The organism is Pseudidiomarina indica (genome assembly GCF_900104245.1).
GTDB classification, from domain to species: Bacteria; Pseudomonadota; Gammaproteobacteria; order Enterobacterales; family Alteromonadaceae; genus Pseudidiomarina; species Pseudidiomarina indica.
Window position 1 is genome coordinate 56649 of sequence record NZ_FMXN01000008.1, and the last position, 57671, is coordinate 114319.

The 57671-nt window shown below is 50.8% G+C and carries 50 protein-coding genes (1 of these 50 only partly in view); 29 read left to right on the forward strand and 21 right to left on the reverse strand.

Translation table 11 applies throughout. From position 1 onward, the window contains the following. The 3 genes in view from BLP64_RS07660 to pilM are tightly spaced (each overlapping or abutting the next) and all read right to left on the reverse strand, a layout consistent with a single transcriptional unit that may run on beyond the window. Positions 1-267, reverse strand: the 5' end (the start) of a protein-coding gene (locus BLP64_RS07660) for a pilus assembly protein PilP (protein WP_092593348.1). It extends 588 nt beyond the left edge of the window; the window shows 267 of its 855 coding nt (coding positions 1-267); its start codon is at positions 265-267; the stop codon falls past the left edge of the window. Next, entirely contained in the window at positions 245-739 is a 495-nt protein-coding gene (locus tag BLP64_RS07665) for a PilN domain-containing protein (RefSeq protein ID WP_092593350.1), read from the reverse strand. The genes BLP64_RS07660 and BLP64_RS07665 overlap by 23 nt, the downstream gene beginning before the upstream one ends. Continuing rightward, the gene (gene pilM, locus BLP64_RS07670; RefSeq protein ID WP_092593352.1) at positions 726-1649 is read right to left on the reverse strand and encodes a pilus assembly protein PilM; all 924 of its coding nucleotides are present in this window, start codon (positions 1647-1649) and stop codon (positions 726-728) included. The genes BLP64_RS07665 and pilM overlap by 14 nt, the downstream gene beginning before the upstream one ends. A 175-nt stretch (positions 1650-1824) precedes the next feature. On the opposite strand from pilM, the gene BLP64_RS07675 reads away from it, so the two are divergent. After that, positions 1825-4287, forward strand: coding sequence for a penicillin-binding protein 1A (locus tag BLP64_RS07675; RefSeq protein ID WP_092593354.1), 2463 nt, complete (start codon positions 1825-1827; stop codon positions 4285-4287). Here the strand turns inward: BLP64_RS07675 and metL are convergent. After that, entirely contained in the window at positions 4284-6734 is a 2451-nt protein-coding gene (gene metL / locus BLP64_RS07680; protein WP_092593356.1) for a bifunctional aspartate kinase/homoserine dehydrogenase II, read from the reverse strand. The genes BLP64_RS07675 and metL overlap by 4 nt on opposite strands. A gap of 205 nt (positions 6735-6939) precedes the next feature. On the opposite strand from metL, the gene metJ reads away from it, so the two are divergent. Then, on the forward strand, positions 6940-7272 hold the full coding sequence (gene metJ, locus BLP64_RS07685) for a met regulon transcriptional regulator MetJ (RefSeq protein WP_092593358.1): 333 nt from the start codon (positions 6940-6942) through the stop codon (positions 7270-7272). Positions 7273-7298: 26 nt separating this feature from the next. Here metJ and argH read toward each other — a convergent pair whose 3' ends face one another. Genes argH through argC form a run of 5 tightly spaced genes read right to left on the reverse strand, consistent with a single transcriptional unit; the run spans position 7299 to position 13116 of the window. Next, the gene (gene argH, locus BLP64_RS07690) at positions 7299-9140 is read right to left on the reverse strand and encodes an argininosuccinate lyase (RefSeq protein WP_092593360.1); all 1842 of its coding nucleotides are present in this window, start codon (positions 9138-9140) and stop codon (positions 7299-7301) included. A 3-nt stretch (positions 9141-9143) separates the two neighbouring features. Then, positions 9144-10376 carry an argininosuccinate synthase gene (locus tag BLP64_RS07695; RefSeq protein ID WP_092593362.1) on the reverse strand — a complete coding sequence of 411 codons (1233 nt, stop codon included), beginning with the start codon at positions 10374-10376 and terminating at the stop codon, positions 9144-9146. Continuing rightward, positions 10373-11287, reverse strand: a complete 915-nt coding sequence (argF, locus tag BLP64_RS07700; protein ID WP_092593364.1) for an ornithine carbamoyltransferase — start codon at positions 11285-11287, stop codon at positions 10373-10375. Before argF ends, BLP64_RS07695 begins: the two co-directional genes overlap by 4 nt. A 45-nt stretch (positions 11288-11332) precedes the next feature. After that, on the reverse strand, positions 11333-12100 hold the full coding sequence (argB, locus tag BLP64_RS07705) for an acetylglutamate kinase (RefSeq protein WP_092593366.1): 768 nt from the start codon (positions 12098-12100) through the stop codon (positions 11333-11335). Beyond that, positions 12097-13116: an N-acetyl-gamma-glutamyl-phosphate reductase gene (gene argC / locus BLP64_RS07710; RefSeq protein WP_092593368.1), complete on the reverse strand. Its 1020-nt coding sequence runs from the start codon at positions 13114-13116 to the stop codon at positions 12097-12099. Before argC ends, argB begins: the two co-directional genes overlap by 4 nt. A 285-nt stretch (positions 13117-13401) precedes the next feature. Between argC and rpmE the strand changes: the two genes are divergently transcribed. The 9 genes from rpmE (at position 13402) to BLP64_RS07755 (ending at position 23264) form a co-directional block, all read left to right on the forward strand. Further along, the gene (rpmE, locus tag BLP64_RS07715; RefSeq protein WP_092593370.1) at positions 13402-13617 is read left to right on the forward strand and encodes a 50S ribosomal protein L31; all 216 of its coding nucleotides are present in this window, start codon (positions 13402-13404) and stop codon (positions 13615-13617) included. Positions 13618-13843: 226 nt separating this feature from the next. Further along, entirely contained in the window at positions 13844-15091 is a 1248-nt protein-coding gene (locus BLP64_RS07720; protein ID WP_092593372.1) for a malic enzyme-like NAD(P)-binding protein, read from the forward strand. A 45-nt stretch (positions 15092-15136) separates the two neighbouring features. Then, positions 15137-17311, forward strand: coding sequence for a primosomal protein N' (priA, locus tag BLP64_RS07725; RefSeq protein ID WP_092593374.1), 2175 nt, complete (start codon positions 15137-15139; stop codon positions 17309-17311). An 87-nt stretch (positions 17312-17398) separates the two neighbouring features. Continuing rightward, entirely contained in the window at positions 17399-19141 is a 1743-nt protein-coding gene (argS, locus tag BLP64_RS07730; RefSeq protein ID WP_092593376.1) for an arginine--tRNA ligase, read from the forward strand. 5 nt (positions 19142-19146) lie between these two features. After that, positions 19147-19701 (forward strand): SPOR domain-containing protein, encoded by a 555-nt coding sequence (locus BLP64_RS07735; RefSeq protein ID WP_092593378.1) that lies wholly within the window; start codon positions 19147-19149, stop codon positions 19699-19701. 65 nt (positions 19702-19766) lie between these two features. Next, entirely contained in the window at positions 19767-20303 is a 537-nt protein-coding gene (hslV, locus tag BLP64_RS07740; RefSeq protein WP_092593380.1) for an ATP-dependent protease subunit HslV, read from the forward strand. Continuing rightward, a complete protein-coding gene (gene hslU, locus BLP64_RS07745; protein WP_092593382.1) occupies positions 20296-21633 on the forward strand; it encodes an HslU--HslV peptidase ATPase subunit in 1338 nt (445 codons plus the stop codon). The genes hslV and hslU overlap by 8 nt, the downstream gene beginning before the upstream one ends. Positions 21634-21725: 92 nt before the next feature. Next, complete coding sequence (rraA, locus tag BLP64_RS07750; RefSeq protein ID WP_092593384.1) at positions 21726-22211, forward strand: ribonuclease E activity regulator RraA; 486 nt, start codon at positions 21726-21728, stop codon at positions 22209-22211. 3 nt (positions 22212-22214) lie between these two features. Then, on the forward strand, positions 22215-23264 hold the full coding sequence (locus tag BLP64_RS07755; protein WP_092593386.1) for a formimidoylglutamase: 1050 nt from the start codon (positions 22215-22217) through the stop codon (positions 23262-23264). On the opposite strand, the gene hutI is transcribed toward BLP64_RS07755, so the two are convergent. Next, positions 23246-24436, reverse strand: coding sequence for an imidazolonepropionase (hutI, locus tag BLP64_RS07760; RefSeq protein ID WP_092593458.1), 1191 nt, complete (start codon positions 24434-24436; stop codon positions 23246-23248). The genes BLP64_RS07755 and hutI overlap by 19 nt on opposite strands. Before the next feature lie 132 nt (positions 24437-24568). On the opposite strand from hutI, the gene hutC reads away from it, so the two are divergent. The 3 genes from hutC to hutH are packed head-to-tail and all read left to right on the forward strand — an operon-like array spanning position 24569 to position 28514. Further along, on the forward strand, positions 24569-25267 hold the full coding sequence (gene hutC / locus BLP64_RS07765) for a histidine utilization repressor (protein WP_092593388.1): 699 nt from the start codon (positions 24569-24571) through the stop codon (positions 25265-25267). A 29-nt stretch (positions 25268-25296) separates the two neighbouring features. Beyond that, positions 25297-26976: a urocanate hydratase gene (hutU, locus tag BLP64_RS07770; RefSeq protein WP_092593390.1), complete on the forward strand. Its 1680-nt coding sequence runs from the start codon at positions 25297-25299 to the stop codon at positions 26974-26976. Next, positions 26973-28514 carry a histidine ammonia-lyase gene (gene hutH / locus BLP64_RS07775; protein ID WP_092593391.1) on the forward strand — a complete coding sequence of 514 codons (1542 nt, stop codon included), beginning with the start codon at positions 26973-26975 and terminating at the stop codon, positions 28512-28514. The genes hutU and hutH overlap by 4 nt, the downstream gene beginning before the upstream one ends. Here the strand turns inward: hutH and BLP64_RS07780 are convergent. From BLP64_RS07780 to BLP64_RS07795, 4 genes are read right to left on the reverse strand one after another with little or no spacing between them, the layout of a single operon-like run. Further along, on the reverse strand, positions 28511-28756 hold the full coding sequence (locus tag BLP64_RS07780) for a TraR/DksA family transcriptional regulator (protein ID WP_199286053.1): 246 nt from the start codon (positions 28754-28756) through the stop codon (positions 28511-28513). The genes hutH and BLP64_RS07780 overlap by 4 nt on opposite strands. A gap of 1 nt (position 28757) precedes the next feature. Next, the gene (locus tag BLP64_RS07785) at positions 28758-29675 is read right to left on the reverse strand and encodes a bifunctional GNAT family N-acetyltransferase/hotdog fold thioesterase (RefSeq protein WP_092593394.1); all 918 of its coding nucleotides are present in this window, start codon (positions 29673-29675) and stop codon (positions 28758-28760) included. A 5-nt stretch (positions 29676-29680) separates the two neighbouring features. Then, a complete protein-coding gene (dtd, locus tag BLP64_RS07790; RefSeq protein WP_092593396.1) occupies positions 29681-30133 on the reverse strand; it encodes a D-aminoacyl-tRNA deacylase in 453 nt (150 codons plus the stop codon). After that, on the reverse strand, positions 30130-31026 hold the full coding sequence (locus BLP64_RS07795; RefSeq protein WP_092593398.1) for a virulence factor BrkB family protein: 897 nt from the start codon (positions 31024-31026) through the stop codon (positions 30130-30132). Before BLP64_RS07795 ends, dtd begins: the two co-directional genes overlap by 4 nt. 125 nt (positions 31027-31151) lie before the next feature. Between BLP64_RS07795 and BLP64_RS07800 the strand changes: the two genes are divergently transcribed. After that, positions 31152-31796 carry a DUF2959 domain-containing protein gene (locus BLP64_RS07800; protein WP_092593400.1) on the forward strand — a complete coding sequence of 215 codons (645 nt, stop codon included), beginning with the start codon at positions 31152-31154 and terminating at the stop codon, positions 31794-31796. Between the two features lie 12 nt (positions 31797-31808). Here BLP64_RS07800 and BLP64_RS07805 read toward each other — a convergent pair whose 3' ends face one another. After that, the gene (locus BLP64_RS07805) at positions 31809-32432 is read right to left on the reverse strand and encodes a TetR family transcriptional regulator (protein WP_092593402.1); all 624 of its coding nucleotides are present in this window, start codon (positions 32430-32432) and stop codon (positions 31809-31811) included. Between the two features lie 175 nt (positions 32433-32607). Here BLP64_RS07805 and trhA point away from each other — a divergent pair, with 175 nt between their 5' ends. Beyond that, positions 32608-33264: a PAQR family membrane homeostasis protein TrhA gene (gene trhA, locus BLP64_RS07810; protein WP_092593404.1), complete on the forward strand. Its 657-nt coding sequence runs from the start codon at positions 32608-32610 to the stop codon at positions 33262-33264. A 38-nt stretch (positions 33265-33302) separates the two neighbouring features. On the opposite strand, the gene typA is transcribed toward trhA, so the two are convergent. From typA to BLP64_RS07825, 3 genes are all read right to left on the reverse strand, one after another. Further along, on the reverse strand, positions 33303-35144 hold the full coding sequence (gene typA / locus BLP64_RS07815) for a translational GTPase TypA (RefSeq protein ID WP_092593460.1): 1842 nt from the start codon (positions 35142-35144) through the stop codon (positions 33303-33305). A 92-nt stretch (positions 35145-35236) separates the two neighbouring features. Further along, positions 35237-36283, reverse strand: a complete 1047-nt coding sequence (locus BLP64_RS07820) for a CNNM domain-containing protein (protein WP_092593406.1) — start codon at positions 36281-36283, stop codon at positions 35237-35239. A gap of 111 nt (positions 36284-36394) precedes the next feature. Beyond that, a complete protein-coding gene (locus tag BLP64_RS07825; RefSeq protein ID WP_092593408.1) occupies positions 36395-38734 on the reverse strand; it encodes a TonB-dependent receptor domain-containing protein in 2340 nt (779 codons plus the stop codon). A gap of 128 nt (positions 38735-38862) precedes the next feature. On the opposite strand from BLP64_RS07825, the gene BLP64_RS07830 reads away from it, so the two are divergent. The 11 genes from BLP64_RS07830 to BLP64_RS07880 all read left to right on the forward strand — a co-directional run bounded on the left by BLP64_RS07830 (position 38863) and on the right by BLP64_RS07880 (position 52537). Further along, positions 38863-39978, forward strand: a complete 1116-nt coding sequence (locus BLP64_RS07830) for a PepSY-associated TM helix domain-containing protein (RefSeq protein WP_092593410.1) — start codon at positions 38863-38865, stop codon at positions 39976-39978. A 17-nt stretch (positions 39979-39995) separates the two neighbouring features. Continuing rightward, the gene (locus BLP64_RS07835) at positions 39996-40811 is read left to right on the forward strand and encodes a DUF4198 domain-containing protein (protein WP_092593412.1); all 816 of its coding nucleotides are present in this window, start codon (positions 39996-39998) and stop codon (positions 40809-40811) included. A 120-nt stretch (positions 40812-40931) separates the two neighbouring features. Continuing rightward, positions 40932-41906 (forward strand): efflux RND transporter periplasmic adaptor subunit, encoded by a 975-nt coding sequence (locus BLP64_RS07840; RefSeq protein WP_092593414.1) that lies wholly within the window; start codon positions 40932-40934, stop codon positions 41904-41906. Beyond that, positions 41896-45024 (forward strand): efflux RND transporter permease subunit, encoded by a 3129-nt coding sequence (locus tag BLP64_RS07845; protein ID WP_092593416.1) that lies wholly within the window; start codon positions 41896-41898, stop codon positions 45022-45024. The genes BLP64_RS07840 and BLP64_RS07845 overlap by 11 nt, the downstream gene beginning before the upstream one ends. Positions 45025-45179: 155 nt before the next feature. Beyond that, positions 45180-46592, forward strand: a complete 1413-nt coding sequence (gene glnA, locus BLP64_RS07850) for a glutamate--ammonia ligase (RefSeq protein WP_092593418.1) — start codon at positions 45180-45182, stop codon at positions 46590-46592. 32 nt (positions 46593-46624) lie between these two features. Continuing rightward, positions 46625-46831 (forward strand): hypothetical protein, encoded by a 207-nt coding sequence (locus BLP64_RS07855; protein WP_143001080.1) that lies wholly within the window; start codon positions 46625-46627, stop codon positions 46829-46831. A gap of 34 nt (positions 46832-46865) precedes the next feature. Further along, positions 46866-47963, forward strand: a complete 1098-nt coding sequence (glnL, locus tag BLP64_RS07860; protein ID WP_233340131.1) for a nitrogen regulation protein NR(II) — start codon at positions 46866-46868, stop codon at positions 47961-47963. Next, positions 47960-49351 carry a nitrogen regulation protein NR(I) gene (gene ntrC / locus BLP64_RS07865; RefSeq protein WP_092593424.1) on the forward strand — a complete coding sequence of 464 codons (1392 nt, stop codon included), beginning with the start codon at positions 47960-47962 and terminating at the stop codon, positions 49349-49351. The genes glnL and ntrC overlap by 4 nt, the downstream gene beginning before the upstream one ends. Before the next feature lie 118 nt (positions 49352-49469). Next, a complete protein-coding gene (locus BLP64_RS07870) occupies positions 49470-50147 on the forward strand; it encodes a response regulator transcription factor (protein WP_092593426.1) in 678 nt (225 codons plus the stop codon). A gap of 13 nt (positions 50148-50160) precedes the next feature. After that, complete coding sequence (locus tag BLP64_RS07875; protein WP_233340132.1) at positions 50161-51567, forward strand: sensor histidine kinase; 1407 nt, start codon at positions 50161-50163, stop codon at positions 51565-51567. Beyond that, positions 51542-52537, forward strand: coding sequence for an alpha/beta fold hydrolase (locus tag BLP64_RS07880; protein ID WP_092593430.1), 996 nt, complete (start codon positions 51542-51544; stop codon positions 52535-52537). Before BLP64_RS07875 ends, BLP64_RS07880 begins: the two co-directional genes overlap by 26 nt. Here the strand turns inward: BLP64_RS07880 and BLP64_RS07885 are convergent. Then, positions 52534-52998, reverse strand: coding sequence for a tRNA (cytidine(34)-2'-O)-methyltransferase (locus tag BLP64_RS07885; protein WP_092593432.1), 465 nt, complete (start codon positions 52996-52998; stop codon positions 52534-52536). The genes BLP64_RS07880 and BLP64_RS07885 overlap by 4 nt on opposite strands. Further along, positions 52998-54380, reverse strand: a complete 1383-nt coding sequence (locus BLP64_RS07890) for a type 2 periplasmic-binding domain-containing protein (protein ID WP_176754949.1) — start codon at positions 54378-54380, stop codon at positions 52998-53000. Before BLP64_RS07890 ends, BLP64_RS07885 begins: the two co-directional genes overlap by 1 nt. A 139-nt stretch (positions 54381-54519) precedes the next feature. Between BLP64_RS07890 and BLP64_RS07895 the strand changes: the two genes are divergently transcribed. After that, positions 54520-56214, forward strand: a complete 1695-nt coding sequence (locus BLP64_RS07895; protein WP_092593436.1) for a type 1 glutamine amidotransferase family protein — start codon at positions 54520-54522, stop codon at positions 56212-56214. Between the two features lie 13 nt (positions 56215-56227). Beyond that, positions 56228-56881, forward strand: a complete 654-nt coding sequence (pyrE, locus tag BLP64_RS07900) for an orotate phosphoribosyltransferase (protein ID WP_092593438.1) — start codon at positions 56228-56230, stop codon at positions 56879-56881. Positions 56882-56906: 25 nt separating this feature from the next. On the opposite strand, the gene rph is transcribed toward pyrE, so the two are convergent. Then, on the reverse strand, positions 56907-57620 hold the full coding sequence (rph, locus tag BLP64_RS07905; RefSeq protein ID WP_092593440.1) for a ribonuclease PH: 714 nt from the start codon (positions 57618-57620) through the stop codon (positions 56907-56909). Positions 57621-57671 lie beyond the last annotated feature (51 nt).

Sequence of the window (57671 nt, forward strand, 5' to 3'; positions counted from 1 at the left end):
CCGCAAGATGACGGCGGGAGCAACCGCTAACTCACTGACGGTATCAACAATGAATTCAGTGGTGGGTAGGGTGAACGTTGTCTGTGGTTGGGGCGGCTGTTCCGTTAGCAATGCCGGCGTGGGTGTCACGGTTGTTATGCGGGTCGTTCCCTGCCAATACACAGTGGCCCCCAGTACCGTCACGGTTAGCATGAGGTAAACCAAGAGACGCCATGGCCACGGCCACCACGGGAAATCGCGTACATCAAGCTGGGTGATGGAGGTCATGGGGGAGGAATCCATGGCTAATTGTTGCATGTACGGTGAAGGTGTACGGGGTAATTGCGGTTGCGGTGGTGTGGGTTAACTGGTGTAGCTGGGCCTGCTCTATCCACGGAACCGTTTGCAGCTGTTGCAGAAAATTCACTACCGACTGGTGGCTGTTGGCGACCCCGTCAATGGTTAATTGCGGATGTTGATAATCGATATGATTCAGTTGGGTGTGAGTGCCTACCAACTCCGGCAGCATTTGTAATAAAGCCACAGCATACGTAGGGGATGGTGTAGCGAGTGACACTGTTGCAGCGGGCTCCATGGACACTGGGTGAGGCTGGGCAAAAGCGACATGCCACCCCTGCACAATGACCAAATAGCTGAGCATCAGTGCCCCCCCAATTGCAGCTGCGGCATGAACCAAGCACTGCCGATATGCTTGCCGCCGTTGTTGAGCTCGCCATGGCAGTAAGTTAATGGGTCGCATCAGCTAGCTCCCGAATGGCCAAGCCGAAGGCCTCAACAAAGTCAGCGCCTTGGGGAACGAAAGGTTGCAGTGCTGGCGCTATCGGTAGCAGTTGCAATGGGTTCACCGCATAGTATTCCTTGGCGCCAAATACCGACTGGAGCGCCTCTTTTGATGCGCCACGCTGAATGACCAAGACGCCGCCATCATCGGCTTGAGCAATGCTTTGCAGCAGGCCCGCTGGGAATTCGCTGGTTGCTGCATGATGCTGGTGTTGGCCGCTATCGAGTAGGGTTTTACCTTGAATGCGCCACCAACGTAGGGTGGCGGGAGTCGCGTCAAGAATCAGCAGTTGCGGCATTGAATGTTGCCATTGGGGTTGTATTCTGGGTGCGAGGAACGCGCAAGCGCGAATCATCGCATGTTGGTCAAGCTCGATGGCATGCAGTCGATAACCTGCTTGCGTTAACCCCTGCAGGCGAGGTTCAACCACTGCGGCGGGTGCCGCGGTTAATTCGGCCCAGTGCGGTTGAGAGCTTCCTAATGGGGGCTGAATGGGCTGAAAATCAAGATAAAAGTCGCCCAGTGGGGCCCCTAGTAATATAGGGGCGTCACGTTCGAGCTGAGCCATAATACCGTCATCATCGGCGGGTGTTAAACAAGCGAAACGCTTGTGCTGTACCGTGGTGGAAGCAAGGGCTAATGTCGCATGGTAGCGGCCCCGAGGGCGCTGTAGCCGCCGCACTGTTGTACTGAATTGTGAGGCATGAAGAATATCGCCCTGCCATAATGAGGAGGGAAGCTCACAGGCTGCCGCCCCAACAATTCGAAGGCCTGCGGCAGCGTGAATGCATGCCACCCAACAAAACTGGGTGGGACTGATGGTAATTCCCACCCCCATTGGTCGGCGTCGTGTGAGCAAGCGTTCCATGCTGCTTTCCTCTCCTTTCCTGGTGAATGGCCTTGGCTAATAAGTAAGCATTATGCAAAGCCCCTGGCTGAGCTTGAAATAAACGTTACGTTTCCGAACGTAAGTTTCTATAATAAGTTTCATTCGTGTGCAAATTGGCTATTTGAACAAGACGGATTAAGAAAGGGGATTTTCGTTGAAAATTTTAAAGTGGGTGCTAGGTGTTACTGTCGCCTTGTTGGTGGTTGGTTCAGTGACAGTTGTAGGGCTCTATTACTACTGGAAGGACGACTTACCGAGCGTTGCGGAGCTACGCGAAGTACGTTTGCAGACACCGATGCAGGTATATTCGGCGGATGGTGAGTTGATTGCACAGTTTGGTGAAATTCGGCGAATACCGCTTAAATTAGAAGAGATTCCGCAGCCGCTTATCAACGCTTTCTTAGCAACCGAAGATCAACGTTTTTATCATCATTTTGGCATTGATCCGATTGGGGTCGGCCGTGCCTTTTTCTTATTAATTGCCACCGGTGAAATCCAAGGGGGCGGGAGTACAATTACCCAGCAGCTGGCGCGGAACGTTTACCTGAGCTTTGAGCAAACTTGGACACGTAAAATCAAAGAAGCCTTTATTGCGCTGCGAATGGAACGAGAGTTGACCAAGGATGAAATTCTAGAGCTTTACTTGAATAAAATTGCCTTTGGCCAACGGGCGCACGGTGTGGGTGCTGCCGCTCAAGTGTACTACGGTAAGGATATCCAGGACTTAAGCTTGGCGCAGATGGCGATGATTGCAGGATTACCCAAAGCGCCATCGACCATGAACCCAATCACCAACCCAGAACGTGCTCGGGAACGTCGGGCGGTGGTGTTAGGCCGGATGTTCGCTGAAAATGTGATTAACGAGCGCGAATATCGTGATGCCTTAGCGGAGCCAATTGAAACTCGCCTGCATGGTGCTGAAGTAACCATGCAAGCGCCTTATTTGGCAGAAATGGTACGGGCCGAAGTGGTGGCCCGTTATGGTGAAGACTTCGCTTACAACTCTGGCTTGAAAGTGTACACCACGGTGAGCGGAAAACAGCAACGCGCGGCGCAGAAAGCGGTTCAAGAAAACTTGCATCAATATGATGAGCGCCACGGTTACCGAGGTGCAGAGGCCGTGCTGTGGCAACCTAATGAAACCCCTTGGCCCATGGACCAAATCATTGATTATCTTGGTCAACAAAGCAGTATTGGCATGACGGTCCCGGCAGTGGTGATGCGTGTTACCGAACAGACCGCGGTGGTATTAACTGCCAGTGGCCAACCTCATGAAATACCATGGGAAGGCTTAGCTTGGGCGCGGGCGTACATGCATGCCGATCGGCAAGGTCCGGCACCAAAAGTGGCGGGTGATGTGGTGCAAGCGGGGCAACTGGTGCGTATTCGCACAACCGAGAATGGGCTGCGGTTAGCACAGATTCCAGAACCCAGTGCGGCGGTCATTGCCTTGCGTCCACACGATGGCAGCATGGCGGCTGTAGTGGGGGGTTATAGCTTTGCGATTAGCCAATATAACCGTGCAATTCAGGCGAAACGTCAATCGGGTTCAAATATTAAGCCATTTATTTATTCTGCCGCTTTAGAGAATGGTTTCACCTTGGCAACCTTGGTGAATGATGCCCCGATTAACCAATGGAACCCTGGCAGTGGTATTGCTTGGCGCCCGCGAAACTCCCCAGATGTGTATGAAGGGCCCATTCGAGTACGCCAAGGACTGGCCAAATCGAAAAACGTTGTGTCGGTACGATTGTTGCGTGCCATTGGCATTGATACCACCGTTGATTACTTAACTCGGTTCGGTTTTAACATCGATGAGTTACCCCGTAATGAGTCATTATCGTTAGGGTCCGCCTCCATGACGCCGCTGGAAGTTGCGCGTGGTTATGCCGTGTTTGCAAACGGTGGCTATTTGATTGACCCGTACTTTATTGATCGCGTGGTTGATGACAATGACCAAGTGATTTATCAAGCCCAGCCTGCTGTCGCTTGTGTGCCTTGTGAAGATGGGACACGCGAAGTGGTGCAGGCACCGCAAGTGATTACGGAGCAAAATGCGTACCTGATCACTGAAGCGTTGAATTCAGCCGTGTGGGGCGGTGGCAGTTGGCAGCACCGTACGGGGTGGAACGGGACTGCTTGGCGTATTCAACGTTCCAAGCAGATTATTGATTTGGCGGGGCGTAATATTGTTGGCAAAACCGGAACCACCAATGACATCAAAGATGCTTGGTTCTCGGGGTATGTCAGCGGGTTGGTGAGTACTACCTGGATTGGTTTCGATAACTTGGAGCGCGCTTTGGGCAGCACCACGTTCAATGAAAATCTGCCGCGTGAAGAGCAGCCCATTACGGGTGCTGAAGGTGGCGCTAAAACGGCGCTGCCAATGTGGATAGATTTTATGGCGGTGGCACTTGAAGAAGCAACGATTGAGCCTTTTCAAGTACCCCCGGGGTTAGTGATGGCACGGATTGATTTGGAAACCGGTAAGCTAAGCCGTAACAATGATCACACGTCACGGTTTGAATACTTCTTGCCGGGGACAGCGCCAACAGAATACGTTGACTCCAAGCCATCTAATCGCAATATCTTTAGCGACGACGATTCAATCTTCTAACCTTTGTGCCGGTTGCTGAGGTGACTCAGCAACTGGTTCAAGTCCGATTGAACACCACCTGCGGTAACTTCCTTGCCAGCACCAGGGCCACTAATGACCAGTGGCATTTCATGATACCAATCGGTGTAAATCACGAAAATGTTTTCCCCTGGAATCAGATTCGCCAACATGTCGCCAGCCGGAATAAATTCAATCCCAACACGGGCTTCTACACTGTCATCGGGTTGCACCGCAAAGCTAGCCAATAAGCGAGGTACTTTGCCTTGCTGTTGTGCTTCCAGATAAAGTTGCTGCATTGGTTCATCCAGTTCCGGCAAGCGTTGCATGAATTCCTCGTAAGAAATTCCGCGCAATTGTTCCGGCAGCAGGCTTTCGACCTGAATATCTTGCCAATCCAGCGTGAGGCCGATTTCTCGGGCAAGAATCAGCAGTTTGCGAATAATATCCTGACCGGTTAAATCCGCCCGTGGATCAGGTTCGGTTAAGCCCCGTTGTTTGGCTTCACGGACCAAATCACTGAACTTCACCTCTTCGTTAAAGTTCTCAAACAACCAACTCATGGTGCCTGAAAAAATTCCCGAAATACTGCGAATGGTGTCACCGGAATTAATAAGGTCGTTAATGGTGTAATTTAACGGTAAGCCCGCGCCAACGGTGGTGTTGTAATACCACTCCCGCTCGTATTCGCGCTGAATCGTCCGAATTTCGTGGTACTGAGACTCCCGTGACGCCCCAGCGCGCTTATTGGCGCTAATAATATGCACGCCGTTCGCAAAGAAGCTGGGGTACAGTTGGGCGACTTCTGCGGAGTCGGTGAGATCCAGCATAACCAGCTCGTCACACCCAGCATTTGGCAACTCAGGAATGAGTTGACTGAGTTCATAAGGGCGAGCAAAGGTATCAAAGCTTGCCTCCCAGTCATCCAATTCTAAACCGTGATAATCCAACCACATGCGCGTGGAGTTTAAAATGCCGAGAATGCGCACGTCCATTTGTTCGTTAATACGCTCTTGCAAGCGACGATACAAGGCCAGCCAAGCACTCCCAATGTTGCCACGGCCAACCACCAATACGCCTAAGCTGCGACGATAATTAAACAGCTGACTATGGAGTCGGTTCAGTAAACGGTTGTCGAGCTTTTGCTCAAGAATCGCAATCACTGCGTTGTTATCGGGTGAAAACGCCAAACGACGCAGGTTCTGTGCGCTTAATTCTGTTTTAAAGGTGCTGTATTGGGTGGTTTCTTGAATTCGATTCCCCACCAAGGCAATCATGGAATAGCCTTGCATTTGCACGACTTGATCGGTTTTATCGACCTGCTCCAACCAGCGCTCCAAATACTCCAAATGGTTTTGGTGGTAGGCGTAGTAAGCGTGGTGTTGAGCAATTTCGTTCCAACTGATAAGTGGCACCAGTTCGAGCTCTTCAAACTGCTGCACTAGCTGGGCATCACTTAAATTAATGCGGAACAACACCACATCTGCGAGTGAAGTAAGCACCTTGCCTTTGGGCTCGGTGTCATCGTATTGACCAATGCGCGTTTGCTGATTTTCCACTTTCAGGCTGGAGCGCACCGCAATGACCATGCGTTCGCGATTCACCGGCTGGAAGGTCCGGGGGTGTAGTACTGGGCTGCCTAAGCGGGCCAATTCTTCGGCCTCATGCCAATCGAGCAGCGGCAAGCTGACCACTCGCTCAACTTTGCGTGGGTCGGCAGAATACACACCGGCAACATCTTTCCAGATTGTCACTTGCTTGGCATCAACTAAGCTGCCGATCAACGTGGCGGAGTAGTCACTTCCGTTACGGCCTAAAATCAATGAGCGTCCGGTTGGGTCGGAGCAAATAAAGCCGGTGACAATAAAGCGGGTACCAGGATGAGGGGCAATCCGGTTTAATAAACCAGCCCGCGATACCGGCACTCGAATATGGGGTTCTGGGGCATCATCGGCAATCAGAAAATCGCGCGCATCAATGGCAGCTGCTTGAATCCCTTGTTGTTGCAACAAGGCGGCCAATAAACGCGCACTCCACAGCTCGCCATAAGAAAGCAGCTCAGGGCGGTGAGTAATGACTTCGTCCCCGCGTAACCAACCCCACCACCGCGCAAAATCGTGCGACGATTGCGCTAATAGTTGCTCTTGCAGATCACCGTTTAGTAGTTCGGTAATAAGACCCTGTTGGTACTTTTGTAACTGTCGGAGCAGCACTTCAGCAATGCCGAGATCATCCGCTTGCGCATCGATGATGGCTAGAATCCGGTTGGTGGTATCGCCGGCAGCAGACACCACGACTAAATCGCTGGCGCCGGCATATTCCGTCACGATACGTGCAACACGGCGGTAGCAGTACGCATCAGCCAAGCTGCTGCCACCAAATTTATGAACTTGCACCGTATCGGCAACTGCTTGAATTTGTTCGGGGGTGACTTGAACCTCAACCGTCATGATGCGTCTGCGTTCTCCTGCGAGATGATTCGGTAAAATAGGGTTGATTATACGGTGCCTTAATAGCGTGTTAAAGCTTCATAAAGCAAAGGTTAGCATAAAAAGCCGTATAGACCCCTATGCGTATAAAGTTGACTGAATTAAATTCGCCAGTACAATTCAATACATTACGTAAGGTCTTTGGGATCTTTCTATTAAGGAGTACATGATGGAATGGAACGGAGAGTACATTTATCCGTATGTTGAACATGGGAAAAAAAGTGAGCACGTTAAGAAAATAACCGTCTCAATTCCTACACGTGTCCTCAAAGTGTTAACCGACGAGCGTACTCGGCGGCAAGTAAAAAATTTGCGCCATGCCACCAATAGTGAGTTGTTGTGCGAAGCATTCCTGCACGCATTCACGGGGCAACCGTTGCCAACCGATGATGATTTACGCAAAGATAATCCTCATCAAGTGCCGGCTGCGGTTCGTGAAGAGCTGACCCGTCGAGGGTTGCCTATCCCTGAATGTTGCAGCGAAGACCCCCTCGAATAATCAGCTGATTGCTGTAGCCATTCAGGCTACAGCAAGTACTCCAACGCCGTTTCGTCACAATTGTCTTTGCGCGGACACAAATCACAATCTTTCATGACCTTTTCTGGGAGTTTTTCTTTCAGCGTTAAACGAAAGTTTAACCGGCCGAAAAACTCAGGCACTCGTGTTAGGACGATGGTGCGAGAAATTCCTAACTCACGTGCTTTCCACAATAAGAATGCAACCAATTCAGCGCCTAACCCTTTGCCTTGAGCGCTCGGGAAGATGCCTAAGCTACGGATTTCCGCAAGGCCAGTGGTGTATACATAAAGTGCGGCACACCCCACCACCTCATCATCAATTTCTGCCACTGCAAAGCTTTGAATGGCTTGCAGCACATCGGCTTTATCACGCGGCAAGTTTTCACCTTGCTCGGCCCAATAGGCAATTAACTCACAAATTTTGTCAACGTCACTTAAGCGAGCTTGGCGTACATGATTGCTTGCTGCTTCCGCGGCTTGTAACCAGTCTTGAGCCTTTTTAATGGCCATTTTTACGGCGCCAGGTGCGGTCCCACCGTACGCTTTGCGCTGTTGTAAGCCGTAGTTCAAATCAAGCGTTGCGTACACATCCTGATCGATACGGTCACAGATTTGCTGAAACTCGGCCAGACTTAACTGTTCCAAAGCAAGGTTCTGTTGCTGGGCATACACCACCAGCTCCCCAGTGAGGTGATGCGCATCGCGGAATGGAATTCCTTTACTCACCATGTAATCTGCCAGCTCCGTCGCGTTGCTGTAGCCAAGCGCTGCCTGACGCGCGGCATGGTCACGGTTCACGGACAATTCAGGTAAGGCAAATGCGAGCATTTGCAAGCATTGCGCATAGGTGTGCAATGCATCAAACAACCCTTCTTTATCTTCTTGCATGTCCTTGTTGTAGGCTAAAGGCAAGCCTTTCAAAGTCATCTGCATGGCATGCTGATGGCCGACCACACGCCCGGTTTTACCCCGTAATAGTTCAAACAAATCAGGGTTTTTCTTTTGCGGCATGAGGGATGAACCACTGCTAATGCGGTCGCTCATGCTAAAGCAGCCTGATTCTCCGGAGCAGTAGAAAATAACATCTTCAGCAATGCGTGAAAGGTGAATCATTCCAGTGCTTGCGGCGTGGAGTAAATCCAACACAAAATCCCGATCGGATACGCCATCCAAGCTGTTGTCACAAGCATGGCGGAACCCAAGTTCGTGGGCGAGTGCTTCGCGATCAATGGCTGCCGTCGTACCCGCCAAGGCACCACTGCCCAGCGGGCTAACATCCATCCGGCGTACAGTTTCACGCAACCGACTGACATCGCGTTGGAGCATGCTGACGTATGCCATGGCCCAATGCCCAGCCACAATAGGTTGTGCACGTTGTAAGTGGGTATAGCCCGGCAACATCGCATCCTGATAGGTCTGCGCAAACTGCAACAGATTCTCAATGGCCGCTAGGTTTGCCGAAATTAACGATTGGGCAAACTGCTTGCAGAACAAACGCAAGTCAGTGGCCACCAAATCGTTACGGCTGCGCCCCGTGTGTAGCTTTTTCGCCGTGTCACCAATGGCTTTGATCAGCTCAGCTTCCACCCAGCTATGGATGTCTTCTGCACCGCTTGCCAGCGGCAACTCGGGTTCCTTGGCCACTTGCTTGGCCAAGGCAGTAAGAGCCTGTTGTAACTGCTGATTTTCATCTGCCGAGATTAGTCCTGCATGCTGTAAGGCACCGGCCCAAGCTTTTGATGCTTGGATATCGAACGGTGCCAGCACGTAGTCGAACCGCAGCGAGTCGTTAAATTGTTTGAATTCAGCAGCGCTCGGCTGGCTGAAACGACCACCCCATAAGCTCATCGCTTACTCCTTGCCTGCACCGTCGTCATCGGCTTGCTGATGCAAAGCACGGATGCGGCTGGCTAAGCTGTAAAGACGAATAAATCCTTCGGCATGCTTTTGATTATAGACTTCGTCTTCATCAAAGGTCGCAAATGCGTTGGAGTACAAGCTGTTCGGTGAACGTTTTTGGGTCACGGTTACTTGGCCCTTGTAGAGCTTCACTACAATGTCACCGCTGAGTGGTTCAGCAATTTTGGTGGCAGCCGCTAACATCACGTCTTTTAACGGCGTGAACCAGCGCCCGTCGTACATTAATTGAGCAAATTCATTCCCTAAGCGAATGCGGTAGTCTTGGGTGGTGCGGTCCAGCACCAAGCTCTCTAGACCCAGCATAGCTGCGCGCAATACTTCGCCTGCAGGAGTTTCATAACAACCGCGTGACTTCATGCCAACCAGACGGTTCTCGACCATATCGAGACGGCCGACACCGTGTGCACCGGCAATTTGGTTCAGGTGCAAAATGGCTTCTACTGGCGCATACGCCTGTCCATCAATGTGCGTTAGCTCGCCTTGTTGGAACGAGAGTTGTAAATATTGTGGTTGATCGGGTGCTTGTTCCGGCGCCACGGTCCAGGTCCAAACCTGTTCGGTTGGCTCGTTCCACGGATCTTCCAACTCGCCGCCTTCGGTCGAAATATGCCAAAGGTTCGCGTCGCGGCTATAAATTTTGGTCACAGACGCACTGCATGGAATGTTGCGTTCTGCTAAGTAAGCTAACAGATCAGGACGTGAACGCATGGTCCATTCACGCCATGGCGCAATCACGGTTAACTCAGGTGCGAGTGCGGCAAAAGCCGACTCAAAACGCACTTGGTCGTTTCCTTTCCCGGTACAGCCGTGCGCAAGGGCATCGGCGCCCACTTTACGAGCAACATCAACTTGCGCTTGCGCAATAATCGGACGTGCTAAGGCGGTCCCTAACAGGTATTGGCCTTCATAAATTGCTCCGGTTTTTAACGTCGGGTAAATCACTTCGCGAGCAAATTTCTCTTTCAAGTCAACGATATGGCAGCTGCTGGCACCGGACGCGATGGCTTTGGCTTCAATGCCTTCCAGCTCTTCGTCGCCTTGACCAACGTCAGCGACAAAGGCGACAACGTCACAGTCGTAGTTTTCTTTTAACCATGGCACGATGGCCGATGTGTCCAAGCCTCCAGAGTAAGCGAGAACGACTTTATTGATTGACTTACTCATGCGTGAGCTCCTTCAAATAGTTTAACTAAAACAGCGTTTTGGGCGTGGAGGCGGTTTTCGGCTTGGAATAGCACCAAACTTTGTGGGCTATCAATCACTTCTGCCGTGACTTCACGACCGCGATAAGCAGGTAAACAATGCATAAAATAGTTTGCATTGAGTTGTTGCATCAGGGCACGATTGACCTGATACGGGGCGAAGTCTTGCATGACCGCGCCTTGATCACGTTCTTGACCCATCGACACCCAAGTATCGGTATAGATCACGTCCGTGGACTGTAACTGATCCAAATCATGGACCAAGGTGATGGAGCCACCAGACTGTTGCGCCAATTGTTGCGCCTGGGCCAGCATGGCGGCATCAGGGGCATACCCTAGCGGAGTCACCACTTGCATGTGCATGCCCGTTTGTGCGGCACCGGCCATTAAAGCTTGGCACACGTTATTGCCATCACCAATATAGGTGAAGTGAATTTGGTCTAAAGCGCCCACTTGCTCTTGCAAAGTCAGCAAATCGGCCAACGCTTGGCATGGATGACAGGTGTCACTCAAAGCGTTGATAACGGGCTTGTCTGATGCAGCAGCTAAGTCAGTGATGGTTTGTTGAGAAAATACGCGTGCGACAATGGCGTCGTGCCATAACGCAAGGTTCGCGCCCACATCACTGGCTGGCTCCCGCTCGCCAATTAAGTTTTGCGCATCTAAATAAATGCTATGCCCGCCCAGGCGGTGAATGCCGGCCGCAAAGCTTGCGCGGGTCCGTAATGACGGCTTTTCAAATAACAAGGCAATGCTTTTGCCCTGTAAAAAAGTGGCCCAAGCCGCAGGGCGTTGCTTAATGGTTTGAGCTAATTGCAGTAGCTCTGTGGTTTGTTGCGGTTGCAACGTCCACATATCAATTAAATCGTTCATTTGGGTTGATCCCTACACGTCAAAACTAAAGATGATTGGCGGCAATTAAAGACGGATGCGGGTTCCGGCTGCTTCACCTCGTGCCAGTCGAGTGAGCGCTTTGGCATCTTGCCAGCCGGCCACCGCGATGCTTCGTCGCGATGCTTGTGCCGCTTGTAGCGCGGCGGTGAGTTTGACTAACATGCCATCACGCACGGTGCCATTGGTCATCAGCGTTTGCGCATGATGCGCATCAATGGTGTCGATGAGTTCACCTTGATGATCGAGAATTCCCGGCACATCGGTGAGCAGAATTAAATCGGCATGTAAGAGTTGGGCAATTGCAGCGGCCGCCAAATCAGCATTGACGTTGAGTCGCTCGCCGTTTGGACCCACTCCAATCGAACTAATAATGGGGAGGAAGTTTTTATCCAATAATAGTTCTAATAAGGTGGCATCCTGGGGGCTAGGCACCCCTACACAACCACGGCTGTGGTCAACTTCACAGGTCACACTATGGCCTGCAGCAAGGGTTAACCCCACTGCATTGAGCTGATGCTGTTGAGCAAGCGCCACTAGTTGGCTATTAATATCACCCGCCAACACACCGGTGACCATCGGAATATGCTCCGCTAGGGTGATGCGTTGACCATCCACCTTTTCGCTGGTGAAGCCCAGTTGATTTAATAAGCTTTGTACTTGGTCACCCCCCCCATGCACCAGCACTAAGGCCCGCAGCCGTGCCAGTTGCTCAATGGTGGTGAGCAATTGATGAAGGTGATCCGCGTTTTGCAGAACGCGACCGCCTACTTTAATGACTAAAGGGCTGCTCATACTACTCCCCCGCGCTGGGTTAACCCAGTGTCACTGGCAAGGCCATAGTATTGGTTGGCAAGCTGCACTGCTTGGGCAGCAGCCCCTTTGAGTAAATTATCGATGGCAGCACAGACAATCAGATGTTGTTGCGCCACGACCGGGTAAATATCACAGTAGGCCGTGCCGACAACGTCATTCACCGCTGGTGGTTGCTGCCGTAATCTAACTAACGGCTGCTTGGTATAAGCTTGTTGATAGGCCGCCTGCACGTCATCCATGCTCACCCCAGCTTTTAACGGAGCATGAATGGTGGCCAATATACCCCGTTTAAAATTCCCTAAATGAGGCACAAAGATCACGTCACGACCTAAGGCCTGAGCAATTTCAGGTTGATGACGATGGCTCGCAACGCCGTAGGCAACCAAGCTGACTTCACAAAAGCTGGTATGGGCAGCGGCTTTACGGCCGGCGCCTGAAACCCCACTGACGGCGTTGATCACTGGGGTACCGGCGAGCAATGGCAGCACTGGCTTTAACGCCAAATTTGCGACGGTTGGATAGCAGCCAGGCACCGCGATTAACGATTCAGTCCCGCTGAGAGTTGTCCATTCTGCTAAGCCATATGGAATCTGTTGTGGCAACGCACCTGAGCGACGAAAGCCATAAACGCGTTCGTGTTCTTCGGCATCGTGCAGACGAAAAGCACCGGACAGATCAAAAACCACTAAACCCGCAGCAATTAATTGCGGGGCAAGTTCTGCACTGGCTTCATGGGGGAGTGCTAAAAATACGACGCGCACTTGCTGTGCCAATTCGCTTAGTAATTCGGTGTGCCATGGTTGCACGTTCAGCTCCAGTTGCCCGGCTAACGTAGGGTACAACTGAGCCAGTGACGAGCTATCGCCACGCGCACCTGAAGAGAACGCATAGTCCAGCGAAAAATATGGATGGTTATGCAGCAGCCAACAAAGTTCTACGCCGCTGTACCCACTGGCGCCAAAAACTGCACAGGGGATTGATTGTTCATGCTTCACTTGTTAAACCCATGTCACCGAAAAAGGGAGCAAATAGGCGCGCATTTTATAGAATAAAAATGCACGAAACAAGAATAATAATTCTCTTTACATGAATTTTTATTTTGTAAAGAACAAAGAATCCTCAAGCGGTCGTTAAGGATTGCTTGATCTTGGTTTGCGGGCTGTTTATAATTCGCGCCCTAATTTGCCGCGTTGATGAATAAAGCAGCGCTTGTTTAACACAATAATTTGCATGGTATCCGGCATTGGATCGGATGGCGATGCAGCCTAACGAGGTAACCCATGAAATCAGGTATCCATCCAGAATATACCGAGATGAAAGTCTCTTGCTCTTGCGGTCACTCATTTGTGACTAAATCAACTCGCGGCGGCGAGCTGCATTTGGACGTTTGTTCAGAATGCCATCCATTCTACACTGGTAAACAGCGTGTGATGGACACCGGTGGTCGTATTGAGAAATTCAATAAGCGTTTCAGCGTGTTGGGCGGCAAGAAGTAAGTTCTTCTTAAAGCACCAAAGCATCTGCTTATTCCCACAAGGCAGCCTCGGCTGCCTTGTGTCGTTTTGGCCCCATGATCCTTCCCAATCCTCGATTTCCGCATTGAAACTGTGATTTTTTCTGAGAATCAATCAGGTAAGATTTCTTCTTGCATAGATTCCCTCTACAATAGCACTATTCATCAAGGTTATTTTCTCTATTCGATTGATTTAGGTGCACCACACTATGACTGATTTTCGCAAACAAGCGTTGGACTATCACGCCCTCCCTACCCCTGGAAAAATTAGCATTGAACTGACCAAACCTGCGGAAACAAGTAAAGATTTAGCGTTAGCTTATAGTCCTGGAGTTGCTGAACCGGTTCGCGCAATCGCGGAAAACCCTGATGATGTGTATAAGTACACGGCGAAAGGTAATTTAGTGGCGGTTATTTCTAATGGAACTGCCATTTTAGGGCTCGGCAACCTTGGCCCCATGGCATCCAAGCCCGTTATGGAAGGGAAAGCACTGTTATTCAAGCGGTTTGCTGGTCTCGATGCAATTGACATTGAAGTAACGCACCGCACCACACAAGACTTTATTAACACCGTGGCCAACATTGCGGATAGTTTCGGTGGGGTTAACTTGGAAGATATTAAAGCCCCCGAGTGTTTTGAAATTGAACAAGCACTGATTGCGCGTTGTGAAGTGCCAATTTTTCATGACGACCAGCATGGCACCGCCATTGTAACGGCTGCGGGCTTATTGAATGCGTTGGAAATTCAAGGCAAGCGTTTGCCAAAAGCTAAAATTGTTTGCTTGGGCGCCGGTGCGGCGGCCATTGCTTGTATGGAGCTACTAATTAAGTGCGGCGCTCAGCGGGAAAATATTTATATGCTTGATTCAAAAGGCGTGATTCATACTCGCCGTGAGGATTTGAACGAGTATAAAGCACTGTTTGCCAACAACACGGACAAACGGACGCTGCAAGAAGTGATCACCGAAGCGGATGTGTTTGTTGGGGTGTCTGGACCGAACTTGTTATCGCCTGATGATCTGAAGTTGATGGCGGAAAATCCGATTGTTTTTGCCTGTTCGAATCCTGATCCGGAAATTAAGCCTGAAATTGCGCTTGCCGCACGCGATGACTTAATCATGGCAACCGGTCGTTCGGATTATCCGAACCAAGTCAATAACGTGTTGTGCTTCCCCTTTATTTTCCGTGGGGCATTGGACGTACGAGCAAAAGCCATTAACGATGAAATGAAGCTAGCAGCGGTCGAAGCGATCCGGCAATTAGCGAAAGAACCTGTTCCAGCAGAGGTCTTGCAAGCCGCAGGAGTTGATAAGTTAGAGTTTGGCGCTCAATACATTATTCCAAAACCGATGGACCCACGGTTACGTACTCGCGTCTCGAAAGCTGTGGCAATTGCAGCAGTCTCATCGGGTGCGGCACGTATCGACTTGCCTAAAAATTATATGGCGGAATCATAGTCGCGGCGATTAACCCGCGTTGTATTTCAAGGTACACTGTGCGGCATGACAACGATTATTCAGGCCGCCTTACCGGTTCCATTATCTCAGCTATTTGATTATGACCACACTGACGCACTCCCGGTGGGAGTGCGTGTGCGTGTTCCATTTGGGCGGCGTCAGTTAATTGGCATTGTGGCAGGCGAGACCGCCACTCCAGACGAGCGCTTTCAGCGTAAAGCTATTTCTGAAGTGCTCGATAGTGAACCTCTGTGGCCCCAACCACTCTGGCAACTGCTGCTGTGGGCGGCGGATTATTATCATTATCCCTTAGGTGAAGTGCTGCATCATGCACTACCTGTGCTCTTGCGGCAGGGAGAGTTAGCCAACTATCAAGCGACTATTCGTTATGAGTTGACCGCGGCAGGCCAAGCGGTGCAGCTTGAGGAACTCAAACGAGCCATTCAGCAACAACGATTGTTGGCGGCATTGCGGGAAGCCCCCCTACTCAGCCGCGATATTCGCTTACATGACTATTCGCCCCAGGCGTTAAAAACGCTGCAAGAAAAAGGCTGGGTAGTCGCCGTTGAGCACCGTCCTGCTCCAGCACAAAGCTGGGAACTAAAAATTGCCGCCGAACCGCTGCAGTTGAATCCCGAACAAGCCTTGGCGGTCGCCGCCATCAGCGCCGGGCAAGGTCATCAAACCTTTTTGTTGGAAGGGGTGACTGGGAGTGGCAAAACCGAAGTGTATTTGCAGATCATCGCAGAAGTACTAAGGCGCGGGCAGCAAGTTTTGGTTTTAGTGCCAGAAATTGGTCTTACGCCACAAACCCTCAAGCGTTTCCAAGAACGGTTTGCCGTGCCCATCGTGATGTTGCATTCGGCCTTGACCGATCGGGAACGCCTCGATGCATGGTTAGATGCACGAGGGGGGCATGCCGCAATCATTATTGGCACGCGCTCAGCAATATTTACCCCTTGCAAGGCGCTTGGCATGATCATTGTGGATGAAGAACATGACACGTCGCTCAAGCAACAAGAAGGATTTCGCTACCACGCGCGTGACTTAGCCGTTAAGCGCGGCTATGAAGAAGGGGTGCCCGTGATTTTAGGCTCGGCAACGCCCTCGTTTGAGACATTAAATAATGCGCTGACAAAGCGCTATGCCCACCTGCAAATACGACGTCGGGCAGGGCAAGCTCAGCCGGTTCAACAAGTTTTGTTGGATATTAAAAATCAGCCGCTCAAAGCCGGTTTGTCGCAACCCTTGTTGAAGCTTATGGGGGAGCACTTGGCAGCAGGACAGCAGGTGCTGTTGTTTTTAAACCGCCGAGGCTTTGCTCCAGCACTGATGTGTCATGAGTGCGGCTGGTTGGCGCAGTGCCGGCGTTGTGATGCTTATTACACCGTGCATCAAGGCTCGCGGCAGTTGCTCTGCCATCATTGTGGAGCGCAGCAACCCTTGGCTGTGCAATGTGGGGATTGTGGCTCCACGCAATTAATTGGCCGCGGGGTTGGTACCGAGCAGCTGGAACAAGTGTTGCAAGAAGAGTTTCCGGAGCATACGGTGTTACGCATTGATCGTGACAGCACGCGGCGCAAAGGCAGTTTGCAACGCTATTTACAAGATGCGCATGATCACAAGTATTCCATTTTGGTGGGGACCCAAATGTTGGCCAAAGGACATCACTTTCCTGAGGTAACGTTGGTGGCTTTATTGGATGTGGATGGCGCGCTTTATAGTTCGGATTTCCGTGCTGCCGAGCGGTTGGGCCAACTTTATACCCAAGTTGCTGGACGTTCCGGACGAGCGAGTAAAACCGGTACTGTGGTGATTCAAACACACCATCCTGACCATGAGTTAATCCAAGAGTTAATTCATAACGGGTACCATCATTTTTCAACCACGGCATTGTTGGAACGGCAGCTGACGCAGTTGCCCCCGTTTAGTTATCAAGCCTTAATTCGTGCCGAAGCCGATGAAGCCGCTGCTGCCATTGACGCATTAGCGGCGATGGCGGGTTTGTTTCCGCAGCGCGATGATTTGATTGTCTTCGGGCCAATCCCGGCGGTGATGGAGCGGCGGGCAGGGCGTTATCGCTACCAATTATTAGTGCAAACCCCCCACCGCAGTATACGAGCGCAAGTGTTGCGCTATGTTTTGCCGCAATTCGAACAGTTACCGCAACTGCGCAAAGTCCGCTGGTCATTGGATGTTGACCCGCAAGACTTTAGTTAACTCATAAAAAAAGCTAAAATGGGTCTCTTATTTGATCGCCCATCGGACGACCATCGAATCACGCATTTTCATGTAAGGTTAGAGTGAATGAAAGAACAGTTGGAATCCCTCCTGGCCGCCGCAGTGGCGAATTTACAGCAACAAGGAACTCTCCCCGCCGAGGTTTCTGTGCGTATTCAATTAGACCGTCCGCGCGATAAGAGTCATGGCGATTTTGCAACCAATTTAGCGATGATGTTAGCGAAGCCTGCGCAAATGAATCCGCGTGCTTTAGCGGAAGCACTCATCGCGGCCATTCCTGAGAATACAGTGCTCGCAGCTTGTGACATTGCCGGCCCAGGATTCATTAACTTTAAGATTGACCAGCAACAGCTGCTGGCACAGCTAGAACGCGCCTATACCGACGAGCGTCTTGGCGTTGAGCCGGCGGAGCAAGCGAAGACCATTGTGATTGACTACTCGTCACCAAACCTTGCCAAAGAAATGCACGTTGGGCATTTGCGTTCCGCCATTATTGGGGACTCAGTGGCGCGAGTGTTGGAGTTTTTGGGGCACCGGGTGATTCGTCAAAACCACGTGGGCGATTGGGGAACCCAATTTGGGATGTTGCTGGCGTATATGGAAGAACTCGATACCGATGCTTTGGGCATGGAATTGAGTAACCTCGAAACCTTTTATAAAGCCGCCAAAAAACGCTTTGATGAGAGCGAAGAATTCGCCCAGCGTGCCCGTGACTTAGTGGTTGCACTGCAATCGGGTGAGCCGAAATGCCGCGAATTGTGGCAACAATTTATTGATATTTCTTTGAGCCATTGCCAAGACGTTTATGATCGTCTCGGGGTGCAATTAACGCGTGACGACGTGATGGCTGAAAGCGCGTATAACGATGATTTGCCGAACGTGGTCGAAGACTTGCGTCAGCAAGGGTTATTGGTGGAAGACCAAGGCGCGCAATGTGTGTTTTTGGACGAGTTCAAGAACAAAGACGGTGAATCTTTACCGGTGATTGTGCAAAAATCAGGCGGTGGTTACTTATATGCAACCACTGACTTAGCTGCAATTCGTTACCGTCAAAACGTGTTGCATGGCGACCACCTGATGTACTTTGTTGACCAACGCCAAGGGTTGCACTTCCAGCAAATCTTTACCTTGGCTCGCAAAGCGGGTTTTGCGAGCAGCGAGCTGCAACTCGATCACTATGGTTTTGGCACCGTGATGGGGAAAGATGGCCGCCCCTATAAGAGCCGTGATGGTGGCGTGACAAAACTGGCAGATTTGCTTGATGAAGCAGAAAAACGGGCCTTGGCATTATTGCAGCAGAAAAACACTTCGCTGACGGACGAAGAGCAAGCGCATGTCGCCCAAGTGGTGGGTATTAGCTCAGTAAAATATGCCGACTTATCCAAAAACCGCACCAGCGACTACATTTTCGACTGGGATACCATGCTTAGTTTTGAAGGAAACACGGCACCTTACTTGCTCTATGCATACACTCGGGTAACCAGTATGTTTGGTCGTGCCCAAGTGGATCCACTCGCGATTACGGCACCTTTTGTGCTTGCTGATGAGCGGGAAATTAATTTAGCGAAATTACTGGTACAATTTAATGAAGTGGTTCATAGCGTTGCTGACAAAGCCATGCCTCACTTCTTATGTGGTTATTTGTATGAGGTAGCCGGAGCATTCTCAAGCTTCTATGAAGCCTGCCCCATTTTGCAACATGAGGATGAAGCAGTGCGTCAGAGTCGTTTAAAACTCGCCGCATTAACGGCAAAAACGTTACGCCAAGGCTTATCATTACTTGGTATCCCGACGTTGGAGAAGATGTAGCTACTATGGATTACGCCAATCGGAAGCGCCCAGCCCCGCGCAAGCCAGCTAAAAAAACCAAGAAAGCAGCAGCACGCCCTGCTGTTTCATGGTGGGTGGTATTGCTCGCAATTGTGTTGGTCACCGGATTCGTTTGGTTATTAGTGACCATCTCTGGCCAATCAAAAAAGGTCGCTGTGGAGAGTCCCCCAGCGGTTGAAACACCGGCTGTGCAACCTCAACAGCAGCCTGCCTTACCAGAAAAGCCAGAAGAGCGGTGGCAATACATTGAAGAGTTAGAAAACCAAGAAGTGATTGTGGATGTGCCGGAACGTGAAGTGGGGCCACCCAAGCTCATGCAGTGTGGTTCATTCCGTAATCGGGCTGATGCCGAAGAGCTGCGGGCCATGATCGCGATGCTTGGTTTAGAATCACAAGTTCGTACCACGGAAGGCTCGAACGGTGTTTGGCACCGAGTCATTTTGGGCCCCTATGAAGGACGGCGCGCAGCGGAAGCAGATCGACATAAGCTGCAACGCGGCAAAATCAACGGTTGCCAAATCTGGAACTGGAATTTGTAACTCCCCCATTGAAATTCACAAATACGTCCTCATAACTGGTTTATAGCAACCAAGAGGATGTATTTGTGACTACTATCGTATCTGTCCGTCGCGGTGACAAAGTTGTCATTGGTGGCGATGGCCAAGTTTCACTTGGCAATACCATAATGAAAGGCAACGCTCGCAAAGTTCGCCGCTTGTACAACAATCAAGTCTTGGCAGGCTTTGCAGGTGGCACCGCAGACGCTTTTACGCTATTCGAGCGGTTAGACAAAAAGCTCGAAGCGCATCAAGGCAACCTCATGCGGGCAGCCGTGGAATTAGCCAAAGATTGGCGAACAGATCGCGCACTGCGGCGTCTGGAAGCCATGTTAGTGGTTGCTGACAAACACTATTCGTTATTAATTAGCGGAAATGGCGATGTCATTGAGCCAGAGAATGATTTAATTGCGATCGGTTCCGGTGGCGCATATGCCCAAGCAGCGGCGACTGCGTTGTTGGAAAACACGGATTTAAGTGCTCGTGAAATTGTCGAAAAAGCATTAACCATTGCGGGTGATATCTGTGTTTATACCAACAGCTATCAAACCATTGAAGAACAGGAGTCGGTTGCCCATGTCTAATATGACCCCTCGTGAAATTGTTGACGAACTGAATCGCCACATTATCGGGCAAGAATCGGCGAAAAAAGCCGTCGCTGTGGCATTACGGAACCGCTGGCGTCGCATGCAACTGGATGAAGAGTTGCGCCATGAAGTCACGCCTAAAAATATTCTGATGATCGGTCCTACCGGTGTTGGTAAAACTGAAATTGCGCGCCGCTTAGCGAAGTTGGCGAATGCTCCATTCATTAAAGTGGAAGCAACAAAATTCACCGAAGTGGGTTATGTCGGAAAAGAGGTTGAATCGATTATTCGTGACCTGACCGATGCTGCAGTGAAGCAAACCCGTGAGCAAATGATGCAGAAAGTACGTTATCGTGCTGAAGAAGCGGCTGAAGAGCGGGTGTTGGATGCCCTGTTACCGCCTCCGAAAAAGACAGGTTGGGCGGATGAGCAAGAAGAGCCTCGCGATCAGTCGAATACCCGTCAGGTATTCCGGAAAAAGCTGCGCGAAGGTCAGCTTGATGAAAAAGAGATTGAAATTGAAGTCAGCGCACCGCAGTTAGGTGTTGAGATTATGGCGCCACCAGGCATGGAAGAAATGACGTCTCAGCTGCAAAGCATGTTCCAAAATATTGGTGGCGGTCGCAGCAAGCCGAAAAAGATGAAAATCAAGGACGCCATGAAGCAACTCGTCGAAGAAGAAGCGGCGAAGATGCTGAATCCTGAAGACATCAAAGAGCAAGCGTTACAGGCGGTGGAACAGAATGGGATTGTGTTCCTGGATGAAATTGACAAAATCTGTAAGCGTGGCGATGTGTCGGGGCCGGACGTGTCTCGTGAAGGGGTTCAACGCGACCTACTGCCACTGGTTGAAGGCACGACTGTTTCGACCAAACATGGCATGGTGAAAACCGACCATATTTTGTTTATCGCCTCTGGTGCTTTCCAGATGTCGAAGCCGTCTGACTTAATTCCTGAATTACAGGGTCGGTTGCCGATTCGGGTGGAGCTACAAGCACTGACGAGTGCAGATTTTGTCCGAATTTTGACCGAGCCGAATGCGTCATTGACGGCCCAATACAAGGCGTTGATGGCAACGGAAGGCGTGACCATCGACTTTACCCCAGACGGGATTGAAAAAATTGCTGAAATGGCGTTCCAAGTCAATGAAACGACAGAAAACATTGGTGCGCGTCGATTGCACACGGTGCTTGAGCGGCTGATGGAAGAAATTTCGTTCAAAGCCAGTGATCTCGCGGGTCAGCAAATTGAAATCAATGCCGACTATGTGACGAAAACACTTGGCGAATTAGCGCAAGATGAAGATTTAAGTCGCTTTATTTTGTAATCCACCCCGAGGCCGCTTTTGCAGTGACGTAGAAGCGGCTATACTGTGGCTTAGTTAGTATGCGCTAAGCCATTATCTCAGGGGAAAAAACAATGGAATACAACACATCAGAACTTTGTGATCTCTACCCAGACCTTGTCGATGTGGTTGAACCCATGTTCATCCACTATGGCGGGCGTTTATCCTTTGGTGGTCAACTGGTTGTCGTCAAATGCTACGAAGACAAAGGGCTGATTGAAGAAATTGTTCAACAATCAGGTACCGGTAAAGTCTTGTTAGTGGATGGCGGTGGCTCCATGCGCCGCGCATTAATCGATATTGCGATTGCTGACATGGCGTTTGATAACGACTGGGAAGGCATTATCTGTTACGGTTCCGTACGCGACGTGGATGCGTTAGAAGAACTGGATATGGGAATTATGGCGATTGCCGCAATTCCTGTCGGTGCAGCCAGTGACGGTGTTGGTGAAGTGGATGTGGCGGTGAATTTCGGTGGCGTAACTTTCTTGCCAGAAGATCATCTGTACGCAGACAGCACCGGGATCATTATCTCTCCTGAACCACTTGATATCGAATAATTCATGAGCTGGTTAACTCCCATTGATGCAACGGCTTGGTTTACACCACGCCCGGGTGAAAACCGTTTAGGCCAAACCCTTCATTGCTTGCCGCAGGTGTCCTCGGCTGCAGCTTTCTATGAGAGCTTGCAACAAGCGTGGGATGCCGGTCAGCGGATTGCCATCGTGGGGGTGCCTGAGTCACTGGGCCCACGCGCAAACTTAGGCCGAGGTGGGGCTGAGCATGCTTTTGCTGCGGCTCTTCAAGGCATCCTTTCCCTGCAAGATAATCCAATGATTGCGGCCCACGAGTTGTTGCTGGTGGGGCAAGTTGATTGTGAGGATTTGCAGCAACAAGGGGATGCCCTGCGTCCTACCGATCCAGGTGAATTAGCACGTTTGCGAGAGCTGGTGGAGCGCCTGGACCAGCGTGTGCAGACGGTCCTTACGCCATTATTCGAAACGGGCTTTGACGTGATTTTGATTGGTGGCGGCCATAACAATGCTTACCCACTGATTCATTCGCTGCATACCGCAACAGGCCAAGGGGTGGGTGCAGTTAATTTAGACCCCCATGCGGACTTTCGCGCCCGGGAAGGTCGCCACAGCGGCAATGGCTTTAGCTACGCTTATATGGAAGGCGCGCTCACTCATTATCACGTGCTCGGGCTGCATGAAGGTAAAAATAATGCGGAAATCCTGAAGCAACTGAATCAAGCAGAGTTTAGTTATCGCAGCATTCATGATCTCTACCTTGAAGACTGGCGCAGTGAATTGCTGGCGCTGACCAACCAAGTAGAAACCTGGCAAGTTCCTGTTGGCATTGAAGTAGACGTTGATGCGTTGCATGGGGTGCCGGCCAGTGCGATTAACTTTAATGGCTTGAGCATCGCCCATGCTTATCGTTTTGTCGAACTCTTGGCACAACTTCCGTATACGCGGTATCTGCATTTAGCGGAAGCAGCTCCCAGCTTGCACCCAGCCGGCCGTGAAGCCGGCGATATGGCGTGTGCACAGTTGTTAAGCGAGTTAGTGCTCGCTTACTTGCACGGGTTTCAGCGCCGCGAACCTTGATGCCAACAGGCAACCAGTGGGTTAATGCCGAACTGGTACGTAAGCGTTGCGAGATCATCCACATCCCACCAACATAAATCGGCCCGCAAGCCCGCCTTGAGTTGCCCACGATCCTGATAGCCTAATGCTTGAGCTGCATTGACAGTTACTCCGCGTAAGCATTCTTCAGGAGTGAGACGGAATAAGGTTGCTCCCATTTGGAGCATTAACTGCAGGCTAAAAATAGGCGAGGTGCCCGGATTGGCGTCCGTTGCTAAGGCAATGGGCACACCATGCTCACGTAATAACGCAACGGGTGGCAGGTGTGTATCGCGTAAAAAGTAATAGGCGCCGGGCAGTAATACTGCAACTGTACCGGCGGCCGCCATGGCTTTCACTCCGGCTTCATCTAAATGCTCGAGATGGTCACACGAAAGTGCTTGATAACGCGCTGCCAGCTGGCTGCCGTGTTGGTTACTGAGTTGTTCAGCATGCAGTTTTACCGGTAGTCCAACCGCTTGGGCAGCTTGAAACACTTGCTCGGTTTGGGCTGGGGTAAATCCGACCGTTTCACAAAATGCATCCACTGCATCGGCTAACCCTTCGCCTGCTAGTGTTGGGATGATGGTGTTAGTAACGAGGTCAATGTAGGCATCGGCATCATCACGAAACTCAGGAGGCACCGCGTGTGCCGCTAACAGGGTAGTGGCCACTGAAACAGGATGTTGTTCTGCTAACTGGCGCGCCGCACGAAGCTGCTTACGTTCATCGTCAAGACTTAGTCCATACCCAGACTTTATTTCGATGGTGGTCACCCCTTCAGCCATCAACGCTTGTAATCGTGGTGTCGCAACCTTCACTAACTCTGCTTCAGTGGCTGCTCGGGTGGCTCGCACTGTGGCGGCAATTCCCCCACCATTCGCGGCAATTTCTGCATAGCTAACGCCGTGTAGGCGTTGGGCAAACTCATCGGCTCGAGAACCCGCCCAGACTAAATGGGTATGGCAATCAATCAACCCAGGCGTGATGAAGCCACCGCGGCCGTCAATGTCGTTGACCGTTACCGATGGTGCACTCTCCCGTGGTCCGGCGTAATGAATTTGCTGCTGATCAAAAATAATCACCCCATCTTGGATGAGACCGTAGCCTTCACCCACCATAGTGGCGAGGTGAACGTTCGAGATACGCTGCAAGGTTGCTGCCATGAAAAATCCCCATTGTCACTTGTATATACAATTAAAGATGCCTACACTTTAGCACAGACTTCATCCAGTCTGAATGGTTTCATTCAGTATTACTCATTCTAGGTTGTGGGTGACACATTCGTGAAATTCGCCAAAATAAAACAATATATTTATCGCAAAATTGCTTCGGGAGAGTGGCCTGAAAATCATCCGGTCAGCTCCGAAAATGCCTTGGCACAACAATTTAAGGTGAGCCGCATGACTGCGCGCCGAGCCTTGCAGGAATTAGCGGATGAAGGGTTAGTGGTTCGCGCCAAAGGGTCTGGAACTTATGTGGCGCCTTTAAAATCACAAACCTCATTTATGGCGATTCGAAATATCGCCGATGAAATTCGTGCGCGACAACATGATTATGCGGCCCATGTACACATGCTTCGGCAAGTTCCGGCCTCAGTTCCCGTGGCGGAACAACTTGAATTGGCGGTGGATGCCCCGGCGTTTTTCTCGGTGATTACACACACTGAGAATGGCGTGCCGGTGCAAGTGGAAGAACGCTACGTGAACCCAGCAGTTGCCCCCGATTATCTCAAACAAGACTTTCGTCTCACGACCCCCCATGAATACCTCAGTGCGGTTGCTCCGTTAACGGAAGCCAGCCATCAGATTGAAGCCATTACGCCCAGTTTAGCTGTTTGCGAGTGGCTTGAGCTGGCGAAACCAGAACCCTGTTTACGGATCATTCGACGAACTTGGAGCGATGCGGGCGTGGTGACCTATGCTGTATTAACTCACCCAGGCTCACGCTTTGTGCTGGGTGGTCATTTAACCTTTAAGCCGTAATCTGTGATGTAGATAAAAGGATTATCACGATGAAATTTACTCGACTTGATACCAGCCGCACCATTCGTGCCAGCCGCGGCTCACGCTTAACCACAGCGAACTGGCAGATTGAAGCAGCCAAACGGATGCTGATGAACAACCTTGACGCCGAAGTGGCGGAACACCCCCATGCCTTGGTAGTGTACGGTGGCATTGGTCGTGCCGCCCGCAGTTGGGAAGCTTATGACAAAATCGTGGCAGTATTGGACCGACTCAAGCCCAACGAAACATTGCTGGTCCAGTCAGGGAAGCCAGTCGGCGTGTTCACCACGCACGAAGATGCACCCCGAGTACTCATTGCTAACTCAAACCTAGTTCCAGAGTGGGCCACGTGGGAACACTTTAATGAGCTGGACCAAAAAGGGTTGATGATGTACGGCCAAATGACCGCGGGCTCATGGATTTATATTGGCTCGCAAGGCATCGTACAGGGCACCTACGAAACCTTCGTTTCGGTGGCGCGTCAGCATTTCCAAGGGGACACCAAAGGCCGTTGGATTTTGACCGGTGGCTTAGGTGGTATGGGTGGAGCTCAGCCGCTGGCAGCGACCATGGCGGGTTACTCCATGTTGGCAGTGGAAGTGGACGAAACGCGGATCGATTTCCGCTTACGTACACGTTATTTAGATCACAAAGCCACTTCGTTGGATGAGGCATTGCAATTGATCAATCAAGCAAATGCCGAAGGCCGTGCTATTTCAGTTGGCCTATTAGGCAACGCAGCGGATGTTTTCAATGAGTTAGTGGAACGAAATATTACGCCCGACGTGGTCACTGACCAAACCTCAGCCCATGACCCATTACACGGTTACCTCCCGCAAGGCTGGACGTTGGGCCAGTATCAAGAGCGGCAGCAAAGTGATCCAGAAGGCACCGTCCAGGCGGCGAAACAATCCATGGCCGTGCAAGTGCGTGCCATGTTGATGTTGCAAGAGCGCGGCGCAGCCACCTTAGACTACGGCAATAACATCCGCCAAATGGCGAAAGATGTGGGCGTTGATAATGCGTTTGATTTCCCGGGGTTTGTGCCGGCCTATATTCGTCCCTTATTCTGTGAAGGAATCGGCCCCTTCCGTTGGGTCGCTTTATCAGGGGATCCCGAAGATATTTATAAAACAGACGCCAAAGTCAAAGAATTGATCCCAGATAATCCGCATTTGCATAACTGGCTCGATATGGCCCGTGAGCGAATTAGCTTCCAAGGGTTACCCGCACGGATTTGCTGGATTGGTTTAAAGGATCGGGCACGAATTGCCCTAGCGTTTAACGAAATGGTGCGTAACGGGGAGCTTTCAGCTCCAATTGTGATTGGCCGTGACCATTTGGATTCCGGTTCGGTAGCAAGCCCTAACCGCGAAACTGAAAGCATGCTGGATGGCTCAGATGCCGTATCCGACTGGCCATTGTTGAATGCGCTGTTAAACACTGCCAGCGGGGCAACCTGGGTCAGCTTGCACCACGGGGGCGGCGTGGGCATGGGGTATTCGCAACATGCCGGCGTGGTGATCGTGGCCGATGGCAGCGAGGCCGCGGCGCAGCGATTAGGCCGTGTGCTGTGGAATGACCCTGCGACTGGTGTGATGCGTCACGCTGATGCGGGCTATGAAATTGCACAACAATGCGCCCGTGAACAAGGGCTCGATTTACCGATGTTGGAGAAGCGCTCATGAAACAACTCTTTACCTTACAGCCCGGTGCGTTGAAGCTGGCTCAATTACGTGAGTGGTGGCAAGCACCACACCAACTTAGTCTGCATGCGGAGGCACATGAGGCAATTCAACGTTCCTTCCAAACCGTGCATGATGTGTTGGCTGCAGGCAAGGTCGTGTATGGCATAAATACGGGCTTTGGCTTGTTGGCGAATACCCGCATTCCACCTGAAAAACTGAATGATCTACAACGTCGCATTGTGCTATCCCACGCTGCTGGCACCCAAGAATTGATGCCAGATACCGTGGTTCGGCTCATGCTGTTATTAAAAATCAACTCGCTCAGCCGTGGTTATTCAGGGGTGCGGCCGGAAGTGATTCAAGCATTGGTGGAGTTGCTAAACCATGAGGTTTATCCCTGTGTTCCGAGCAAAGGCTCAGTCGGTGCCTCAGGTGACTTAGCGCCGTTGGCACATTTGGTCCTACCGTTGCTTGGGGAAGGCACGGTCCGGATTCAAGGAGCCATTTATCCAGCGGTGGAAGGGCTTGCTAAAGTTGGTTTAAAACCGATTGGAACCCTTGCTCCGAAAGAAGGGCTGGCGTTATTAAATGGCACCCAAGCATCGACTGCCTTGGCACTCCATGGCTTATTCCAGATTGAACGGGTATTCCACGCGGCCTTGGTCACTGGCGCTATGGCGGTGGAAGCTGCGATGGGCTCACGGGCACCATTTGATGCACGGATTCATGCAGTGCGTGGTCAGCCAGGTCAAATTGCTGTGGCTGAGAGCTTCCGTCAATTGCTTGGCGAGCAGTCGGAAATCGGCGTTGCGCATGAAAATTGTGAAAAAGTTCAGGACCCTTACTCGCTGCGGTGTCAGCCGCAAGTCATGGGAGCGGTGTTTGATCAAATGCAGCACGCCAGTGCCATTCTGGTACGTGAAGCCAATGGGGTCACGGACAACCCGTTAGTCTTTAGCGATAACGGCGATATTATTTCAGGCGGGAACTTCCACGCTGAGCCAGTGGCGATGGCAGCGGATATTCTTGCCATTGCCGCCAGTGAAATTGGTGCTTTGTCGGAACGTCGGAGTGCGTTATTGATTGACCATCACTTGAGCAACTTGCCTCCATTCTTGGTGAATGATGGCGGCGTGAACTCAGGCTTTATGCTGGCGCAGGTAACGGCAGCAGCGTTGGCATCAGAGAACAAAACGCTGGCACATCCCGCCTCGGTTGATAGCATGCCAACCTCAGCCAACCAGGAAGATCATGTGTCCATGGCAACCTTTGCCGCACGTCGACTGACCGATATTGCCAAAAATATCCGTGATATTGTTGCCATCGAGTTGTTGGAAGCCGCGCAAGGGGTGGATTTCAGACGTCCGTTACGGTCTTCTGAAGCCGTTGAAATGGCGCACGAGCGGGTGCGGTCATTGGTCCCGTTTTACGATCAGGATCGCTATTTTGCGCCAGATATTGAAGCCATTGCTGGCTTGATTGAGCAAGGAAAGCTGAGTGACTTAGTGCGAGAGGGAGCGCTGTTAGAGGACGCTTAAGCGTCCTCTTCATCTTGCAGGGCTTCGCAATCCACACAAAGTGCGACATCTGGTTTTGCGGCTAAGCGAGCTGCCGAAATCTCATCACCACATTCAACGCAATAGCCGTATTCGCCTTCACGCATCCGCTGTAACGCAGCGGCCGCGCTTTCTGCTTGGCGAGTATTGGGCTGTTCATTGACAACAGTTTCTAATTTGCTCCGAATACGTAACAACTGCTGGGCAGATAAATTATCACTCATGTTAACGTCCTTCTGATTTTCTATTCTTGGCCAATACGACGAATTGTCCGGTAAATTCTGCCACCGGGGTGTCATGGTCCAATACTTGAGACTTCAATAGTACGCGTGCATTTTTTCCGAGGGTGAGCGTTGAAAGATCACCGTTCATTGAAGAGAGTCGGGAAATAGCACGAGGTTCTTGGCTAACAGGTTTATGGTACTGAATTTGGCCGTCTGCGAGCACCACATCACCTTGTAGCTGTCGTTCCCGCAATTGTAAATGCAATAGCCCCCAGCACGTCAAGGTGGCGAGCGAATAAATGCTGCCAGCAAACATGGTGCCATGCACGTTAATGTTGCGTGCCAAACTTGCGGACGTTTCAAACTCCCGCCCAGTATATTGCTCAATGGTAATCCCCATGCTTTTTGAAATGGGAATTTCAGTGTGCCACGTCTGTTGTAGTTCGAGGCACCAATCCGGACGATAAATAATGCGGTTATGGGGAGTCAACACTTTCCGCAAGTGATGTTCCGCTTGTGGGTTTTGTACGGTATCCGCTTCTTCCATGATGTCGTACCCACATTTAAGATAAAAACCTAAGGTATTATCGCGGCAATTAATGACAATATGCTTGGCACCCTCGGCACGAGCAAGTGTTTCGAGGGCATGCACAATGGATACCCCGTGCCCTTCGCCTCGATGCTCTGGCGCTGAGGCCATAAAGCGAATTTGCGCTTCTTCGGGGGTATTAAAATGCAGGCGTCCAATGGCGATAACAGCACCCGCTGCATTGACCACCATGCGATGGTACCCTACCTGATCATACTCGTCTTGCTCGGAGCCGCGTGGCCGCTGGAATGGCTGGCGCAGCACCCGCCAACGCAGATCGTAGTAGGCTTCTAGTTGCTCAGGGGTGGTCGGAGTGATCACACGAGACATGGCGATTATCCTTCCGAATGATTCGTTTGCAGCATAAAGGTCACCGGTCCATCGTTGATCAAGGCGACCTGCATATCGGCGCCAAATTCACCGGTGGCCACCGGAATTCCCAATTGCTCCAAGTGGGCAACAAAAGCCAAGTAGAGCGCGTTCGCCTGTGAGGGCGGTGCAGCGGTGGAAAAACTCGGGCGGCGACCTGATTGGGTGTCGGCCGCTAAGGTAAATTGTGGCACCACTAAAATTTGCCCGGCGATATCGCTCACGCACAGGTTCATTTTATCGTTCGCATCGCTAAACATGCGAAACTTCGCCACTTTATTGGCTAAGGTAACAGCCTGTTCAGAGGTATCGGCGAATTCAACGCCTAACAACACCAACATGCCTTGTTTGATTTCACCGATGATGTCACCGGCAACGGTGACTGATGCTTCCGTTACCCGTTGCACTAATGCTTTCATTCGTTTCCTTCCAGTATTCTTGAGTTATCGTTCGAGGGTGGTTGGAAAAACTCCTCAATACTCGCCGTAAGTTCGGCACCCAATAGCACAATGTTCCATGACACGAAAATCCAGACCAAGAGAATTGGAATGGCAGCTAAAGCACCATAGATGGCTTGATAGCTGGGGAAGGCAGTAATATAGGCAGCGAAGATACTCTTACTCAATTCAAACAGAATGGCTGCTAATAACGCACCCCAAAAAGCGTGTCGGGCGCGCACTATACGGTTTGGCATGACAATGTACAAGAGCATAAAGGCAACTAATGAGGTTGCCAGTGGTACAAAGCTTAATAAGGTGGTGCGAACCCCGGACACATAGACTTCTGCAACGGCCGTCAAAGAAATCAGATAAGAAGTCACTGCCATACCCGAGCCCATCAAAATGGGGCCAAGGGTTAGAATCATCCAGTAAACCGATAGCGCGACGACTAAGCGCCGCTTGTTATGATTCCGCCAGATACGATTCATGGTGGCATCCACCGTGCTAATCAGATTAACGGCGACCACAATGACAAAGACTACCCCGATGGTTGTCATTTTGGACACGTTGGTCATAAACTGATTGAGATAACTGCTGATAACTTCGCCCGATGCTGGCATGAGATTGGCGAAGAGCAGCCGCTCCAGCTCCTCTTTCAGCTGCTCGAACATGGGAAAAGCAGAAAAAATGGAAAACATAACCACCATCAGCGGCACCAATGCCAGCATGCTGACGAATGTCAGATGCCCCGCGACGATGGTGACGCGATCATCCAAGCAGCGTTTGACGAAATACACCAAAAAGCGCCAAGCGATTCGCCCTCGCTGCTGCAAGAAGGTTAATGCATTGCGCGCTGAATTAGACTGAGACATTGCCTACTCTTAAATCGATCATGGTGCCCCTAACATACCTTGTTCTTTGTCAATCGCCAATGGTCAAGTGGGATTCTTCATAGTAGGCTATACTGACTATTCTCTCGAGGACACAAGGAGCTGTTATGCGCGTGTTGAGTCAAGTAATCATGGTTGTGATGGTGGCGGTATCGCTGGTTGGATGCCAAAGTGCTTATTACGGCACCATGGAAAAGTTTGGGATTCATAAACGCGATATTTTAGTGGATCGGGTGGATGACGCTCGCGATGCTCAAAGCGATGCCCAAGAGGAATTTAAATCTGCGCTACAGCGGCTGGATGAATTGCTGAAGTTTGATGGCGGTGACCTCGAAAAACGCTACCAAGCGCTCAATGATGATTATGAGCGGAGTAAAGCGGCCGCCGAGCGGGTGAACTCGCGCATTAAAGCCGTCGATAACGTGGCTCAAGCATTATTTGATGAGTGGCAAGATGAACTTGGCTTATACAGCAATGCCAGCATGCGCAGTGAGAGCGAGCGCTCACTACGAGAAACTGAGCGTCACTACAAAAGTTTACTGCAAAGCATGGAACGTGCAGCTGGAACCATGGAACCCGTGCTCGAAAAATTGCACGATAATGTGCTGTATTTGAAGCATAACTTGAATGCGAAAGCGATTGACGCAATTCGGGGTGAATATCGCGTGCTCCGTGCTGATGTGGAAGTGCTAATTCGTGAGATGGAAGCGGCAATCGAAGCATCTAACGCATTTATTGATGCCATGCGTTAATTGGAGAACGGCTTATGCACTTTGCTTCATGAGCCCATTAAAATAGGTATCGATGGCTTGCTTGGCTGTTTGGCCTAAGTTGAAACAGCTTGGGTCAAGCAGCCAGTTATACATAAGCCCATCTACTAAGCTAAATAACCCCAAAATAACGCCTTGTGAGTTTAACGAGGCGTCAATTAAGCCTTGCTCTTTCGCTCTTTCAACCAACCAACCTGATTCTGCAACACAGGCATTGCGCCCATCAAGGTGGCGCTGATGAATGGGTAAGGCATCATCAACGTATTCACATTTATGCAAGAGAATGGTGATTAATGCTTGCGTGTGTGGATCTTGCTGGACCTGCTCAATAATGTTCAAACACCGTGCTCGGAGCATGGCCAGCGGGTTGTCATTATGAGTTTTTTCCAACTCTTCCAACATATCATCCACGGGCAAGCGGACCCGCTCCATGAGTGCTTCAATGAGGGCGAGTTTATTTTCAAAATGATGATAAATAGCCCCGCGAGTGACCCCCGCTGCCTCGGCTACTTGATTCATGGATGTTCTGGAAACTCCTTTCTCACTAAATAAACGCTCCGCAGCGTCCAGTAAATCTGAACGTGTCGTTAATGCATCTTCTTTGGTACGACGAGCCACAGCACACTTCTCCTATTACAAGTGACGGCATTATAACCGAAATCATATAAACATGCATGCATGTATGTAAAATGATTGAGCCTAGAGTGATCGAACAGTGATATGCTAAGTGTATGAATACAGTTTAGGAATACATGGTGCAGCGACGTGATAATAAATAACGGAAAAGGAACCCATGAATACAATTCGAAGTAGTAAAGCTTATACGGTGGCCGAGGAAGTGGCCCACGCCCTGACTCATGGTTTGGGCGCGGTGGCATCGGTGGTGGCGTTAGTCATGATGCTTATTTGGGCGGTGTCCTACGGTGATTTATTCCATGTTGCCAGTGCGATTATTTATGGCTCAAGTTTGATTTTGTTGTACTTGGCTTCCACTCTTTATCACGCATTTCCCTGGCCCCGCATCAAAGCATTTTTCCAACAACTCGACCATGCGGCTATCTATGTATTGATTGCGGGTACCTACACTCCCTTTGCACTGGTCAATTTGCGCGGCGACTGGGGGTGGACGTTGCTCATTGTGGTGTGGAGCATCGCAGTGCTTGGTGTGATTTTGGAATTAGCCATGCGGGAACGGAAACGATGGTTATCCATTAGCTTGTATTTAGGGCTGGGGTGGATGGCGCTTGCAGTGATTAAACCGATGTTGGCTAACGTTGATGCCGGGGGACTCTGGTTATTGTTGGCGGGCGGCTTAGCCTACACCTTTGGAGTGATTTTTTACGTCTGGAAATCGCTGCGTTTTCATCACGCTATTTGGCATGTTTTTGTACTGATTGGGAGTGCTTTGCACTTCTTTTCAATCTTTTATTATGTGATGCCTCACCCGTAGCAGAAGTTCTCCGCAACGGGTGAGCACCAAGAACTACATTAGCCTTCGTCTTTTGAACGGCTGGCGCGTTTCCGCTCGTTCTCAGTCAGTAAACGCTTACGGATCCGAATCGATTTTGGTGTGATTTCAACTAATTCATCATCATCGATAAACTCAAGCGCTTGCTCCAATGACATCCGAATAGGAGGTGTCAGCAACAAGGCCTCGTCACTTCCTGCCGCACGAATGTTAGTCAACTGCTTCCCTTTCAAACAGTTCACCGTAAGGTCATTCGACCGGCTATGAATACCAATGACCATGCCTTCGTATACTTCATCCGCATGACCAATCATGAGGCGGCCACGCTCTTGCAAGTTGAAGAGTGCGTAAGCTAACGCCTTACCTTGAGCATTGGAAATGAGTACGCCGTTATTGCGCTGACCAATGTTACCGCCTTTGTACGGGCCGTAGTGGTCAAAGCTGTGGTACATCAAGCCTGTGCCTGAGGATAAGGTCATGAACTCAGTTTGGAAACCAATTAAGCCGCGGCTTGGAATAACAAAATCAATGCGCACTCGGCCTTTACCGTCGGGGGTCATGTTCGACATTTCAGCTTTCCGTAACCCCAGTTTTTCCATAATGGGGCCTTGGTGTTGCTCTTCGATATCGATGGTGAGGTTTTCGTACGGTTCCTCTTTAACGCCATCCACTTCACGCAGAATTACTTCTGGACGTGATACCGCTAACTCGAACCCTTCACGACGCATGTTTTCAATCAGTACGCCTAAGTGTAGTTCGCCGCGACCGGAGACGCGGAAGCGATCCGGGTGACCTGTTTCTTCAACCCGTAACGCAACGTTATGCTTCAGCTCTTGCTGTAAGCGCTCAAGGATTTGGCGTGAGGTGACAAATTTCCCTTCTTTTCCGGCAAACGGAGAGGTGTTTACTTGGAAGGTCATGGTCACTGTTGGCTCGTCAACGGATAACGGTGGTAATGCTTCCACCGCACCGGCGGCACACACTGTGTCCGAAATTTTTAGCTCACCCAATCCAGTAATAGCAATAATATCCCCGGCACTGGCAGTTTCAGTTTCGATCCGTTCCAAGCCTAAATAGCCATAGATTTGACCCACTTTGCCGTTGCGTTGTTGGCCATCGACGCCAACCACAGTGACCGCTTGGTTCAATTTAACCGAGCCACGTTTGATACGGCCGATGCCGATAATTCCTACATAGCTGGAGTAGTCCAGCTGAGAAATTTGCATCTGTAATGGACCATCGCGGTCGGCATCAGGAGACGATACCTTGTCGATAATGGTCTCAAACAGCGCATCAAGGTTATCGGTGACTTCATTGTAGTCGTAGGTGGCCCAGCCGTTCAGTGCGGATGCATAGACAATTGGGAAATCAAGTTGCTCATCGGTGGCGCCAAGATTGTCGAACAAGTCAAACACTTGGTCGATCACCCAATCTGGACGGGCGCCAGGACGGTCAATTTTATTCACCACAACAATGGGTTTTAAGCCATGGGCAAACGCTTTTTGGGTGACGAAACGAGTTTGCGGCATCGGGCCATCCACTGCGTCAACCACGAGTAACACTGAGTCTGCCATGGAAAGAACGCGCTCAACTTCACCACCAAAGTCAGCGTGCCCTGGGGTGTCTAGAATATTGATGCGGTAATCTTTGTAATTAACGGCAGTGTTTTTTGCCAAGATAGTGATACCACGTTCTTTCTCAAGTTCATCTGAGTCCATGACACGGTCTTCAAGGCCTACTCGGCTTTCGAGGGTTCCTGAGTTCTTTAACAGGGAATCTACGAGAGTGGTTTTGCCATGGTCTACGTGCGCAATGATCGCAATATTGCGCAGCTTGGAAAGTTCAGTCGCTTGGATAGTCATTAATAAAGCCTGTAACAAACACGAGGGAATGGCGGAATGTGCCGCCATTGATGAAAATAGCGGCACATTATACGAGTTTTAGGGGTTTTCTGCTACTTTTTTTCCTGCGCAGCTTGGGCTTCAGCAGTAGCAGCTTGGTTGAGGCGTTTGTCCCAACGCTGTTGAGCGTAGCGACGTAGGCTTGGAATGGTATCTGTTTCGTCCATGATGGGTTGCCCCAAAATGGTTTCAATAATGTCTTCCAGCGTGATCACACCCATCCAGGTGCCATGCTCGTCAAACACCAAGGCCATGTGCTGACGTTTTTCTAAGAACAACCGCAACACTTGCTCGATATTGACTGTTTCTGAGACCACTTCGGTCTCGCGCGCGAGCTCCAAAATAGTGCTGGACTTGTCGGCTTCCCACAGCTCATTGCGCAACACAATCCCGTGTGGAACTTCATCGGCGTCAATGATTGGGAATCGTGAATAAGGCAGCTGCTTGGCACGCTGTAAAAACTCATCGACCGTCTCTTCTGGGCGAACCGATTCACAGACGGTGCGAGGGGTCATCACGTCGCGTACGCGCACGTTATGCAAATCTAACACGTTGCCAATCACACGGCGTTCTTCTGGATCGATAATTTGCTGTTCGTGCCCGAGCGTTGCAAGTGCCTTAATTTCTGAACGCACATCCACGTATTCAGCTCCACCAATGCGCTTGGTGATTTGATCCGATAACCAAACAAATGGCCGCAGGATGTTGATCATGACGTTTAAGGTGGCCGGCAGAATCGGAGCCAACTCACGCCAGAATTTTGCTCCAATGGTTTTGGGTAAAATTTCAGAGAATACGAGGATTAACACGGTCATGACTGCCGAAGCGAGGGCCAAGTAGCCATCGCCAAAAACCACCCCAACTTGAGCACCGACTCCTGCTGCACCAGCAGTGTGGGCAACTGTATTCAGCGTCAATATGGCAGCCAATGGCCGGTCAATATTGGTTTTCAATTGCTGCAAACGCGCATGAAGCTTAGGCCGCTGTTCTTTTAGCTGGGCAATATAGCTAGGCGTAATGGAAAGTAGAGCTGCTTCTAAAATCGAGCAAATGAATGAAACTGCAATTGCAGTAATCGCAAATACAATGAGAAGTATCATGGGTTAATAAAGTAGCCGAAACAGCTTCTATTTTGGCAGACTATCTTTGTTTACACAACAAAAAAAGCCGCTCGAAAAGAGCGGCTTTGGAAGGCTAATTTATTAGATAAATTAGAAGCTATAGTTAGCGGAGAACCAGAAGCTACGAGCGCGTTCAGCCGTGTTGTAGTCCGGTGAACATAAGTACTCGACTTCGTTCTCCGCCAGCAAGCAGCTACGGCTTGATAAGTCAGTATCTAGCAAGTTGTTGATCCGAGCACGGAGCGTCCAAGCGTCATTGACACGGTAGGTCGCACCCAAGTGCATTAACTCATACGACTTGTAATACTCAGACACAGTTTCTGGACCTTCTGGACCCATCACGTTCGCGGTACCACGGAAGCGTTCGCCACGAATTTCAGCACGTAAGTCTAAGCTTAAACGATCCGTGACCAAGTAGGTGAGTGACGCGTTCGCCATGTGGCGTGGGGTGTTCACCAAAGGCAAGCCTTTGTCGGCACCACTGCGCACTTCACTGTCAGTAAAGGTGTAGTTTGCTGTGACCGTCCACGCATCATTGATATCGTACGCAGAGTAGACCTCAACCCCTTGGGTGACTGCTTTGTCGACGTTCGCTAACTGGCTGAAATAGTCATAGCCTAAATCCAACCAACCTTCACCGATATCTACACAAGGCTGACCTGGGTTTGCGATCTCACAGTTCGGCGCTGTATCTTGGTTGATGATTTTGTCATCAAATTCGTTGTAGAACACGGTGAGGTTAGCGGTGAAATTGGTTGCGTTGTCGTAATACACCGCAGCTTCATAGTTAATACTGGTTTCTGGTTGCAGATCTGGCGTACCTACCATCGGAATCACACCTTGACGACCGAAACCGGTAATCCCAGGGAATAAATCGTTTGGCTTCGGTGCTTTATAACCGGTGCTCACGCCCCCTTTCACGGTCCAATCAGGTGAGATGGTGTAGTTCAGGTAGACCCGCGGACTCCATTGGCCACCGAAAATGTTGTGGTGGTCATAACGAGCACCAGCGGTGACGGTTAAATCATCGGTTGCGTCGTAGCTGGTTTCAGCAAACACTGCAACTTGACGGTGATCTTGCGTGGTTCCTTCTAGGTAATCTTCGCCATAGAAACCGAACACACCATCTTCCATCGAAACGTCAAAATATTGACCGCCCAATACAACTTTGCTGCGGGCAAAGTTCATTTCAAAGGAGGTGTCATAAATCCAGTTGGTGAGTTCCAACGGACGATTTGGACGAGGTAAAAAGTTCGCTTCAATTTCTGCGCGAATGGCGTCGGTTAATTCCGGCTTACTCTTACCTTGATCTAAAACGGCTTGATCCCAGAGTGCTTGGAATGCAATACGTTCATTCAGTGACAATGGCAATGAACGTCCTAAGTTTTCACTCACGCTATGGGTAATGCTGTTGCGCCAGGTACCCAAGTCAAAGTTACCGACGTGCGACAGCACCAATTGTTCCCGTTGTACGCGTTGGTAGGCAGAGTAACCAACCCGAGGCTCAACTAAGCCACCGCCGCCGGCACGCCACATGTTATCTGGTGAATCGAGGGTTCCCACTTGGCTTTTCGTGTTGTCATAACGTTGCTTGGCAAGGTCGTAGCTTAATGAAAAGCGCTGCTTATCGTTCCAGCTGTAATCTAAGGTTGCGCCATAGTTCCACGATTTACCGCCAACAATTTTACGGTCACCGAAGCTGCCGGAATCTTTCCACGTGCTGCCATCTGGTAATGGTAATTCGGTGACATAGCCTGGCTCGCTTGGCTCACGGAAATAGCCACTGCCGCGTAACGCGACCGAGAGGTTTTCGGTGATTGGACCGGTGACATAAAAATCAACTTTCTGGTCGTTACCGTACTGGTTATCTTCTTGCACCGTCCCTGCAACTGAAACGTCGCCCATCCAACGGTCTAAGGCACGGCGAGTGATGATGTTAACCACCCCACCAATGGCGTCAGTGCCGTATAAGGTCGACATGGGGCCGCGGACGACTTCAATTCGTTCGATAGCAGCCAAGGGTGGCATATACATATATTGGCTGTTGCCGAAGTTATTTGGGCCGATATCACCGGTATCATTTTGACGTCGACCGTCAATCAACACCAACGTATACTCGGCTGGCAGGCCACGCATGGTAATGGAGAGGTTGCCGTTTTTGTCTTGGCCTGCGCCAACGTCAACCCCTTCAATATCACGTAACGCTTCTGCTAAGCCTGAATAGGGTTTCATGGCTAAGTCGTCACGGGTAACGACGGTGACGCTCGCAGGGGCGTCGATTACTTTAGTCTCGTAACCCGCTGCAGTAACAACAATACGCTCAATGCGCTTGGTGACATCCATATCGGGCTCTTCAACTGGTTGTGCGTGAGCAGCTACCCATGGAGCAGCGAGCAGTGCCAGTGTGATTTTTGAAAGGCGAGCGTTCATTGATTCTCCTTAATACTTCTGGTTTTAGCGAGACGTTGAATAAGTTGTTGCAAATGATAATGGGTATCATTTATCATGTAAATACCTAAATGATAATTATTCTCAAATGGTTTATTTGGATGTAATTTATGACTCGGACGAGGGTGCAATCACGTCGGAAAAGTGGCTGGCGTGACATCAAAGCATGGCACTGGATTAGTTCTGCAATTTGTTTAACTGCGACATTATTATTTGCGATAACAGGGATCACGTTGAACCATGCGAACTTGGTTGAAGCACAACCCGTTAAACAGGTGATTGAAGCGCAACTCCCTGATTCTGTGCTAGAGGAGCTGCAGCACCGTCAGCAGCAATTGCTCAGCGAGCAAACCATGGCGGAAGGGCCTCTACCAGCGGCATTCACGGCTTGGTATACGCAAGAGTTTGAGCAATCCCTCGCGCGTGCCCAGCTAGCACAATGGGATAATTTTGAGGCTTATGTAGGAATGCCGCGTGCTGGCGGCGACCGTTGGTTTCGCATTGATTTAGAAACCGGTGAGTTCTATTTAGAAGATCTCGATCGAGGTTGGATTGCCTATTTCAACGATTTACATAAGGGCCGCAATACCGGTTTTTTCTGGGTATTGATGCTGGATTTATTGGCTGTGATGATGGTGGTGTTTACCGTGACAGGACTTATCTTATTAAAGCGTTATGCGAAAGGCCGTAAGAGTACATGGCCGTTGGTGTTAGCAGGGATTATCATTCCTTGGTTGGTGTTGTTGGTGCCAGCCCATGCACAAGATGCGCAGCCGCGCGCACAGTTGGAGCTCACCATTCCTGAATTGAATGTGGCTGAATACCATCGCCCTTATATCGCGATTTGGTTAGCGGATGAGCGTCACCAGCGAGTGTTGGATTTAGCCGTATGGTACGACTTAAAGTTGGCCAATAAAGAAGGCGAAAAGTGGCTGAAAGATATGCGCCAATGGTGGCGTCGTAGTGGCCGTATGGCAACACTCCCAATTGATGGGGTAACCGGTGCAACACGTCGTCCGGGCACCCATGATGTTCCATTCCCGCAGTTAGTTGAACAATTAAAGCAGCTTCCTGCGGGGCAATACAGTCTTAATGTTGAAGCGGCGCGAGAAGTAGGTGGCCGAGAGCATTTGCAGCTGCCGTTGACATTGCCCTTGCAGTTACCGCTGGTTGCTGAAGTGAGTGGCCAGTACGAGCTGGGTACCATTCGCCTGACAATTCAATAAACAGAAGGATTTCACTGATGAAAAAATTAACGACCGTTGCTGCACTCGTTGCGTTAACCTTTGCCACGGCTGCTGACGCACACCGTGCGTGGATTAAGCCAGACGCTACCGTGCTTTCTAAAGAAAATGCGTGGGTGACTTTCGACGCAGTGGTATCCAACGAGATCTTTGCGCGTGACCACGTTGCATTTCGCTTAGATGGCATTACTGCGTACGCACCCGATGGTTCTGAGATGGCGTTAGAAAATACGCACACCGGACGCTTACGCTCCGTTTTTGATTTACAACTGACCCAGCAAGGCACATACAAAATTGCCTTAGCAAGCACTGCGTTGCAAGCGCGTTGGGTGGATGAGAACGGTGACCGCAAAATGTGGCCAGGCCGTGGCGTGACGCCAAAGCCAGGTGATTTCGAGCGCATGGTGCCTAAGCAAGCGAAAGACTTAGTTGTATCTGAAGTGTCTCGTCGTGTGGAAACCTACGTGACCAACGGTGCTCCTACCGACACAGTCTTAGCACCGACGAATCGTGGTTTTGAATTAACTCCAATGGTTCACCCAAATGACCTTTATGCTGAAGAAAGTGCCCAGTTCAAGTTAACGTACAATGGCGAACCTGCGGTGGGCGCTGAGGTAACCGTTATTAAAGATGGTATGCGCTACCGTGATCAGCAAGGCGAAATCATCGTCCACAGTGATAACAACGGTGAGTTTGAAATCACTTGGCCTGAAAGCGGTCAATACTTCATGGAAATCAGCTACCAAGACGACCAAGGCAAGGCACCAGCCACCGTTCGCCGAGGCAGCTACTCAGGCGTGTTTGAAGTACTTTAGTTGATTGCGAAATAAAGATGCATCCCACTGATAAGTGATCTATAATTTAGCAAAGTGCGAAATATCTAAATTTTCACCGGGCTGGTTGCTGTTACCGGCCCGTATCAGTGAGGTGCCATCATGCTTGGTTCTTATCGGCTTATCGCCGCTCGTATAACGCTACTGATTAGCGTTATGCTCCCTTCGTTTGGTGCGGCTGCTCAGGCTGCAAGCCATTCCATTCAAATCACCGAAATCAAAGAGTTTATTCAATTACAAGGGCTGGTTGAGGCTGCTCAACAAGCAACCGTTTCGGCGCAAGTTGCTGGGCGCGTCAATCAAGTTCTGGTGGATGTTGGAGAAGAAGTCGCGGCAGGCAGCCCAATTGTGACCATTACTGCGTTGGAACATGATCATGCTGTTTCACAAGCGCAGGCGGAGGTGGCTGCATGGCAGGTAACCTTTGACTTGGAAGCCCAAGAACTAGCGCGTATCAGTCGGTTGACGGAGCAGGGCTTAGCCTCCACCGCTGATTTGGATCGGGCGAAAACTCGCTTCGATCATGCCCAAGCGCAATTGCAAGGAGCGCAAGCGGCGCTGGCTAGTCGTCAAGAACAGCTCAGTTATACGGTCGTGAAAGCCCCCTATTCTGGTATTGTCAGTGCGCGCTGGGTTGAGCCGGGGGAGTTGGTACAACCGGGCACGCCCTTAATGTCTGGTTTTTCGCCCCATCACTTGCGAGTTCATGTGGATATACCCAGCAGCTATGGCGCTTTTGTCAAAGCGCATCAGCAGGCTTGGGTGCATGATGCTGAGCTGGCACGGGTGACCTTATTCCCAACCATTGATAGTGCTTCGGGCACTCTTCGCTTGCGCTTAGACGTGGCGGCAGGAAGTGACTTGATCCCTGGTCAGTGGGTGCCCGTGCGGGTGCAAGTGGCGGCCCATTCAGGCATTCAGATCCCGCGGCAAGCGGTGCAGCAGCGTGGTGAACTACAGCTGGTGAAAATTAAGGATCACGGCTGGCGTGCGGTGCGCCTCGGTACGCAGGAAGGCGATTGGGTGGAAATCATTAGTGGGTTGCAAGCGGGTGAGGTGATTGAATATGAACACTAACCGCTTCGGTATTGCAGGTCGCATGGCGGCGTGGGGCGAGCGTTCCCGATTAACGCCTTTATTAGCATTGGTTGGATTACTGCTCGGGCTCATTGCCGCGCTGATCACGCCCCGTGAAGAAGAGCCCCAAATTGATGTTACGATGGTTGACGTGGCCGTTCGTTACCCCGGCGCATCAGTCACCCAGGTTGCAGATCAACTGACCACGCCACTGGAACAACACCTCGCTAAAATGCAGGGCATTAAACATGTTTACTCCGTATCGAACCCCGGCCATGCGTTGGTGACGGTGCAATTTGACGTGGGCGTGCCCCGCCACGATGCTTTGGCTGAATTGTTTGATACCGTCAGCAGCTGGCAGGCACAGCACCCGCAGTTTACCCAACCCATCGTGAATGCTCGAGGCATCGATGACGTGCCGATTCTGGCACTCACCGTGACTGCAAATGAACACCACCTTAACGATGTGGCCGATACCCTCATTGCACCTTTGCAAAACGTCCCCGGGGTACGACAGGTGGAGATATTGGGGGCTGAGCTTGATCAGGTGACGGTGATTTTAGACACCGCGACGTTGAGCCGAGTGGGGTTGGACTTAACTCAGGTAGCACAAGCGCTGCGGCAGCACAACTATAGTGCTCATGCCGGTTATCGTTTAGCGCAAGGGCAGCAAATTAACGTTCAGGTGGGCGGGTTCATTGACAGCGTTGCCCAACTGCGACAGCTTGTTTTAACCACCCATGCAGGAAAACCCGTGCGCTTAGAACAAGTGGCCACAATTCAGGAAGGTACTCCGGTTGCCTCTCGCTACGTTTGGCAGAGAAAGGCCGGCGCCGATGCTGAGCCTGCATTAACGCTGACCATTACTAAAAAACCCGGGGAAAACGCGGTGACAGTGGCGGCCGCTGTATTGGAGCGGTTAAACACCATCCAACAGCAGTGGTTACCAGATGATGTTGAGATCACGGTCACCCGTAATTATGGGCAAAGTGCGGATGAAAAAGCGTCAACGTTAATCCAAAAACTTATTTTCGCCACCGGCTCAGTCATGGTGTTAGTGCTGTTTACGCTGGGACGGCGTGAAGCAGCAGTGGTCGGCGTGGCAGTGGTGCTGACGCTGGCCATGACCTTATTTGCTTCACTGATGTGGGGCTTTACCCTCAACCGTGTTTCTCTGTTTGCGCTGATTTTTTCCATTGGGATTTTGGTCGATGATGCCATTGTGGTGGTGGAAAACATTCACCGTCATCTGGCCGCAGGGGAGTCCTTAAAAACCATCATTCCGCGTGCTGTGGATGAAGTGGGAGGACCCACCATATTGGCTACCTTCACGGTGATTGCTGCATTGCTGCCCATGGCATTTGTGAGCGGGCTGATGGGGCCTTATATGAGCCCCATCCCCATTAACGCATCGATGGGCATGTTGTTGTCGCTATTGATTGCGTTGACCGTGACACCTTGGTTGGCACAGCGTTGGCTGCGGGTGGGTGGGACGGAGCAATCGCACTCCCGTGATCAGCGCCTGCGAGGTTGGTATCAACGGCTGATGACACCATTGCTGCAGTCGCGCCGACGTCGTTATGGCATGGGCGCAGGATTGATTGCGCTGATTGCGATAGCAATGCTGTTGGTTGGCTGGCAAGCGGTGATCTTGAAAATGCTGCCCTTTGATAACAAAAGTGAACTCAAGTTGGTGGTCGATATGCCCGAAGGGACCCCCCTTGAGCAAACCAATGCCACCCTCATGCAGTTGGCGATTGCTTTGGATAGTGTCGAGGAAGTGATCGGCACCCAAATATATGCGGGGACCGCTTCACCTATTGGCTTTAATGGGTTGGTGCGGCAGTACTATTTGCGTGAAGCCTCTCATTTAGGAGATATTCAAGTGACCCTGGCGCATGCGCGCGAGCGTTCCCGCAGCAGTCATGAGATTGCGCGTGCAATTCGTCCTTTGCTGCAACCCATTGCGGAGGCAGCTGGCGCCACCTTAAAAGTGGTGGAGGTTCCACCTGGACCGCCGGTGTTAGCCCCGATTGTTGCAGAAGTCTATGGGCCAACGGTTGCCATGCGTGAACAAGCAGCACGCACGGTCCTCGCCCAGTTTGGCGAGGTGGATGGCATTGTGGATCAAGACACCACCTTAGTCAGTGATGCGGTGGAAGAGGTTTGGGCAATTCAACGGGAACGAGCGGCACAGTTAGGGGTGAGTGCGGCGCAAGTGGCGCAGGTGGTAGAAACGGCACTGGCAGGCGTTGCCATCACACATATTGCGGAGCCGGGGCAGTTACACCCGACCCCGGTGATTGTCAGATTGCCTCCTAGCTGGCAGGGGCAACTATCCCAATTGCAAAGCTTAACCGTCACCAGTGACACCACGGGGGCAGCCATTCCAATTGCAGAGCTGTTAGAGCGTCAAACCCGCCCTGTCGCGCAGCCCATTTATCATAAGGATTTGCGCCCTGTGATTTACGTCACGGGTGATATGGCGGGACAGAATGACAGCCCACTGTATGGTTTGTTTGGTGTTGCGGGCCAGCTTGAGCTTCCGCAAAGTTATATCGCACAGCCGAATTTATGGGATCAAGCCGCGATCAAATGGGATGGCGAGTGGCAAATCACTTACGAAACATTCCGCGATATGGGAATTGCTTATGCGGTGGGGCTATTTTTAATTTATCTGTTGGTGGTCGCGCACTTTGGGAGCTATCGGACACCCTTGGTCATTATGGCGCCGATTCCCTTAACGCTGATTGGTATTTTGCCGGGGCATGCTTTGCTCAATGCACAGTTCACGGCCACGTCCATGATTGGCATGATTGCACTGGCCGGTATTATTGTGCGGAACTCGATTTTGTTGGTGGATTTTATTCAAGCGGCAGTGGATGCAGGCGAACCATTGGAAGAAGCGGTGATTGAAGCAGCAACAGTACGGACAAAACCAATCATTCTTACGGCACTTGCGGCGATGTTAGGAGCTTTCTTTATTTTGGATGATCCTATCTTTAATGGCTTAGCCATTAGTTTAGTGTTCGGCTTGGCGGTGTCGACCTTACTCACCTTGATTGTGATTCCGCAACTTTATGCGGCACAACTGAGACGCACTTTACAGGTGCAATAAAATGCACTATAATGGTGCATGCTCGTGGTGTAGTCAGGTCCGGATTTTATGGAATTTGATTAACCTAATGAAATAAAAGCAAAAATTAAAACTGGCATTATTTTTGCTTGGTATGGATAGAAGACATTCATTCCTTATCTCGACCGGAGAATCCAATGAAGACACCACAAGACGTTATGGCCCACATTGAAGAACACGATGTGAAATTTGTCGATTTACGCTTTACTGACACTAAAGGCAAGGAACACCACCTGACCATTCCAGTGTCCCAAATCGACGAAGAGTTCTTTGAAGCAGGCAAAATGTTTGATGGTTCCTCCATGAATGGTTGGAAAGGAATCAACGAATCTGACATGGTGCTGATGCCAGACTGCAACTCCATGGTGCTCGACCCCTTTACGGATGAAGTCACGCTGAATATTGTGTGTGACATTCTCGAGCCAGATACAATGCAAGGTTACGATCGTGACCCGCGCTCAATAGCGCGTCGTGCTGAACAATATCTACAAAGTACCGGAATTGGTGATACCGCCTTGTTCGGCCCTGAACCAGAATTTTTCTTGTTCAATGACGTTCGCTTCCACACCGATATGAGCGGTAGCTTTTATAAAATTGAAGCGGACGAAGCAAAATGGAACTCAGGCAAAGTTTACGAAGGGGGTAACTTAGCCCACCGCCCTGCAGTGAAAGGGGGTTATTCGCCAGTCCCTCCAGTGGACTCAGCCCACGATATCCGTGGCACTATGAGTACCGTGATGGAAGATATGGGCTTGGTGGTTGAAGCGCATCACCATGAAGTGGGAACGGCCGGCCAGAACGAAGTGGCTACCCGTTTTAACACCTTGGTGAAAAAAGCAGACGAAATTCAAATATACAAGTATGTGGTGCACAACGTTGCACATTCATATGGCATGACCGCAACCTTTATGCCGAAACCTTTGGTGGGTGATAATGGTTCTGGCATGCACGTACACATGTCCATCAGTAAAGATGGGCAAAACTTGTTCGCGGGCGATCAGTATGGTGGCTTGAGCGAAACTGCGTTGTATTACATTGGCGGCATCATTAAGCACGCACGCGCCCTGAATGCCTTCTGTAATCCAGCGACGAACTCGTACAAGCGGCTTGTCCCAGGCTTTGAAGCCCCAGTCATACTGGCCTATTCGGCTCGTAATCGTTCGGCATCCATTCGGATTCCAGTGGTTGCAAGTACCCGAGCGCGCCGCATTGAAGTGCGTTTCCCAGATCCAGCAGCAAACCCGTATTTATGTTTTGCGGCGTTGCTGATGGCTGGCCTTGATGGAATCAAGAACAAGATCCACCCAGGTGATGCTATGGATAAGGATCTGTACGACTTGCCACCGGAAGAGGCGAAGGAAATTCCAACGGTCTGCCACTCGCTAGAAATGGCGCTAGAAGCGTTGGATAACGACCGCGAGTTTTTGAAAGCGGGCGGTGTTTTTACGGATGATATGATTGATGCATATATTAAGCTGCGTCATGCCGAAGTAATGCAGCTGAAAATGACCACACATCCGATTGAGTTTGATTTGTACTACAGTGTTTAATCAACTTATTTCAGTGAGGTTAGAAAGAAGCAATGAGACCCTTGGTGCTGGTTGCCGTATTACTGACATTTTTGCTCAGTATCGCTTTATTCGAAGATGATATGGGAGCGTCACAAGCGCCCCAAGTATCGACAAGCAATGAGGTTGTTTCTGAGGCTGATAAGCAGGCTCAACAACAGGCTGAATTATTAGCGCAAGAAACAGAAACAGGTTCCGTTAAGAATGGTCGTCCCGACTAATTCTAAGGTTCCCTCCACGGGTTGCACCAAAAAGGTGCAACCCGACCTTAACCAGCTCTTAACGGCCATCATTCTGCTTGATGACCAGCTTACCATTGGCTACCTGAATACTGCCGCAGAAGCCCTATTAGACGGTAGTTTAAGACGTTTTTACGGACAGCCTTTTCTCGATTTATTTCACTTTTCCAGTCTTGATTCTTTCGCGCTCCAGCAAGCTATTCGTGATCAGCAAACCATTTCTGATCGTGATGTCACCATGGTCTTGCATGATGGGCGCCGCATTACCGTTGAATATACCGCTCAGCCTTTGGCTGGTGACGGTGAACAGCCAAGCATGTTGCTAGAACTACGCCAGACCGATCAACTCGCCCGTATCCATCAAGAAACCAGCCAGCAACATCAATTGCATGCCGCTCAAAGCATGGTGCGTGGGCTGGCCCATGAAATCAAAAATCCTCTGGGGGGCCTGCGGGGCGCTGCCCAGCTCTTAGCCAGTGAACTACCAGATGCGGAGCTTCGTGAATACACCGATTTAATTATTCGCCAGGCCGATCGGCTCAGCGCGCTGGTGGACCGTATGTTGGGTTCCAACCAAATTCAGCAGCAAGCCCCCGCCAACATTCACGAACTGCTGGAGCATGTAGTGCAAGTGGTGAGCCTAGGCAATCAGCAGCCACTGCAGTGGGTAAAAGACTACGACCCCAGCTTGCCCTCGTTAACCACCGCTGCCGGACCGCTGGAACAAGTGTTGTTAAACCTGGTGGTGAATGCCTGTGATGCGCTGCGTGAAAGCCAGACTGACAACCCTACTGTAACGTTGAAAACGCGTGTGGCTCACCAGCAAACCTTGTATGGCAAACGATATCGCCAATGTGCGGTGATTGTGGTGCAAGATAATGGCCCCGGCATTGCCGATGAGATTCGCGATACCCTGTTTTATCCCATGGTGAGTGGGCGTGCGAAAGGAACCGGACTGGGGCTTTCAATCGCACAGAACATCGTGCACCAGCATGGGGGTAAAATAGAGGTGGAGTCGGAACCCGGCCTCACCGAGTTTCGTGTGTACTTACCTTATATTGAAACCCGCGTTGACGGGCCCGAACCGGATAAATTAAAAGGAAACACGCTGTGAGCGAGGTTTGGATTTTAGACGACGACAGTTCAATTCGCTGGGTACTGGAACGAGCATTTGCGCGGGTTGGAGTCACCACAGCAAGCTTCGCAGATGCGACAGCGCTGTACGCAGCCCTGGCGGCGCGACGGCCGAAAGTACTGTTAACCGATATTCGCATGCCCGGTGATGATGGCTTGGCGGTGTTACGCCGCTTGCAGCAAGACTATCCCCAAGTGGCGGTGGTGGTGATGACCGCTCATTCTGATTTAGCCTCTGCGGTGCAAGCCTTTCAAGGCGGGGCCTTTGAGTATCTAGCCAAACCCTTTGATTTAGATGAAGTGGTAGCGACCGTAAAGCGTGCTTTGATTCGAGAGCCGAACCGTGACACCGAAGCAGCCCCGCCGCCCCCTGCGTTAACAAAAGAAATTATTGGCCAAGCGCCGGCCATGCAAGATGTTTTTCGGGCCATTGGGCGGCTATCGCAATCCAACGTAACGGTACTGATTACCGGGGCGTCCGGTACTGGTAAAGAGCTGGTGGCCCATGCGTTGCACCAACACAGCCCGCGGGCAGCGCGCCCCTTTATTGCGCTCAATATGGCTGCTATTCCCGCTGACTTGATTGAATCCGAATTATTTGGTCACGAGAAAGGCGCGTTTACGGGGGCGACGCAAAAACGCCAAGGGCGCTTTGAACAAGCCCATGGGGGGACCTTGTTCTTGGATGAAATTGGCGATATGCCATTGGCCGTGCAAACACGGTTGCTACGCGTGTTAGCAGAAGGTCAGTTTTATCCGGTGGGAAGCTATCAACCGGTGCAAGTGGATGTGAGGATTATTGCTGCGACCCACCAAGATCTTGAAGAACGAGTGCGGGCTGGGGAGTTTCGCGAAGATTTATTTCATCGCTTGAATGTGATTCGGTTGCGGTTACCAAGCCTTGCCGAACGGCGTGAGGATATTCCTCAATTGGCTCAGCATTTTCTACAAGATGCCGCCAATGAACTCGGCGGGCGCGCCAAGAAACTAACCAAAGCAGCGCTGCAAGTGTTGCAACAGGCACCTTGGCCTGGCAACGTGCGGCAATTAGAAAATACCTGTCGCTGGTTAACGGTCATGGCACCCACGCAACTCGTTGATAGTGGGGATTTACCCCCTGATCTACTGGCTGAAACAGGGCACGAAAAAGATGACAATTCTGCGCAATGGATTACACTGTTAAGACACGAACTGCAGCAGCGCTGCGCGGCAGGAGATACGGAAATTCTCGCGGAACTGGTGCCAACCATTGAACGGATTGCACTGGAAGTTGCGCTGGCCCACACCAATGGACACAAGCAAAAAACCGCAGCGTTATTAGGCTGGGGCAGAAATACGGTGACCCGCAAATTAAATGAGATGAAATAGCTGGTGGCGTAAAAGTTAGGTAAATGGAGTATCAAGGTTGAGTCCTACTTTACATAATTAAGACTCATCTATTAATCGTTGTATCATCAGATACAGACGCAGGAAGGATCGGATCACCATGACAAAGTTATTACTTGTAGATGACGATGCTGAATTGAGCAGCATGTTAGAGCAAATACTCACCAAAGAAGGCTATCAACTGACCTTGGCAGCCGATGGTGAAACAGGTTTGCATCGGGCCTTAAGTGGGTCATACGATTTAATTTTGTTGGATGTGATGCTTCCCGGCATCGACGGGTTCCAGTTGTTGCAACGGTTGCGTCAACAAATGCGCAATACGCCGGTATTAATGCTCACCGCTCGTGGTGATGATGATGACCGCGTGCAAGGGCTGGAACTGGGTGCAGACGATTACTTACCGAAACCGTTTAATCCCCGCGAATTGGTTGCGCGAGTGAAAGCATTATTGCGTCGTACGCCTAACACTGCGGTGATTCCAGATCCCATTCATTATGCTGGGTTCTATGTTGACCCCATGCAAAATGAAGTACGCTGTGACGAACACGTGCTGGAGCTTACCCCAACGGAATTCGATATTCTGCGCACCTTGGTGCAAGGGCAAGGCCAAGTGGTAAGTAAAGACCAACTTTCTGTGGCTGCGTTAGGCCGGCAGTTAGCCCCGTTTGATCGCAGTTTAGACGTTCATATCAGTAATATACGGAAGAAAATCACGCATAATCCAGAACGGATTCAGACTGTCCGCGGTCGAGGTTATCGCTTGCTGCAATTAGCGTAAAGCGGTGATGCCGATGCGTTGGTACCACTCGTTAACATTACGGTTGCTGCTGCTCTTTTGGGCGTTGTTATTTGCTGTGGCAGCCAGTGGTTTCCTGTTGGCGATTTGGTCCGCACAGCCAGAAACGCCGCGGCCATTATCGCCCGAAGTGCGCGACATTTTATCGCCACTACTGACCGATCAAAGTACCTTTTCATCCCTGACTCCCGGCCGCCTGTTAGCGGGCGATTATCGTGTTGCGGCGGCCGTTACCCCAGAAGAAGGCCCGAATCGGCTGCAACTGGAGCCGAATTTAGCCAACAGCCATCGCCATGAGCTGATGCAACAACTTGATGCCGAGCAACCAGAAAAACTACGCTTGCCTAATGGCATGTTGGTGGGACCCTTTAAACTTGGCAATCAACGTATTTTATTGATCAGACCGCTGACTGCCGAAGAGCGAGAAAGTTTTCTGCAACAGGCAGAAGAAGCAGAGCATGCGCGCACCTTAGTGCTGTTATTCGGTTCGTTGCTGATTGCGATTTTGCTTGGTTTTTGGCTGGTGGTGCCACTCAAGCGCTTGACCCAGGCGACTCGTGAAATTGCCGCGGGGGCCGATCAATTATACCTGAAACGCTTACCGAAACGTACCGACGAACTCGGTGAGCTGGCGCGTGCCTTAGAAAATACCGCTCATGATCTCAAAGTTTCCCGCGATGCCCAGCGCCGCTTATTGAGTGACGTGTCGCACGAGCTTCGCTCGCCCTTGGCGCGCATGCAGGTGGCACTGATGTTGAGTTTGGACGATCAAAACGAAGTGACCAACCCGCACTTTCAGCAATTGAGCCGAGATGTGGAACGGTTGAGCACCATCATAGAACGCATTTTGTCGTTATCGCGGCTGGAAAATGGGCTGGTGAAACTGACGCCGCAACCGGTTGATACCCATCAACTGGCAAGCACCCTGGTGGCCGACTTGGCCTATGTGGATAACCATTATGGCGAGCGCTTATTGGTGCTGGACGCAGATTGGCCGGTGACCCTAACCGATGATGAGTTGCTGCGATTAGTGATTGAAAACTTGGTGCGTAATGCGCTGCAATACACCTCAGGCTTGGTGGAGCTCGATTGTGTTCGCGAAAATACGGAAACCTTTATCATTGTGGTACGTGACCATGGTGATGGCGTGCCAGAGCAACAATTGGAACAATTATTTGAGCCGTTCTTCCGTGGTGATCCATCGCGTCACCACAAGTCTGGCGTCGGCTTAGGAATGGCGCTTAGTGTGCGTGCCGCAAATGTCCTAGGTGGCTCGGTGAGTGCACGCAATCACCCTGAAGGGGGCTTAGAAATATCCATTCGACTTCCGCTGAATGAAGTGACGAACGACGACACGAATGCAGTAACGAGTGAGCATGAAGCAGACGAAACACAGGGATGATGATCCGCAATGGTTGCAGTTTTATACGCACCATATCCAGCCGTTTTGGCAGCAACATGTGAAAGTACAACAGCTTACCCGTCCTGATGGCGTGACCTTGGCTTGGTACTTATACCGCCCTGTTCACCCTAAAGCGCTGGTGGTGATTAGCCCCGGTCGCATTGAAAGTGGTGCCAAGTATCAAGAAACCTTGTGGGATTTAGCGCAAGCAGGTTATGCGGTGGCCATTATTGACCATCGCGGCCAAGGCTTATCCGAGCGACTAACCCCTAATCCTCATCAAGGGTATGTGGATAACTTTCATGATTACGTGGCCGATTTCGCCGCGATGATGCAGCAACTCAATGTGCAGTACGCGGACCTCCCAAAGTATTTGTTGGCGCATTCTATGGGGGCGACCATTGCGACCCTCTACTTGCTGCACTACCCTCACCAAATTACCCGTGCGGCGTTCAGCGCCCCCATGTTTGGGATTCAATTAGGGACTATTCAGCGGTGGGTTGCTCAACCATTGGTGCAAGCGGTGGCCGTGGTGAACCGCTGGTGTCGACCACAGCGGCCTTGGTATGTGAAAGGCGCAGGCAATTATCAAAAGCTTCCTTTCGCCAGCAATGAATTAACTCATAGTGCCGCACGCTATCAGGTGTTTCGCGAACTCTATGAGGCGCAACCACAATTGAAGGTGGGTGGCCCGACCTATCGCTGGGTGGCTGAAGCCTTTCGTGCCATTCACAAGGTGCAGCAGCAGGCCCATGAACTTAAGGTGCCCTTACTGATTCTACAGGCCGGTGGCGATACCATTGTGGATAACCAGATGCAGCAGCGCTTTTTTACCCAGCATGCGAATGCCAGCAGTCAGCTGGTGCACATTGACCATGCGAAACATGAGCTGCTAATGGAAACAGACCGTTATCGCCAACCCGCGCTGGACCAGATTTTAGCTTGGTTTCAGAGCGGGGCAGCCGATTAACTGCCGTGACTAAAGTCACATTGGCGCCAGGCCTCATAACTTACCAATGCCACCGCATTCGATAAATTCAGCGAGCGATTGTTTGGCATCATGGGAATGCGGAGGCGCATCTCGGGGGCGAGTTGAGCCATCACTTCAGGTGATAATCCACTGGTTTCAGAGCCAAATAAGAGCACATCCCCCGCTTGGTAAGCCACCTCGGTGTAGTTATGAGTGCCTTTGGTCGTAATGGCGTAAATGGCGCGGTCGCCCATGGCTTGCTTAAATGCGGCAAAGTCTTCATGGAGTTCGACCCGGCTGAGATCATGGTAATCCAACCCCGCCCGGCGGAGCTTCTTCTCTTCTAAGTCAAACCCCAGCGGTTTGATCAGGTGCAAAGTACAACCATTGTTGGCACAAAGACGGATAATATTTCCGGTGTTGGCAGCCATCACCGGTTGAAATAAGGCTATCTGAAACATCAGTGTTGGGACTCTCCGCTGGAGGGAATAATTTTGGTGATTTCACCGCTTTGAACGAGCTCCGGCAGGCGTTTGTCGAACCAATCACGGAGCATGCGGCCTTTTGGGGTGTTGTGAAATACCAACTGCAAGGGCTGGGCTTCACGTAACTCATGGATGTAATAATCGCCGTCGGACCAATCCGGTGCGGTGCCTTCGTAACTGATCACTGCCCCTACTCGGTTCATATCCAGCATGGCAAAGCAGTCGAGCACGGTGTTGGCCTGATAATAGGTTAAGCCTTCGGGCAGGAGCCGATGGTAATTATACCCGGACACATGGCAGATCGGGCGGGTTAAGGTGCCCGCTAGGCTTTCCTCCAGGTCGTCGTAGGTATTGGCATAAAGTTGTAGCGGGAAATCGTAATCGATATGCGTGCCTGAACGGATACTATCGGGAATCTCCTGGGTGGGGGACACACCAATCAGAATGTCAAAACGCTGTTCTGTAAAGCCCACCACCGAACGCTGGTAGCTATTGGTGTTTAAAATCAGCTTTTCTGAAACGGGTTGAAACACCGCCTTGAGGATTTCCCAATAGCTACCCTTGCTATTCATTTCAGCGCGCCCTTCAATTAATTTTGATGACGCGGACAATACCCCAAATTGGGGCAGTGTTGTAAATTGGTGGCGTTGTTCAAACACCACCTGACGTTGTTGGAATATTTCGCTAATCCGACCGTTATCATGCATTTTTTCTAATACGGCGTTCAACCGTGGCACTAAGTCGGCGTATTGCTCATGCAGGTAGTGGTAACCAATAAACGAAAGCAGCGGGGTGAATACCAAGTGTGGATTGTTTTGATAACCGAGTTCTTGGGCTTCAAAATCATTCAAAATGACCGCCTGAACGCGCTGATTGATAAACAATAAATTGAGTTGCTGAACATCAACAGCTTGCACGGTTGGGCGAGTAAACTGATGTTGCTTCAGCAGTTGCAGAGTGGGTTGCACGCCCCCCACGTACGCTAGGTTATTCACGTCTTGCAAGGTGCATAGCCCACACTCGCGACGGTCGCCTACTAACACCAGTTCTGAGGCAAACAGAGGGAAAGGTACTTGGATTAAGTTGGGATAATATTCGTCCAGTGATGGCACCCGCCCCATCTCCCCAGCAATGCGGCCCGCATTGGATTCGGTCAAACTGCGGTTGCGTGGCATGTCGACATAACGGAGCGTGACGCCTAACTCAGCGTAGGCTTCTTCGAGAATTTGGGCGACGGAGTCCGCCACAGGGCTTGGGTCTAATGTGCGAAACGTGAGAACGTTTTCCTGCTCAGCCGCAGCGGTGTACGCAGAAACTAACAGAGTGATCACGCTGATGAAACGAATAAGCCAAGACAAATCACGCATTCCTTTTTACAATCTAGAATAAGCTCAAACCTTTTGCAGTATAACAGGTCAAACGATGATGCAATGCATCAATCGTTGACGTTTGCGGCAAATGCCGTTAGGTTGAGCGCCTCAATTTTAGGAGTCCTTTATGAAATCTTCAATTCGCAATGCACTGCTTATGGTGGGTGCTTTCATTGGTTTAGTTGGGCCAATGCACGCCACAGCGCAGTCTGTTGAGCGACCAGCAGGCCCCAATTATCAACTTTTCTTAATTGGTGATGAGCTGCAACTGTGTTCTAGCTTAGCGTGGACGGAGTGCTTTGATACGGATTGGCTTGACCCTGAAACCATGCGCACCGAGCGCTATATCAACCTAGTCGGTGACCCGGTAAAAGCTTTGCTGGATGATGAAAATTGGCCCATACATCGCCATCAAATTCGTGATGATGTGAAGGATGCCATTGCGATTCTTTATGAACGCCTGAACATTGACGTGGTGACGGAACATACCTTCCATGAAGAATTCACGCGGCGGGTGACCAATCACTTATATAACAGCTTGTCTGAACGTGAATGGCACATGATTCTTGACCATTTGGAATTGCCAGCTCCAGCCGGTAAGCCGAACTTGGCGCAAATTCGCATGTTGAAGGTACGCGCGAAAGAAGACATCTTGCGTGCGATGTTGGCCGAAGCGGATAAAGTTCGAGGAGCGGACCAACGCGCACCACGGATTGCGATTACCGCTGCCGGTGCGCGAGACCCGTTCACGACAGTTGAACCGTATTTAAATGCGTTAGAAAAGCTGGGCGCCGAGGTGCGCTGGTTACCTATTGATGCAGCGGTAAATCGAGCACAACGCACCAAGCAATGTGATGATTTAGAAGAATTGCGTGTACAAGAGTTACATACCTGGCGTCGCGCGGCGGTATTCCCAGCATTGCACGAACATCAAGTTGAGTTCTGCAAGGCGCCTCTCGCAGGGCCTAAAATAGTGGATTGGGCCGATGCCGTGCTGATTGTCGGCAATAACCAGAATTTAGTGCGGAAGGCGTTTTTAGACCCGATGAGCCAACCGACCGACTTGATGACCAGCATTGCGCTGAAAATGCGTGCGAATCGACTGGTGGTGGCAGCTACGGGCGATGCAATGAACGCTTTAACCGCCAAAGCCATGGTTGCCGGCGGCTTGAGTGAAGAAGCATTGCGCGCTGGCGCAATTGCCGGAGAAGCCCCTGCGGCAAACTGTGACCGCGACCATACCTGCCCGCGTTCAATGAACGTAAATAGTGCAGCGTATCATCCGTTAGGTGGGGTGGGGTTATTCACATTCGCGACGTTGGACAGCCGTTTTTCAGATTTAGGTCGGCACGGACGTCTGTTGCGGGTAGCCGCAGCGAACAAAGTACCATTGGCCGTGGGGGTTGACCGCCGTACCGCACTGGCGGTGAACGTGTTAACTGGTGACTTTAAAGTAGTGGGAGAGCGCGGCGTGTTCCTAGCAGAAGCACCGCAAGAAACCGAAAAAGCGGTGGCGACTACTTTTCACTATCTAGTTGGCGGAGCCAGTGGGCGCTTTACCGCGGACAGCGTCACCGATATTAAATTCGCCACCGGCGAAGGTGTGGTGGCCGAGGCCCCAACAACACGCTTCTTGAACGACCGCGGTATGGTCGACACCATGCGGTTGCTGTGCCAAGGCCGTGACTCGGTGAACTTAATTGAAAACGAGTTTCGCTTATTGGTGGTTGCTGATGATAATACGCAGCGGCAGCGCTCTGGCGGTGAGTGTCAGGTAAGTCATGCACGTGTTGGCCTGTCGTGGCAGCCAGAACGTTGGTAAATTAGGAAAGAAGATGAAAGCATACCAAAAAGAGTTTATTGAGTTTGCCATTGAACGTGGCGTATTGAAGTTTGGTGAGTTCACCCTGAAATCAGGCCGTACCAGCCCGTATTTCTTTAACGCTGGGCTGTTCAACCAAGGCGCTGATTTAGCGCGCTTGGGGCGCTTTTATGCGGCGGCGTTAGAAGACAGCGGCGTGAATTATGATGTTTTGTTTGGCCCGGCATACAAAGGCATTCCAATTGCGACTGCCGCCGCCATTGCACTGTTTGATGGGTATCAGAAAAACGTGCCGTACTGCTTTAACCGCAAGGAAAAGAAAGACCACGGGGAAGGCGGCAACTTAGTCGGCTCTCCGTTGCAAGGCAAAGTGATGTTGGTGGATGATGTGATCACCGCTGGTACCGCGATTCGCGAGTCAATGGAACTGGTGCATGCTAATGGTGCCGAATTGGCTGGGGTGCTTATTGCTTTAGATCGACAAGAAAAAGGTCAAGGCGAGCTCAGCGCCATTCAAGAAGTGGAGCGAGACTATCAAGCGCCGGTGATTAGCATTGTGAAATTAAACGATGTGATTCAATACATTAGTGATTCTGAAGAGCTTGCCCCTTATGTGGAGCAAGTGACTCGTTATCGCGAGCAATATGGTGTGAGCGCCGACGCTTAACGTCGGCTCTCCGATGGCGCTTGGCTTAGGCCAGCGCCTGCTTTTGTAAGTCCATTAATTCACGAATGGCATGCTTTGCAAGTTTGAGCATGTCATTCATGTCTTCCATAGAGAAAGGTTCACCTTCAGCGGTCCCTTGCACCTCAATGAATTGACCTGCTTCAGTCATCACCACGTTCATGTCGGTTTCGGCTTTTGAATCTTCTGGGTAGTCTAAATCCACCACCGCATGCCCTTCGTACATGCCCACTGAGATGGCTGCGACTAATCCTTTCAAAGGATTGGTTTTTACCAAGCCCTCTTTACGCATCCAATTCAGCGCATCCACCAGCGCCACACAAGCCCCAGTAATGGCTGCCGTGCGTGTGCCACCGTCGGCTTGCAGCACGTCACAGTCGATGGTGATGGTGTTTTCGCCTAACGCGGCTAAATCCACACACGCCCGCAAAGAACGGCCAATTAAGCGTTGGATTTCAACGGTCCGTCCACCTTGTTTGCCACGTGCTGCTTCTCGGTCCATTCGTGAATGAGTGGAGCGTGGGAGCATCCCGTATTCAGCAGTCACCCAGCCTTGCCCTTTGCCTTTTAAAAAACGAGGCACGCTGCGATCAACACTCGCGGTGCAAAGCACTTTGGTGTCACCAAACTCAATTAACACTGAGCCTTCGGCATGGCGGGTAAAATGCCGAGTAATGGTTACCGGGCGAGTCTGTTGTGCCGTACGGCCGCTTGGACGCATGGGAAGCTCCTATTCTGTGATGCTAAAAAGTGGCGGGATTATATCAGAACT

Coding starts and splice junctions, on each gene's coding strand:
- priA (WP_092593374.1), top strand. CDS start 15,137: ATGACAACGATTATTCAGGCCGCCTTACCGGTTCCATTATCTCAGCTA.
- BLP64_RS07695 (WP_092593362.1), bottom strand. CDS start 10,376: ATGAGTAAGTCAATCAATAAAGTCGTTCTCGCTTACTCTGGAGGCTTG.
- hslU (WP_092593382.1), top strand. CDS start 20,296: ATGTCTAATATGACCCCTCGTGAAATTGTTGACGAACTGAATCGCCAC.
- glnA (WP_092593418.1), top strand. CDS start 45,180: ATGAAGACACCACAAGACGTTATGGCCCACATTGAAGAACACGATGTG.
- BLP64_RS07880 (WP_092593430.1), top strand. CDS start 51,542: ATGAAGCAGACGAAACACAGGGATGATGATCCGCAATGGTTGCAGTTT.
- BLP64_RS07835 (WP_092593412.1), top strand. CDS start 39,996: ATGAAAAAATTAACGACCGTTGCTGCACTCGTTGCGTTAACCTTTGCC.
- BLP64_RS07800 (WP_092593400.1), top strand. CDS start 31,152: ATGCGCGTGTTGAGTCAAGTAATCATGGTTGTGATGGTGGCGGTATCG.
- BLP64_RS07845 (WP_092593416.1), top strand. CDS start 41,896: ATGAACACTAACCGCTTCGGTATTGCAGGTCGCATGGCGGCGTGGGGC.
- metL (WP_092593356.1), bottom strand. CDS start 6,734: ATGACGGTTGAGGTTCAAGTCACCCCCGAACAAATTCAAGCAGTTGCC.
- BLP64_RS07830 (WP_092593410.1), top strand. CDS start 38,863: ATGACTCGGACGAGGGTGCAATCACGTCGGAAAAGTGGCTGGCGTGAC.
- BLP64_RS07875 (WP_233340132.1), top strand. CDS start 50,161: ATGCGTTGGTACCACTCGTTAACATTACGGTTGCTGCTGCTCTTTTGG.
- argB (WP_092593366.1), bottom strand. CDS start 12,100: ATGAGCAGCCCTTTAGTCATTAAAGTAGGCGGTCGCGTTCTGCAAAAC.
- pilM (WP_092593352.1), bottom strand. CDS start 1,649: ATGGAACGCTTGCTCACACGACGCCGACCAATGGGGGTGGGAATTACC.
- BLP64_RS07780 (WP_199286053.1), bottom strand. CDS start 28,756: ATGAGTGATAATTTATCTGCCCAGCAGTTGTTACGTATTCGGAGCAAA.
- rraA (WP_092593384.1), top strand. CDS start 21,726: ATGGAATACAACACATCAGAACTTTGTGATCTCTACCCAGACCTTGTC.
- argF (WP_092593364.1), bottom strand. CDS start 11,287: ATGAACGATTTAATTGATATGTGGACGTTGCAACCGCAACAAACCACA.
- BLP64_RS07795 (WP_092593398.1), bottom strand. CDS start 31,026: ATGTCTCAGTCTAATTCAGCGCGCAATGCATTAACCTTCTTGCAGCAG.
- pyrE (WP_092593438.1), top strand. CDS start 56,228: ATGAAAGCATACCAAAAAGAGTTTATTGAGTTTGCCATTGAACGTGGC.
- BLP64_RS07840 (WP_092593414.1), top strand. CDS start 40,932: ATGCTTGGTTCTTATCGGCTTATCGCCGCTCGTATAACGCTACTGATT.
- typA (WP_092593460.1), bottom strand. CDS start 35,144: ATGACTATCCAAGCGACTGAACTTTCCAAGCTGCGCAATATTGCGATC.
- trhA (WP_092593404.1), top strand. CDS start 32,608: ATGAATACAATTCGAAGTAGTAAAGCTTATACGGTGGCCGAGGAAGTG.
- rph (WP_092593440.1), bottom strand. CDS start 57,620: ATGCGTCCAAGCGGCCGTACGGCACAACAGACTCGCCCGGTAACCATT.
- BLP64_RS07870 (WP_092593426.1), top strand. CDS start 49,470: ATGACAAAGTTATTACTTGTAGATGACGATGCTGAATTGAGCAGCATG.
- dtd (WP_092593396.1), bottom strand. CDS start 30,133: ATGAAAGCATTAGTGCAACGGGTAACGGAAGCATCAGTCACCGTTGCC.
- hutU (WP_092593390.1), top strand. CDS start 25,297: ATGAAATTTACTCGACTTGATACCAGCCGCACCATTCGTGCCAGCCGC.
- BLP64_RS07785 (WP_092593394.1), bottom strand. CDS start 29,675: ATGTCTCGTGTGATCACTCCGACCACCCCTGAGCAACTAGAAGCCTAC.
- hutH (WP_092593391.1), top strand. CDS start 26,973: ATGAAACAACTCTTTACCTTACAGCCCGGTGCGTTGAAGCTGGCTCAA.
- BLP64_RS07895 (WP_092593436.1), top strand. CDS start 54,520: ATGAAATCTTCAATTCGCAATGCACTGCTTATGGTGGGTGCTTTCATT.
- argS (WP_092593376.1), top strand. CDS start 17,399: ATGAAAGAACAGTTGGAATCCCTCCTGGCCGCCGCAGTGGCGAATTTA.
- BLP64_RS07885 (WP_092593432.1), bottom strand. CDS start 52,998: ATGTTTCAGATAGCCTTATTTCAACCGGTGATGGCTGCCAACACCGGA.
- argH (WP_092593360.1), bottom strand. CDS start 9,140: ATGAGCTTATGGGGTGGTCGTTTCAGCCAGCCGAGCGCTGCTGAATTC.
- BLP64_RS07820 (WP_092593406.1), bottom strand. CDS start 36,283: ATGATACTTCTCATTGTATTTGCGATTACTGCAATTGCAGTTTCATTC.
- BLP64_RS07665 (WP_092593350.1), bottom strand. CDS start 739: ATGCGACCCATTAACTTACTGCCATGGCGAGCTCAACAACGGCGGCAA.
- BLP64_RS07755 (WP_092593386.1), top strand. CDS start 22,215: ATGAGCTGGTTAACTCCCATTGATGCAACGGCTTGGTTTACACCACGC.
- BLP64_RS07825 (WP_092593408.1), bottom strand. CDS start 38,734: ATGAACGCTCGCCTTTCAAAAATCACACTGGCACTGCTCGCTGCTCCA.
- BLP64_RS07720 (WP_092593372.1), top strand. CDS start 13,844: ATGACTGATTTTCGCAAACAAGCGTTGGACTATCACGCCCTCCCTACC.
- rpmE (WP_092593370.1), top strand. CDS start 13,402: ATGAAATCAGGTATCCATCCAGAATATACCGAGATGAAAGTCTCTTGC.
- BLP64_RS07735 (WP_092593378.1), top strand. CDS start 19,147: ATGGATTACGCCAATCGGAAGCGCCCAGCCCCGCGCAAGCCAGCTAAA.
- BLP64_RS07855 (WP_143001080.1), top strand. CDS start 46,625: ATGAGACCCTTGGTGCTGGTTGCCGTATTACTGACATTTTTGCTCAGT.
- metJ (WP_092593358.1), top strand. CDS start 6,940: ATGATGGAATGGAACGGAGAGTACATTTATCCGTATGTTGAACATGGG.